This window comes from Gimesia aquarii, assembly GCF_007748195.1.
Classification (GTDB): Bacteria; Planctomycetota; Planctomycetia; order Planctomycetales; family Planctomycetaceae; genus Gimesia; species Gimesia aquarii.
Map to the genome: position 1 here is coordinate 4,898,792 of NZ_CP037920.1, position 57,671 is coordinate 4,956,462.

The window sequence follows — 57,671 nt, forward strand, 5'->3', positions numbered from 1 at the left end:
TTGATTGAGCCTCTGTCAAATGAAGACGGTATGACGGGTGCTGTGCTGCAAAATGCGAAAGGAAATCGTGCCGCATCTATGTACTGGTCTACAAAACAGCTACCTTATCTGACAATCTGGAAAAACACTGCTGCAACAGAGGATGGATATGTCACTGGAATCGAGCCAGCAACAGGCTACCCATATAATCGCAAAGTCGAGCGAGCAGCTGGCCGTGTCCCAAAGCTGGCACCAGGAAAAACGCGACACTTCACACTCGACTTCGGCATACACAATGGCGATGAAGCAGTGAAGACTGCCACCGAAAAGATAAAAACCATTCAAGGGGATCACAAAGCTAAAGTACAGCCTACGCCCCCCACCAACAGTCATCATTGACATTGTTCACTGACGCTTCAAGGTCTCACAGTCGTAATACGGCGCGTCTGTTGATATGATGTTAATTCTCTCCGTGTGTGTATTTGTCCTATTAGTGAAAAACGATGATTGATCTCACGTGTGGCAGTGGTTTTGCAGCCTGAAAAAGATTGATCAAATCTTTCATCCCACCTTTTGTGCGATCATCTAGCTCGCCATCTTCACAAGCTTGATGTAAAGATTGAGCCGTTGGTCTCTCGTGAGTTTAACCGGAGTAAGGATGATCCTACGGTTATTTAGCAATTAAAACCAATTTTTTAGGGATAATTTTAAGGTGTGGTCACAAAAGGTTGCGCAGCGGGCTATTATTATCGCCGGCTGCCTGGCCATGGTTTACACGCAACTGACAATGTCACCGGCAACGATTCAATTCGCACGCTCTCTGGGAGCAACCGGTTGGCATATTGGTATTCTCGGGGCATTGCCCACGTTGATGTTGTTCATGCAGTTTGTTGCAGCCATCCTTGCCAACCACCTGCACTATCGTCGCTGGACCTGGTTCTCTTTCTGCATTCTGCAAAGATTGATGTTGATTCCGATCGCAGCGGGTCCCTGGTTCTTTCCCAGCTTTAGCGACCAAACCTGGCTTTGGTGCTTGATTGCTCTTACAGCCATGAATCACGCTCTGATCCATTTTACGACACCATTATGGCTGTCGTGGATGGGAGATTACCTTCCTCACACCGGGCTCAACCGCTATTGGGGAATTCGCCAGCTGTGGATGTATTGGAGTGGAGCGCTCTCCTTGTTGGGGGGAGCATTCTTCCTGTCTGAAAGCGGCTTGGACATCCGACAGGGCTTCGCAATCCTCGTCTGCATTGGTGGTTTGTTTGGAATCATTGACATTCTTATATTCCTTAAAGTGGATGAGCCACCAGTCACAAAAATGAAAGAACCCAAACTAAAAGAGGTGCTTTTAACCCCTTTCAAGAATAAAAAATATCGGTCATTCATTTTCTTCACGTGCTTTTGGCATTTTGCGGCAATGGTCGGATCTCCGTTCATTAGTTTTTTTCTACTCGATTACATCGGTATGGACGTATTTCGCCTCTTATTGTTGTGGACTTGTTCCTGGGTCGGTGGAGCGATCTTTTCGAAACGTTTAGGCCACATGGCAGAACATTTTGGAAATCGACCAACTCTGATTTTGTGCACGGCATTTAAGTCTACCAACATGCTAGGCCTCTTATTATTGCCTCAGGATCCCATCGTTGCGTTTTGGATTATGGTTCCTATTTTTATTTTCGACTCTTTGCTCAATGCGGGAATCGCCATTGCAAACAACGGATTCATGCTCAAGAACTCACCAGCTGAAAACCGGACGATGTTTATCGCTGCCGGAACCGCTGTAGCAGGCATGGTCGGAGGCCTCACATCAATTCTGACGGGAGCCTTTCTAGCCATCACATCCGGGTGGAGTATAGCTTTAGGGGAAATTGAAATTAACCATTTTCATATTATTTTTGCAATAAGCTTAGTTTTGAGATTGGCCGCTGCAGTGTTTGCACGAACAATTCGTGAACCTGAATCACACTGGACAGTACAGATTGTGGTCCAATTAGTGGGAGTCACTCCCTTGCGCATCCTCCGCTTTCCTGTGGGGCTCTATCGATCCTTTCGATCCGACGAGAACCTCTCTCTCACTCGAAAAGCAAATCGAAAAAAACGATTGAATTCGAAAAAAAGCAAATAACCAACCCCAAGTCATTTAACCCCAGTAAGAAAAAAGCTCATCTATTCAATAAAAGCCGATAATGAAATACTGGTTTTCTTATTAAAGACTCATCTTTGATTTCTACTTTTTAATTACTCAAAAGAACAAAAGAATAATTTCAAAGAATGTAAAGTAATTACACGATCAAATTCTCTGATGTCGGTATTCGTATTCTTCACAAGCCTGCTTGGAGACAAAAAATAAATGTTTAATTTTTTACTCTGGATATTGATTATGGAACGAAATGAGAGCCCATTCTCTTTTCCGGTCGACTCTATGACTCTTAATTTCTTCATAAGTTACTATATTATTTGAAGTTGCGAATTCATTCAAACTCCTAAATACTGTTATACGGTACCATTTCTGGACAACCCTCAGTTTCGGAAGTATTCTTCTTTATCATACGAGAGGTCCCTTTTCGAAATGCTACTGGAAAGAAAAGGGGTATGTTTGAACAAAACTACTATCGAAAATTGCAAAAACAACGTAAATCATTCAATAAACGTCTACTCTCATTTTGTACTGATTGCGATCTTCTTTAGTTTGTCCATGCGGTGGTACAGCTAACAGTCGTAATTTGGTTATGATAAAGTGGAATTCTTTTAAAAGTAAAGCGCGGCGCAAATTAAGCACTTATCAGGTTTCTGCTGTGGAGACAAGACTGTGTCGAATAAATCATCCGAATCAAACGAGCCTCAATCAAATGATTTTACTGTGACACAAATCATGGAAGAAACAGAGTACGCAAAAGAAGATCGTGACATCGCTTTTGCTGTTGAAGTTTTGAGTACAGCAACAATTAATGAACGGCAATTGGCCTCAGCGCTGTCAACGTGGACTTTACACGGTAGTACCCTTCTGTCTGATCACTTACTAAAAGCAGGCTTAGTCTCTCAGGAAACACAAATTGAACTTGAGCAACGCTCTGAGTTCCGCCTGAAAGAGCTTTGGAATGAAGCGTGTGAAAACAACCAAAACACACTTGGAGCCACGGCCTTCACAAAAGCGGCACTGGAACGCTTAGACGAATCGGGTCGTGTCGCAAAAATTCTAGGAATCAGTGCTGCTATTTCGGGAGTTCAAAATGATGAACTCCGGGAGCACTTATCACGCTACCAACTCATTCACAAAATTGGGCAAGGTGGACTGGGAACTGTCTGGCTGGCTCGTGACAGAGAATTACAACGCTACGTTGCCCTCAAAGAAATCAGAACCAGAAAAACAACAAGTAAAGCGGCCATTGATCGATTTCGCCGCGAAGCTGAGATTACTGGTCGACTGGAACATCCTGCTATCGTCCCCATTTATCAACTCGGTGAAGATGCCGGTAGTGGTCGTATCTTTTACGTGATGCGGTTTCTTGGTAAGCAAACATTAGAAGATGCAATTATCGAGTATCATGAACGACGCGAAGCCGGTGATGATAACCCCATGCTGCTTCGAAATCTGCTGGCAGCATTTGTAACAATCTGCCAGGCAATTGGACACGCACACTCACGTAAGGTGATCCACCGTGACCTGAAACCGGAAAATGTAGCAATAGACAGTTTTGGTCAGGTAATCGTCATTGACTGGGGCTTGGCTAAAATACTTGATGATGCGATGCTCAATGATAGTTTTACTGAGGGAGAATTCGCAGATGCGGTTGATGGTCAACGTACACTGGCCGGACAAGTGTTAGGTTCACCACTTTATATGGCGCCAGAGCAGGCAGCCGGTCGGCTGGACGAAGTCAATGAGTCAACTGATATTTTTGGTCTGGGCGCGATTCTATTTGCTATTATCACGGGACGTGCCCCACACGAACAAAGCCGTGAATCATCAGGAAGTACAACAACACGCCAATTGATTACCGCAATTGCCAGTGGCCCTACACCGCGTGCAAGTACTTCAAACGAAGATGTTGATCCTATATTAGAAGCCATTTGCGCTAAGGCGATGGCCAAACGAAGCTACGCACGTTACTCTTCCACAACGGCATTGGCTGAGGATGTCCAACGTTGGATGGCCGGGGAACCTGTTTCCGCCTACAAAGAACGTTTCTCACAACGTGTAGGACGCTGGATACAACACCATCAACGACTCTCACAACTCATCGTAGCAGGAATCATTATCGCACTGGTAGCCGGTACAACTCTTATGATTGCCGCGAGAGAAAGTAATATTGCTGCACAACAAGCGCGATTTGAGGAAATGCGTTCTGACGAACGTGAAGTGGAAGTTCAACTGATCTCCGCTGCCAAAGAACTCAGCGTAGATGTAAGATTCATGTCAACGCTACCACCAATTCAAGGAATCATCGAAGCGCGTGCCGGCGCAAAAGAATCGGAAGGAGAAGAGGTGTGGCATGGCCGTCTGGAAACGATTTTCGAAGGTCTTATGCGCGCCAATACAAACTATCTGACAGTGGCTTACATTGCCATTGATTCTGATAAGGCACAAGAAATCGTGCGCGTTGAACGCCACGCGACTGATCAGAGTTATATTCGCCGTGTACCACAAAGCCGTTTGGCAACTCTGGAAATGATACCAGTATTCAAATCAGTCTTGGAAATGGATCCAGGAGATGTGAGGCTCTCCCTCGACGATCAACTTTCAAAAAATCCCCGAAAAAACGATCATCACAGAATTGTGGGAGTGATCCCTGTCTTTGACGAGCAATCAGGAGACCTCTTTGGATTAGTCGCAATTGAATCCAATCTCGTTAGCCAGATTCAAAGCATCTTGAATGGGTTAGACAATCGACTGGGCGAAATCTATATTACTGATGCAGAAGGCCACGTCCTGATTACTTCGAACCCCGAATTCGGTGTCGAAGTGGTAACCCATGATATGCAGATTACAGAAACCATTCCCCAAACGAATGGGTTCTTTTCGAAAGATTCAAAAAAACGATATTTGAGCGACGGATCTTCTTTCATAGCTCATCGCGTGCAACTTGATCCAAGCAATCCTACCTGTAATCTCGGTATCGTACAAAGACTCTCGCCTAAAGAATAGCCGTGGAAACGATGGAGCTGTATCTCAATTCATACCTGGTTTGACTAAAAAATAGCCCGTCCAGGAATTGAACCTGGTCCATCAGCTTCGTAGGCTGAGATGCATTCCGTCACACCCACGGGCTCTTATGAGAAAATATTTAATCTCAAAGTGATTCTCGTTATTGCAACTCGAAAAACTCAAAGCGGAAGGCATGGGATTTGAACCCACATGGCCCGAAGGCCGCACGGTTTAGCAAACCGGCCCGGCAAACCGTATCCGGCTACCTTCCTAGTTAAGCAAAATGGACCGGATGGGAATCGAACCCATCACACCGACTTTGCAAAAGTCAGTCGCCCCCTTGGTACATGCCAGCCCTTAAAAAAATAAATAGCAGAGCCCGGTATCGATCCGGGCAGTCCAACCTTATGAGAGTCGGCTGGGCACTTGCCCCTCTGCGTCAAATAGCAAGTAGCCAAGGCGAGAGTCGAACTCGCAATCCCGAAGGAACGACTTTCTGAGAGTCGCGCGTCTACCAGTTTCGCCACTTGGCCTTTCATCAAAGTGCGTCGGGACGGAGTTGAACCGCCACAGCCCGAAGGCGAGTGGGTTACAGCCACTTGGGCTCGCCATTGCCCAGCCAACGCATATTTTGTCCAAAAGTAGCACGGGCGGGAGTCGAACCCGCAAACAATCACGAAGTTTTAAGCTTCGTCGCTTTGCCTGTTTGCGTACCGTGCCAGCCTTAAGCGTCCCCAACGGGATTTGAACCCGTGACCTTCTGCGTGACAGGCAGACGAGCATTCCGGACTGCTCCATAGAGACATATTGTTTCTCAGTAGCTCGGGTGGGATTCGAACCCACAGCATCTCTGGTTCTAAACCAAAGTGGTCTGCCAGTTGCCTACCGAGCCATATTATTATTGCGAAATCAAAAAGCATTAATTCCTATGTATGCACACCCCCAAGGATTTGAACCCTGACCAACTGGTTTGGAATCAGTCATGCTGCCATTACACCAGAGGTGTCTAAATTCAATTTAGCAAGCTGCGGTGGCAGGAATCGAACCTGCGTCAGGACGGTTAACAGCCGCCTGCCCGTACCAACACGAGCACCACCGCATCAACAATCAAACCGCCAATGGCGGAGTCAGGATGACTGGATTTGAACCAGTGATCTCGTGCTTCCAAAACACGCGGGATGGCCAGGCTTCCCCACACCCTGAAATTGAAAGCACCCAGTGGGAATCGAACCCGCACTTCCGGCATGGCAAGGCAGTAGGCTACCATTACATCATGGGTGCTAAATAAGTTTCTTATTGTCAATGGACAAGAGCACCAGGTGAGATTCGAACCCACGTCGCCGCTTTACAAGAGCGGAATCTTAGCCACTAGACGACCGGTGCTAATATTAAGTTAAGCGATTGATTCAATCAGCAAATGAGGTTGAAGGGATTTGAACCCCCACCCACCTGGTTAAAAGCCAGGGATGCTACCGTTACACCACAACCTCCTCTACGGGTTGGGCGTTTCTGTTTCAAACGCTGAATCTGACACATCTTTCATGTTCCATTATAAAGCTTGAAAATAGCCCGTGTGAGAGTCGAACCCTACCAGCTCGGCCTGAGAAACCGATGACCTCACCCGAAGTCGAACGGGCCTTGATACACGCGAATCTTCCGCGCAATACATACCCATGAGCTGCAAAATTCTGTTACTGATCCTCGTCTTTTAGTTGAGACACGAAAAAACCCGCTGCCTTATGACACCGGGTGAAGTAGATTTCGTGTTAAATCAACCAGGCATCACAAGCGCAAAGGCATTGCGAGTAATTTCTCTGTCGGGTAACTGGCAGAGAAATTATGATTCAGATAGCCATACAAGTCGATTGACCACAAAGTTGTAAACATGAGTAAATTCCGTTGATTGCATTCCTGTGTTTATTGATTGACTGAATACTTAGAGACGAAGATCAAAATTCGGTTCGCAATTTTTTCAAGATTCTAATACTTCATGTTGGATTAGCTGATCACATTAATCTTTATTGAAGGTTATCCCATCTGAATTCTCTTATTCTTATATAGATTCCTAAACAGGAACCCTTGTACTATCAAGAATCTGATTGACGGACTCATAAATTTGGCGAACGTGCTTCTGGCAAAGTTGCCTGAGTTACTCTAAATGGGTATGATAAATGCTTTTACGGCAGTAACGAATCTGTAATTTTTTTTGTTTAAATTACCCCACAAAAATCAACCTTGACTGTAATACGCTTGTTTCATTAAATTGATACAGGCGTTTCACGAAATTTAGTAAATGCCATGGATAAGCCAACAGAAGAACCACTGAGCCCGAGTGAAGTCTCCACCCGTGAGAGACTACTCCAAGCTGGCCTAGAAGAATTCGCCGCCAAGGGATATGACGGTGCAACGGTTCGTGATATATGCCATCGAGCACAAGCCAATTTAAATTCGATCAAATACCACTTTGGAGACAAGTGGGAATTATACATTGCTGTCCTAGAGGTATGCAAAGAGCGAGTAGGCCCCCCTTCTCTACCGAACATACCAGTAGATGCAAAAGCAGAAAAGCAGTTACACACATTCATCCACTCACTGGTCAAAGTCATTTTGGCAAAGCGCCGCCAATCAGGCGACCCACGCGCCATGCAGATATTATTCCGAGAGATGCAGCAGCCCACTGGAGCCATGAAGGCTGGAATCAAAATGTTCGTAATTCCAATCTGGAAGCTGCTCAACACAATCCTTGCAAAATTGCTACCGGAAGACACTCCAGAATTCGACCGGCACCTCTTAGCATTTTCAGTAATGGGGCAAATTACCAGCTATCGCTTCAACACTATGGTCATGGACATTGTGATCACAAAATCAGAATCCGACCGAATAACAGCAAAACGCCTTGCAGACCATATTACAAGAGTCACTGTCGCCGCAGCTCACTCCTTCCACGTCCAACCCAAAACCAACGAGCAGTAGCCCGAGGCTCGCCGGCGGCCAATGCCATCCTACCCCATCTCACATTTCCACTCTGGAAACAGCGTTTTTTCTATTTAAAACATAGAATACAGGGATTAAAAGCGCCTACCATTTCCTGCTCCACCTCTACAACAGTAAGGAGATTTTCATGTGTTTAAAACTTACTCTAGTAACGATTGCCACCACAATCTGCCTAGCAGAGCAACTGCAAGCACAACAAGCACCCAAAGGATCACTGAAAGTCACTGTCTCTGGAATTCCCTTGAACTCAAAGACTGCGACTATTATCCTGTTCGATAATGAACAGAAAATGACACTTGCCATGAAGTCTAAGATGATTCAGAAGAACCGGAAACAATGGAAACATTACCACAGCATCTACGAAGCTTCTGCCAAAACAGGGTCAGCCTCTGCAATTATTAAAGGACTTCCTCCCGGTGAATACTCTATCATGACTTTCTGCGACCAGAATGGCAACAATCGGATGGACACAAACTTCATCGGCTTTCCTACAGAGCCTATTGGAATGTCTGGATCAGCAATGTCGAGCAAGCCTACCTTTCCACCAAAGCAGAAGCCAAGTTGGAAAACCACTAAGTTCCGGATCGAACCAAGAGAAAACCAACTGAACCTCAAAGTTTTCAAGCCTGGTTCATAGAGTCAACCAACACAAGGACCAACCAAACCTAAATCACACAAAAAACAACAGCCCCAAATATTTCAGTCAAATGGGATCCGGCTTGTTTTTAAGCTGGATCCCATTCTTATCCATTTCCCCAAAGTCATACACACCTTCAAGATCAGTTCAACTGCGTTCCATTATTCAAAAACAACATTGACATTGAAACAACTGTTTCATAAAATTAATACATTCGTTTCAATTATATCTTATAGTTGTGTTGCACAGATTGCTCCACAAAACTCATCCACCTATCTGCAAAATGGTTCTTGCACCATGTCTGCTATCGCAAACGAAAAAACAGGACGTCAAACTACGAGTCTTCCGAGTCTTCAAACTCGCCAGGGAAGAAACCATCCACCACATACCCAACAATTAAGTGCTGGAAAACCAGTCTACAAGCAACTTTACCGCGGGATACTATCGATTCTCTTGTTAGGTGGAGGTATGGCTGGATATGGATTACTCTCACGATCGACAACTCATCCTCAAAAAAAATCACCTGAACCATTCATTCCACGAATAGATATAGCTACAGTCAAACCGTTTGAAAAATATATTTCGATTGTCTCTGATGGTGAAGTGGTTCCACTCCGTGAAGTCAAAGTTGGTGCGGAAGTACAGGGACGGATTACATTCAAGTCACCAAACTCTCGAATCGGATGTTATATCAAAAAAGGTGATGTCCTGGTACAAATTGACCCCCGTGATTTTGAATTCGAAGTGAAACGCTTGCAATCGGAACTCACCGAGGCACAAGCCAATCTAGACGAAGTGAAAACGGATCGTGTCAACACAACTGATCAGATCGAGATTGCTAAACAAGAACTAGCAATTCGAAATCGTGAATTAAAACGATACGAAAAGATCGCCACTCGAGGGGCATTCTCACAGGCTGATCTCGACGCAACACGTCTTAATGAGTTGAATGCCCGCAATAATCTACAGAAACTAGAAGGCCAAATTCGAATCTCACATGCAAAGATTAAGGGACGCGAAAGCTTTCTAAAGCGAATACAAACACAGCTTTCACAGGCCAGGTTAGATCTTGAACGCACTAAAATCATTGCTCCTATCAGCGGCTTGATTACCCAGGTTAATGTCGAACAAGGAAGCTTTATTCAAAAGGGTGCTGAGGTTATTACAATTCAAGATACTACTACATTCGAAGTAGATCTGAGTCTGCCAATCACAAAAATGCAATGGATCTGGGAATCCTCGGGATCAGAAATTCAAGCCAATTTTAAACAGTACGAACTGCCCGAATTGCCTGCAATCATTCGTTTCAACTCAAACGAAATCGACTACAAATGGCAGGGAATTCTACATCGCTATGCTTCATCTGGCGTTGATGAAACCACGCGGACTGTGCCGCTTCGAATACGTGTGCTGCGACCAATGCGCTCAACTCTTACATCAACTCAACCGGAACTCATGGATGGAATGTTTGTTAACGTAGAAATACAAGCCAAAATAAACCGTGAATTGCTTCAGGTCCCGGCCAGCGCCATTCAACCGGGAGACTCAATTTGGTCTGTTTCTGATGGACAAATACGTCACAATGAAATTGATGTTTTGTCCCTGAATAGCGAAACTGCCGTTATCAATGTGGGAAAATCTTCTCTGCAAGTCGGTGATCTGGTTGTAATCTCCCCCGTGGTTGACGCACGAGAAGGTATGCGGGTGAAGGTGATCAAATAGTATTATGAGAGGACTCATCAGAAAAGCCATTGAAAATGCGCCCGCTATGAATCTCATCATGATTACCGTTTTATTGGTAGGTAGTTTCAGCCTAATCAGCATTCAACGCGAAGCATTTCCTACATTCAATATGGATATAGTCCAAGTAAGAGTCCCTTATCCGGGAGCCACACCCGATGAGGTAGAAGAAGGTGTATGCCAAAAAGTTGAAGAAGTAGTACGGGGAGTCAATGGCATCAAAAAGATCAGCTCTATTGCTGCCGAGGGAATGGCAACCATTTCTATCGAACTAAAATCAAGTGTCGATAGCCCAGACAGAGTTGTTAATGAAATACGATCTGAAGTCGATCAAATCACCAGTTTTCCTGAATTTGCGGAAGAACCCGATATTCGCCAAATGACAATGCGAGAAACCAGCATCAAAGTTGGTGTTATTGGTCCTAACACGCTCAGTGATGCAACGAACTGGCAATTAAGAGAGATGGCAGAAGAGGTTCGTAGCGAACTCTTAATGTTGCCGGGAGTCTCGGAAGTCGAAATTATCGGTGCACCAGCTTACCAGATCGATGTCGAATTTCCCGAACAGGCGCTGCGCGCTTACAATCTGTCACTGAAAGATGCTGCCAACATCATTCGCCGTGAGAACCATCAGATGCCAGCAGGTTCAATTCGAAGTAACTCACAGGAATTACTGGTGCGTGGAGAGAATCGTCGAACCGATGGGGAAGGCATCTCTGCCCTGCCACTCATTACGAAGTATGATGGAACGGTACTTACAGTTGGTGATCTCGGTAATGTAGAAGATGGTTTTGAAGATACTGCCTTTGTCAGTCGCATTAATGGCCAACCTGGTCTGGGTCTAGCAGTTCAAAGAACGTCTGACGAAGATATCCTCGAAATGGTAGCCAGTGTTTATGAATACATTGCAACAAAAAAATTACCCGCCGGATATTCATTGTCCAGCTGGAGCGATCGATCTATAGAAGTACGTGGCCGACTGAATCTACTACTAAAAAATGGAGTTCAGGGTCTTTGCCTTGTATTTCTTGCTCTGGCATTATTTCTTAACATGCGGCTTGCTTTTTGGGTTGCGATGGGAATTCCATTTTCAGTCCTCGCAGCCGGAACATATTTGCTGTTTACTGATCAGACACTGAATATGATCTCAATGTTTGCATTCGTAATGGCCCTCGGAATTGTTGTGGATGATGCCATTGTAGTAGGTGAGAATGTATTTGCTCATCGAGAGATGGGAAAGTCTCTTGAACGTGCTGCCATTGACGGGACTCTTGAAGTGATGCCCCCCGTCATTACTTCAGTGGTAACAACCATCATTGCTTTCATGCCATTGTTGTACGTGACAGGTATGATGGGGAAATTTATAGCTGTTATGCCCGTAGGCGTAATTGCTATGCTAATTGCTTCACTTTTAGAAAGTGGAACTATTCTACCAAGTCATCTTTCTCACAAAGATAACCTGGTATTTCGAATTTTGGGAGTGATATTTTACGCTGTTCGCTGGATCTTGATTCCTTTCAACCGGCTACGTAGTCTCGCATCAAAGAGCCTGAAAATATTTGTTGAATCGATCTATGCTCCAACATTGCATCTGGCATTACACCACCGTTCTGTCGTTATTTCAGGTGCCGTCGCGATGCTGATGATCGCTGTGGGATTCATCCGATCGGGGTATGTGCCGTTTATTGTCTTGCCAAAACTGGACTCCAATATCATCGTAGCCAATGTTGTCTTCCCAGATGGTACACCCGAAAGAATCACAAATCACTGGACAAGCAACTTGGAACAAGCCTTCCAGAGGGTCAGTGCAAATCTCAATCAAGTGAATATGGCTACTGTAGTTCATCGTGTTGTTGGGCAGGAAATGAAAATGGGCGGGTTTCGACAAACAGGCTCTGGAAACCGCGGGAGTCACATCGGCGGAGTTGAGATTGAGCTCGTCGACGTTGTAGAGCGTTCTATTACCAGTGATCAGATTGTGAATCTGTGGCGAGAAGAGGTCGGACAGATTAATGGGGCGGAACGAGTTCAGTTTGGCTCAGCAGCCGGAGGGCCAGCAGGCGTTGCGATCGAACTCAAACTTCTCGCGAACAAAAATAGTGCATCGGATCTGGAGACCGTTGCGGAGGATATCAAATCCAAACTCGCTTCTTATCCAGGTGTCGTTGACATCAGAGATGACACCAATGCCGGCAAATTTGAATTTCGAACGCGAGTCAAAGATGACGCCATAGCTTTGGGTGTGCAACCCGCCGATATTGCGGAAACCTTGCGAGCTACATACCACGGCGAAGAGGTGATGCGTTTGCAACGAGGGCGACATGAGGTTCGTCTTATGGTTCGCTATCCCCGCGATGAGCGACGTGACCTAAGCCATTTTGATGAAATCCGTCTGCGAACCGGAGATGGAAAGGAGCGTCCCCTGTCCGAAGTAGCAGAAGTGACTGTTGAACGAGGCTACTCGACTATCAACCGTCGGAATCAACTCCGCGCGATCACGGTCTCTGCCGACGTTGACGAAACTCTGGCGAACTCAAATCAAATCACAAAAGAACTACAACAAGAATTTCTCCCAGAACTTCTCAGAAAATACCCAGAGGTACAAGTCCTTTGGGAAGGTCAGGCAGAACAGACAAATGAATCATTCAACTCGCTTGGTGTAGGATTTGGAGTCGCGCTCCTGGTAATGTTTGTTCTACTTTCGTTTCAGTTTAACTCCTACTTTCAGCCGTTATTAATTCTGGCCATCATTCCTTTTGGTACTATTGGTGCCATCGCCGGACATTTTATCATGGGGCTTCCACTTACAATGTTTAGTGTTTTTGGAATGGTTGCTCTTACAGGAATCGTCGTCAATGACTCGATAGTACTAGTCGATTTTATCAACACACGGGTTCGAAATCAGGGAATGCCTATTGAACAGGCTATTGTCGAAGCGGGAAAACGTCGCTTTCGCCCAGTGATCCTAACATCTCTTACAACTGTTCTTGGTTTACTTCCGATTTTGAGTGAATCTTCTGTCCAGGCACAGCTCTTGATTCCGATGGCTACCAGCCTCTCCTTTGGTTTGATTTTTGCTACTTTCCTTGTGCTCTACTTAATACCCGTTTTTAATTCCTCATATGCAACATTGACTGGAGCAATCGACACACATTCAAACCCCGTATATCAACAAAACTAACTGTATTCAACACAAATTCTCTTGAAAAACTATCAAAGCCTCATAATCCCATACTTGCTATACCTCCGATGTGAGCCTTCGCCCAATGACCAGGTAGTGCACTACGCTACTTGAAAAGGATTTCCGATGATCAAAACATTCCAACTTCATCCTGGTTATGTCAGGGGTGTGCTCTTGTTCTATCTCGGAATAGTTGCAGGCTGCTCAGGACTTCCAAGATCCGCTCCGGAAGTCACAACCACTGAAGAAGCTCCTTCAGTAAAAATGAAGAGTCAAATGGGTATGGGAATGGGAGGCAACCCCGGATCTCCCTTTGGAATCGGAGTGAGTGGAGGCTATTCCACTGGTAGCGACCTTTCTGTAGGACAAATTCGGGTCAATGGGCGGGGGATCGTTCCCATTAACCCTCCGAAACGCATGATGATGCTCCAACCGTCCTTCTCAACGACAACATTCGATGTCGACGCTCTATTCGATACACCGTCAGAAGTTTACAACATCGGCGTAAATATGATGTGGATGGAGCGGATTAACGAGCGGACGATGCTTTCATTTGGAGCGAATCCGTCAATCACTGGTGATGCAGATTCTTTGGGTGATAATGTGCGAGTGTTTGCAATGGGTATGTTGAACTGGCAGTGGATTCCGAATAAATTGAAACTAACGGCAGGTGCCGCTTATACAGGCCGCGACGATATTCCTGTGTTACCAATGGCTGGTCTACAGTGGAATCCTAACGAGGATTGGAATATTTCGGTAATTCTCCCAAAGCCCAAAATCGCCTACCGGATTCACAACATTGGTGAATCGTCCACCTGGATCTACTTCTCTGGAGGGCTGGGTGGCGGTACCTGGGATGTACTCCGCATAAATGGTACGACTGATGAATTTTCTTACACAGAATTTCAGGCAGTGATGGGGATTGAGCACTCTACGGAGTTGGCAGGCCGTCTTTTCGCCGAATTAGGTACCGGGTTCAGCCGTAAACTCGAATACAGAGAAACCGCAGAAGAACAATCATTCGGCAATAGTCTTTTACTACGTGGGGGATGGAATTATTGACCAATTTCACAGGACTCATGAAAATGATGTGCCTAACAATACCATAAACTTAATATTGTTTATAGATTTTTGACAATTCCAGCAACTCTTGCAGATAGGCAGCGGAAGATTTAATGACCGCGTTCTTAAACAGCTCACCCTTCTCGGCTGTTGCCTGAGTAGGATGCCCCGTATGCCCTTCACCCTCTGAGAGTGTATGCATAGACCACATATCCTGCAAAGGAGCTTTGAAGTGAGGAGTCGGATTATCAATCCGCTCATCTCGCACATGTTCTGCTTGCAAAGCAAGCATGAGCGATGTTTCAACATCGCCGCAATGGACTTCGAAACCACGTGCAAACATGTCATAAATCTCTTGTGGAACGAGCTCCCAGGGATTGAGATAGAACAAGTGACATTTCTGTTTTTCACAATTTAGTTCTCGAATGATCGGCTTCAGAATAAAGTTACCACCATGCCAGGGGCACACGATTAAATGTTGAATTCCCTCTGCTTCCAGAGAACTCCAAATATCCCGGATGATGGATCGCATCGTGAGTGGAGTAAAACTAATCGTCCCTTTGAAGCCTGTATTCTCTTCAGAGGAAGAGATCGGCAGAGTAGGCAAAAGAAAGACATGCCTGGGACAGTCAACCTTTGTAAGGATTTCGGTTGAAAGTATGTCTGCCAAAATCGTATCGGTGGCTAGCGGCAGATGTCTTGAATGCTGTTCGGTCGCTCCGATGGGTAGAAATGCCAGATTAGGTTTGAATTCGTCCAACTCAAATGCTGTATTTTGATCTGTTAATATTTGCATCAGTTTAAATTCTCAAAATCTGATCAAAAGAAAAGACAATCACTCACATGATCCCATCTAAGAAAATATACCTTAATGAAACACCAGCAAAAGCAAAACAGATCACACACGACCACTAATTCATAGAAAATGCTAACCGTACTACATTGGTATTCTACTTTCATTGTGCAAATAACTAACACTTTTTGTGTAAAACTAGTTCTGTCAATTTCTTATATACTATTCTAAATATTGAATTGAACAAAAACGACTTCTGCACAAAAAAACAACATTTACTTGAAGTAAAGTCACATCATGTTAATCTAGGTAGATTTGACACGACTTTAATCTTCCCCACTTTAGGCTATGAAACTCTTGATTTCACTACATAGAGGGCCTTATGACAAAAGCTTCGAACGATTCTAAACCCATACACTTGGAATCAACGGAATTCATTAGCAAAATTCGAGACGAATTAATTAAAGGTAATGGTTTTGTCCCACTCTTAGGAGCCGGCGTCTCTGTTGGTTCTGGCGTTCCTGTGATCAGCGAGGTCCGTGCCTATTTAGCAAAATGTCTCAAGCTAGCTCTCGGAGTTGGACTGCCAGAACAAGATCTAAGAAAACGCCGCTGGTACCCGAGAACGGATGCATGGCCACCACTTCGAAACATACGTCTTCAAGACGCACACCATGCATTTGACGAACTCGCAGCTGAAATTCATAAGAAACGTGAATCGATATTTTCAACAGAAAATGAATCAGAAGTCTTTGAAGAAGCGATTGGTGCTTTGGCTGACTGGCGATCACTTCTGCTGTTTCTTTCTCGTCTTGAACTTTTCCCAGAATCATCATCGTCAGCTACAGATGATGATAAAACAAACATCCTCCGTCTGGGGCCACCAAATTATGATGTTGTTGATTCCTTATTTCGACATATTTCTTCTGGTAAGCGACCTTGCCTTGTTCATTCAATGATTGCACAACTGGCAAGCCCGATGCGATACGAAGTTGTGTTAACAACAAATCTAGATGAATTAACTGAAGAAGCATTCCGCGAAGCCGGTGAGCCTCTTGATCCTGTCGAAGTTCATCTAAGTGCAGGAATTCCCACAGCAGTATCCAAGCACGATCGGATATTAATCAAACTGCATGGCGGAAGATATGGTGTCAGGGCAGATTATTCTCTGGATGATGCCCCAACTTTGAAAGAAAAAGAAAATTTTCGATCGTATTTTTGGAGGAATACTCATACTTCCTATGTTGATTATAGACCAGAATCTCAAAATGTATTTGGTAATAAGATCGCGACAATAAATCATGCCTTTGTACTAGGAACCTCTGGGAATGATCGTCGAGTAATTGAATTATTAAAACATACTGTGAAACAGAATAACGGTTCTGAAGATGTATCTAAAAACAAACGTCCAAGAATTTTTTGGGTATGCCATACGGAACGGGATCGAAGTGAAGTCCACAATTCATTTCAGGATTCAGATGCTGAAGTTTATACTGTAACTCATACTTTTTTAGGCGCTTTCTTGCTACAATTATACCAGTCTGTGACTTGCTCACTACCACCTAAGTCGGCTCCGTTTCCTTCATCAGCGTCCTTTAGCTTCCCGCCTGCTGATTTGACACCTCACGAAATCCGCTCTCTCGACAATTTGATCAATGCTGGTATTGATCAAAGTGGTAAAAATATCAGTAAACATGCAGACTCATTATTTCATGATGAAAAGCGCGTCCATACAGAAAAGGTCAAAGAGTGTCGACTGCTTCGCATTTCGGCTACTCCCGAAAAGCATGGAGTCGTTAGTAAAGGCATCCATCATTTCTATCGTGCTATGATCAAACAAAGACAGTGCGTATGGATGTCAATGGAACACATTGGTAGTACTGATGAATTATTTGAAATACTGACAGATGCCGTAGCCAAAACGGCTGGCCTTTCAGATTGGATGCCGATCGTTCTTTACGACCAGTCAGAAAAAGCTGTTCGTGAAATTCGAAGACTAACACAAGGCCGTAAGGAATGGGTTATCTTCATAGATGCGCGGGACGGTGCTGGTTCATCAAAATGCGACATGGATACAACAAAGTCTTGGAAGAGCAGTTCGGATCAAAATCCCAATGGATGGTTAGATCAATTACGAGAAAATAACAGTCAAGAAGAAAATAGTCTTAACAGTTCTGAAGACCGGTCATCTAATACTAAAGATTTTGCTGACTTGTTGGCTAGAGTGTCTGGTCCTGAATGCCAGAATGTGAATATCGTATTACTCTATCATGCTTATCTCCCCAATACAGATAGTAAAATAGACAAGAACCAAAGCCCGTTACATCAATACTTGGATAACAAAAATTTAGGTCATTTCATCAAAGTCGAAGATAGTTTTGCTTTTCAAACCACTAATTTTGCTGGGACATTGAGAAAAAATACAAGCACCTACATTATAAAACCAACTTCCTTTCAACACACTTTTTCACAAAAAGAGGCTGCTCGAAAAGCCTTTACTTGGGCAGATACAACTGAAAAAGCGACCTTTCTGCTTGCACTTTGTTTGGCAGATCGTTTTCGTTATCCAAATCTACTTCTCTCTGACGCATTCTTCCCCCCTGAAATAAAGTTTTCATCACAAAATATAACTAATGGTCTGCGAGATCGCTATGACAATGTGTTTGGTAAATTTGACTCAAGCCAAAAAATGAAAGATCAAAAAACGAAAGATAATAAAATAAACGGTTGGATCAATGAACTGGCTGATGCTAAGCATTGTGCAATAAGACGCATGCCTGGAAATTTCACTTGGATGCACGCACCCACAAGAAACTATCTGCGAAAGGAATTTCAAAATAATCGTCTTGAAAATAATCTTAGCGGGATTTGGGAAGTCCGTAACTCAAAAGATTCAACACAGCAACACACATTCGCTTGTTATCGCGCACAATATTTGATCGCCCACTGGTATGACAAACTCTTCCGCTCCTCGGGAGATCCGCTAGCTGGCCTGGAAGGGGTATCTCACTATCTAAAAGCAGCCTATGAGTCGTTACAGATCTTATTGGAAAATGAGCAAAAAAATATTCGTAAGAAATCAATAGTAGATCGCAAATATAGAATTGATTGGGAATCTCCAGAAATACTTGACGTACCTATTGTTCCCTGCGAGCAATTAATTACAACCCTCACTTCAGCACGTCTACTGCTGCAAGAAGTGGAACCTGCTGCTTCAGTTTCTGGCTATCCTAAAGCAACTTGTCGGCGTCTAGTTTATATTCGGCATGAACTACTGAGCGAGCTCTACAAGATGATTCCTCAAAAAAAGAAGATGTACGATACTTATTCAACAAATGACCGCAAAGCACTTTTAAATGCCAAGAGTTTAATCCAGCAACTGGTTTTGCGAACATTGTATATTAATCGAGGTATCGCACGAGAAGTTTCCGAACACAATCGAGCATTCTTCCGACACCGGCAAATCCGTGAGTACCTACTAACTCATAAATTTGAAATAAACCGAAGAATGCCAGAAAATCGAATTGATTTTGTCGAACTTAAAGAGGAGGAGCAAAATAATCCATCAGCTAAATTTTTTGAACAGTCAATTTGGAAAAAATGGATCAAAAAATCCCCCATCGATATCGGTGATCTACACCTGTTAAACGAGTTGGCATCCTGGCATCGACATGGAGGAATCCTTTTCCTGGCTACGCGTGGTTATCCGGCCGCCATCAACCAATTATCTCGTGCTTTCCGAATATCATGTAGCGTCATTCAAGATGATGAGAATCGAGAATTGCCTCAATCGGAAAGCAATCGATCGACTAAAATTGTTCGATGGTATCAATCTGGAAAAGTGCTCGAAGAGGATGAATTAGTTCAAGTTAAAGAAATGGCTAATTCCTTGTTGTTCAGACCTAAAGATCATCACGAGAATTTCGTAAATCCGTATCGAGGTGATTTCAATAATAAAAACGCAAACAATGTTCGTAAGTTAATGAAAGTTATTGGGAAGGGTATATCACCTCAGAAAATTGAGGTTCAGATCCAGAAACCATTGAGCGAATGGCAACTTGTTGCAGTCTCTGACCTGGCAAAATGTATGTGCCGTCAGGTTCAATGGTTAATCGTTCTGATTGAATCGGGGCGATTTGCTTGTGGGCAAAGTATAGCAGAAAAAGAGACAGAATGGTGTCAGAAGGCATTAGAAATATATCACAGATTTGGTCGAATTGTGCTTAGACTGAACCCTACCGACACTTTGGAATCTGTGCATAGTCGGCAAATGATGGAAACTCAGATGTCAACGATTTTTGGCATTCAGGAAGATTGGCATAAAGCCCATGAATGTCTTGATAAAGCACGTGGACTTCTTTCAAGCCATAAAACTTCAGATTCCCTACTTAATACCGGCATCATTGAACTTCATCGTGCACAATTATATTTGCTCCATGCTAGATCAATCGGAAACGGAATCGTACCGGAAACACGACGCCACCTCTTAAGAATGTTACATAGAATATCACAGGGCAATCGCTCCAAAGGACTGGATGGTTTAAAAAAATCTGAGCAGGAAATAATCGAATATCTCAAGGACGCTAAAAAACATTGGATTGCAAAACAGAAGAGCACATATAAATCAAAGAAATCTATTGAAAACAATTTTAAATCCTTAAGTAAGGACTTATCCAGCGGACGTAGACTACTTGAAGATGCGGAAGCCAGTTTGAAAAAAGCAGAGTCAGCACTCGTCCAAAAACGTAAAAATGTCTGGTGGTCAACCTGGTTATTTGAACTTCAAGCCAAGGTCATTGAATATCGTCTACTTTTTTCGATACACGAACGTGTGTGTAATATTGCCTGGGAAAAACCGGAAATCATTAAGGAACAAATCACATCGACGCGGGCAGGTCATGTTCCTATTTCTGACTTTGGTTCAAACTCATGTCCCCGTGGTGAACCAACGGTTCTTGACGAAGCATTGGAAAACACTTTACGCATGGTCCGATTGGATCTCATCCGACTATCCCGCGTGATAGAAAGCTACGCTTTTTGTCATTGGGCTTTATCAGTTCTAATTCAGTTATCTCCCGATCTTGAGTGGTTGCCCACTCGTCAGGAGATGATGCGAAAAGCCCTGGGCGCTGACCGTCAAAGAAGTGCAATTGAAATCCTGCAATCAAAAATTGGACGACGACTAAACATGCCACCTGCACTAGATCCCTTTGCCCATGCTTATGCTGAAAACACGCTACAGTTAGCAAGAGATGTTACTGATTTTACCCCTATTCGAGGTGGTAGCTAAAATCAACCTTAGATTCATTGTAAGTCGGTGAAAAGATTTTTGAGATGGCGTATTTTGCTCTTTTTACATTTGTATGGTATTTAAATTTCAGAATCTGAATGTAACCTGTCTGCATTAACGCTCAATCAACTTACGAACCTGTTTCGCAATTTGTTTGGTTCCGATTGATGGCTTGAATTCCTGAATTGGTTTCCCGTCAATCCCAGTCAATGCAATGAATGCCGTTTCGGAGCGACCATCAATCAGAGGATATAGTTGAAGATCATTGAGGCGTTGATCTGTTTTTTGGCGTGATCCTGAGTCACTCAAATCAAACTCGATAAACTCTAATGGAGTATCATCGAGAGACTTTTCAAGTTCTTGATAAACTTCACCTGTAGCACGACAATGTGGACATGCATTCGAGTGGCTGCGAAATGCCACGAGCCGATATGACACGGGGGTTAATTTTTCTTTATCTTTCGATTTTTGTTCCTTAACCTCAACATTCATATCGATTTCCTGATTCGTGGGATCTTCCTTAGGCTTCGCATTTTGTTCAGGTAGACTCTTTGAATTAGTAAGTGATTGATTCGGTATTGGGTTCTTGAGAAATAAACTGATCGCGAATAAAGTCATTACAGCCAGACCGACCGACGCCGTGATCGCAATTTTTTTCCACCGTCGAGCAGATGCTGCAAACTGTCCAGCATCCAGAATATGATCCACACGATCTGCCTCTAGATTGAAGTCCGTATAGAAATTCCGAATTTCTGATTCGAATGACGACTTGCTCATTTTGTCCTCATCATTTGATTTGGATCGAATCGTTTGTTGAGCCGCTGCTTAGCACGAGATAGCAGACTCAACACAGTACCACGTGGTTGATTTGTCAACGTACCAATTTCCTCAGCCGTGTAGCCTTCAACACACTGCAGAAATAATACTTCGCGTTCTTCAGAACGAAGACAACCCAGAATCTCTTCAAGATCAAGTTTTTGGTCCACAGCACGGGTATGAGAAGCATTTTTATCCGCGATAGAATCCTCTGTTACTCGCTCCTCCGAAATTGAACGCTGTTTACGCAAACCATCATAAAACAAATTCCGAACCGCCGTGAAGAGATAGCTCTTACTAACCAGAGTCCCCTGGCTACGAAGCACTTTCAAACATGCTTGCTGTATCAGGTCTTCGGCATCGTGCTGATCGTGACTGAGTGACATGGCGTAACGATACCCCGAATTAATCAACTGTCGATCATCAATGCGTTGATTCTCAGATCGATTCAACCCTGATTCCCTTACTTAGCAAAGCCAGACACTTACAACCAACACTTTATTTCGTCTAATTTTAACAATGAGATCAGCCGATTGACATGGAGCCGGTCTGTGTCTCAGGTTACAAACGACAAAGCCTTTTGTCATTGAGTTTTTTTTCAAGGATTGAATTTTTTTAGGATTTTTGCAATCAAGCAGCATGCTTCAGCGTTTTATTATATACAGTGACTAAAGATACCATATTCTTTGGGAGAACATCCATGTCGACTCGGTACGCGATACTCATTGCATTAATCAGCTTTTTTAATCTGCCTGACGCTGCCTTATTTGCTCAGACAAACAATCGCAATATTTTGCCATCATTAGATGTAAAAGCAGCAAGCGTATCGGGAACCTGGACAAAAAAAGAGAACGATCTTATTGCAACAGGCAAGGGATCGCGGCTCATGTTGCCCGGAAAGTTAGCAGGCAGTTACTCAATCACTGTCGAATTCACACGAACTGCAGGTGATAATTCAATCGGTGTCATCCTTCCCGTCGGCCCTGGACAATGCCTGTTCAACTTGTCTGCTTTCAATGGTGAAGCCCATGGAATTGGCCTGATTGATGGTAAATTGGCTCGTGATAACGAAACAACCATCAAACCCGGGACTCTCAAGAATAACCATCCCTATCGATTACTCATCGAAGTTGATGTTAAAAAAAATACTGCATCAATCTCATCGCAACTCGATGGACGTCCATCCTTGAAATGGCGAGGCAGCCCTAAGTCTTTGTCGATGTTCGAAGGTTGGAAGATTCCTAAAACAGACCAAGCGGGGATATATACTAATAGTGATGTGACATTCCATAGCATTACGATAAATCAACTCGATCCCAAGATGCGCATGACAATCCCTGTCAAACCAACCACCAAGAAACCAAGCAATACAATTTCAACGGATAATGTGCTCTATTACGACCGCGCGCATGGCGAGGGTCTGGCTAATGGCTTAGAAACGATGGCACGGAATCAAAATTTTGCCGTCCAGATCTCAGATCAACCAATTTCCTCTGCATCACTTAAAAAAGTTAGAGTACTCTACATACGTGGTCCATCCCAGGCATTCTCGCTAGACGAACAAAAAGTAATCATTGATTTCGTTCAAAGTGGTGGTGCATTTCTATTAGTCATGGATGAAGAACGAAGAATGCCATTACAAAAAACGGGAGTCAATGAGATTCTCAAACCATTCAATATGAAACTCACCGCTGATACGCAATACCTGCATAACTGTGGTGCGATTGCGAAAGCAGGCTTGATCAACAAAGTAGACCGCGAACTTCCCTTCAGTGGCGGACGCGCGATTGAAGGAGGCACTCCGTTTGGCTTTCAACTCGACAAAGCGGGGAAACCCGCTCAACCATTTGCCGCTTTCCAACAGGTTAACGGAGGTGGAAAGATCATCGTTTTGGCAGAAGGCATGTCCTCAATGTTAATGGGAACAAAAGAGGGCGTACGACTCAGCGGAGTTCCAAGAAATCCAGCCAAAACAACCTACTGGGGAAAAGACAGTCAATTTTTCATGACTGAGGTACTCGCGTGGCTAATGAGAACGAAAAACTAATTTCCCAAGAGAACGAACCTGTCAGGTGTATCATGAAAGCGATTCTCATTGTATTGACAATAACCACTACATTACCGGCGGCAGATTACTATGTTGCCACTACAGGTAGCGACCAAAACCGAGGTAGCTTGAGGCAACCTTTTAGAACCATTTCACGTGGTTTAGCTGCTGCACGGAAACCCGGCGATAATGTGATCGTGCGAAAAGGCGTCTATCCACAGTCACGAACATTGAACATTGTCAATGCTGGTTCAAAAGAAAAATTTATCACACTGCGTTCCTTCAAAGATGAGCAGGTCATAATCGATGGTAGAAACACGCCGATGGATACAAGCCTCATTGCCGTGCTGACCCATCATATTCGAATTCAAGATTTAGAAATACGAAATTCCAATAGGATAGGAATCGAGATTTGGGGACCAGGCAGTCGTATCCATACTGTCGAAGTTATCGGAAACAATATTCATCATTGTCAACTTAATGGCACATACGCTGGTTTTAATAATCTAAATGATCCAGTCCGAGATATTTTGATGGCAGACAATACGATTAAGAATTGTGTGCTGATCAATGAGAAGTTGTCCAGTTCCAGCTGGAGCTTTGGGATTGGAGCAGGTCTTTCAAAAAATGTCAGGCTCAAAAATAATACTGTCTCTCAATGTTACGGAGAGGGAATCGGACTTTATTTGTCAGACCATGGTGTGATCGAAGACAACGTTGTACATGACAATTTTTCAGTCAACATCTACCTGGACAACACAACCAACACTCAAGTCACCCGGAATCTGGTTTATACAACCAACGACAACAAGTTCTATCGCTTCAATCAGCCGGCATCAGGCATCCAAATCGCTAATGAAAATTATAGAGGATATACAAACTTGTCGTCACACAATACCATTACGAACAATATCCTCATTGGCAACTATTTCGCCTTTTCCTATGGTGGCTATCAGCGCGGAGGCGGCCTGCGTCACACCATATTTTCCAACAACACAGCATACGGGTCAACTGGCCCCCTGCTCCACATTGATGCTGATAAAGGCCACCAAAGCACCCGCATCATCAACAACATTTTCAAGCAGATCGGCGGAGCGCAGATTACAGTTATTCAAGGCCCTACTGATCAAATTGAGTTCCGAAATAATCTCTGGCATGGCGGAGTTCCACATCGAGCAGTCAAAAATGCCAATGATGTTTATGCCGATCCGCTCTTTATCAACGGTGGCTCCAAAAATGCAAAAGACTATCAGCTCCAGAGCAACTCACCTGCACGTAACACTGGTATCAAAACCAAGGAAGTTGGCTCAGATTTTGGTGGAAACCAGCGCAATAACCGCACCGATCTGGGCGCATGGAAGTTTGAACTGACGACGACGAACTCCCAAAGTCAGTGATTCCTTGGAAATCTAATTGTGCAAGTTGTAATGGTTCTCAGTCCTGCACCCCTTGCTTGCAAGACGTTTCTGCCCTGATTCCAGTTCTTTACCTCCACGCATGTTGCCAGAACGCAACCTATTCTTTGGGAGTGGGTAAAATTACCCATATCTCCATCTCAATTAAAGACTTCAGTTGAACATACTGAGGTTAGGAATAAGTGTAGGACAATGGAAAATAGCAACCAACAACGAGGATGGTCCAAGTGGTCCTGGTCTACTCCTCTTAAATCTATCAAGCAGACTATTCCGTTACGATATCTGTTAAGCGGTCTGACTCTGTTATTCGCAATTTTGATAGTTGACCTAATGACTCCACTGGGAGTAGCTTGCGGTGTTCTCTACGTTCTTCTTGTATCAAGTACACTTTGGTCACCGCGAAGAGAATTAACCTGGGTTGTCGCAATTGCATCGACGATTCTTACATTGCTAGGGTTCGTATTATCACCAGTTGGATCGTCAATTGGAAAAGTCATCACAAACCGAATCCTCTCCATACTGGCAATTTGGGTGACAGCAATCATCTGTTTAAAACAAAAGAGTTCTCAAAAAGAAAAAACTCGAACTGCTTCGGAGTTCGCGATAATCCAAGAGCGGCAAAAACAACATTCATCCCATCAGGCGATTCTGGAAAATGTCGTCGATGCCATCATCACCATTACTTCTCGTGGAATCATACATGCCTTCAATCCTGCCGCCGAACGTCTGTTTGGGTATTCTACAAGCGAAGTACTCGGGAAAAATATCAACATGCTCATGCCCTCCCCCTACCGTGAAGAGCATGACGGCTATCTCGCACGGTATCTAACAACGGGTAAACAAAAAATTATTGGTAGCGGCCGAGAAGTCGTCGGACAACGCAAAGATGGAACCACCTTCCCTATCCATCTTTCAGTCAGTCAAGTTTTTCTGGAAGAAAATGGCCAAGACAAAGAGGTTTTATTCACGGGTATCATTCGCGATCTGACGGAACAGAAACAAAAAGAAAAAGAGGCTGAGCTTCGCACACGGGAACTACAAATCGCCACGGAGAAAAGTAAAGCGAATGAACGTCGTATTGAATCAATTGTGAATACCGCAGTCGATCCGATTATTACGATTTCTGGTCAGGGTTTGATTGAATCATTCAACCCGGCTGCCGAACGTTTGTTCGGATACTCAGCAGATGAAATCATGGGTATGAACATTAAAATTCTCATGCCGTCCCCCTATCGTGAAGAACATGATGGTTATTTAGCCAAATACCTGGAAACGGGAATTCAAAATGTGATTGGTAGTGGCCGCGAAGTGATCGGACAGCGCAAAGATGGAACGACCTTCCCTTTACACCTTTCAGTCAGTCAAGTCGTCGTGGAAGATGACGCTCAAAATCCACAAATCATTTTCACCGGCATCATTCGCGATCTGACGGAACAGAAACAAAAAGAAAAAGAGGCTGAGCTACGCACACGGGAACTACAAATCGCCACAGAGAAAAGTAAAGCGAATGAACGTCGTATTGAGTCAATTGTGAATACAGCCGTCGATCCAATTATTACGATTTCCGGTAAAGGATTGATCAAATCATTCAATCCCGCAGCCGAACGTCTGTTTGGTTATGCAGCAGACGAAATCCTCGGCATGAATATTAAACTCCTCATGCCCTCCCCTTATCGGGAAGAACACGATGGTTACCTAGCTAATTATCTTCAGACTGGGCTCAAAAATGTAATCGGCAGTGGACGTGAAGTGATCGGACAACGTAAGGACGGAAGTACGTTTCCTCTCCATCTTTCGGTCAGCCAAGTTCTTGCAGAAGATGATGCACAAAATCCAGAGATCCTGTTCACGGGCATCATTCGTGATCTAACAGAACAGAAGCGAAAAGAAGAGGAAGCCGAGTTACGCACACGAGAGTTGCAAATTGCGACTGAGAAAAGCAAAGCGAACAAGCGTCGTATCGAAGCCATCGTGAATACCGCCGTCGATCCGATTATCACGATTTCAGGAAAAGGACTGATTAGGTCATTCAACCCCGCAGCCGAACGGCTCTTTGGATATAAAGTAGACGAAATTTTAGAGAAAAACATCAAACTGCTCATGCCTTCCCCTTATCGTGAAGAACACGATGGTTATCTGGCGCGCTACCTGGAAACCGGAAAGGCAAACGTGATCGGCAGCGGACGTGAAGCAATCGGGCAACGCAAAGATGGGAGCACGTTCCCTCTCCACCTTTCTGTAAGCCAGGTCGTCGTGGAAGATGATGCAAAAAATAAAGAAATCCTGTTTACAGGTATCATTCGAGACCTGACAAATGAAATCCATCAGCGACAACTCAATGCCGACTACGAAGGACAGATTGAAGCCATCAGTCAGTCGCAAATGGTGATCGAATTCGAGATGGACGGCACAATTGTCAAAGCAAACAATAACTTTATAGAAACAATGGGATATTCGCAGGAAGAAGTAAGCGGCCAGGCACACAATCTCTTCATCGACCCGCAAGAGCGTGAGAGCGCGAGGTACGCTACAATCTGGGATAAACTTAATCAAGGTGAATTTGTAACATCAGAGCTGAAATGTATTGGAAAGAATGGCCAGGCAATCTGGATTCAAGCGTCATACACACCGATCCTGGACTTGAATGAAAAACCATTTAAGGTGGTAAAATACTCGGTAGATGTCAGCCAGCGCGTTTTGATTGATCAGGCATTGGAAGTAGCAAAAAATGATCTAATTAAAGCGAAGGAAGCAGCTGAAACTGCAAACCAAACTAAAAGCGAATTTCTCGCCAACATGAGCCATGAAATCCGCACCCCCATGACAGCCATTTTGGGATTTACCGACGTTCTGCTTGGCAGTGTCTCCAAACAGGAGGACATTGACTCGGTACAAACAATTAAACGAAATGGCGAAAGCCTGATCTGCCTGATCAACGATATTCTTGATTTGTCCAAGATTGAAGCTGGGAAACTGGAAGTAGAACAGATTGACTGTTCTCCCCGTCAGGTTGTTGCTGATGTGACATCATTAATGAGAGTGCGTACAAAGGCCAAGGGTCTGGAATTGAATATTCAATTTGATGGACCGATTCCTGAAATAATCTGCTCTGATCCCACACGACTTCGTCAGGTCCTCATCAACATTGTAGGTAATGCAATTAAGTTTACGGAAACGGGTACAATTCAAATAATTGTACGACTTTTAAACAGAGAGAGACTTGAACCAAAACTACAATTTGACGTAATCGATTCTGGAATCGGAATCCCTGAAGAGAAAATCGCCAGGCTCTTTTCACCATTCACCCAAGCTGATGGCTCGACAACACGAAAATTTGGTGGAACGGGACTGGGGCTCACAATCAGTAAACGTCTGGTGGAACTCCTGGGTGGTACGATTTCAGTTACAAGTACAAATGGGAAAGGAAGCATGTTTTCGGTCACCGTGACTACGGGCCCATTGAGCAAAGTGCGAATGATCACAAACGCTGCAGAATCGATCACCGAGAATGCAGAAAGCAATACCTCTCAGGAACCCGAATTGTTGCTGAAAGACAGCCGTATCCTGTTTGCGGAAGATGGTCCGGACAATCAGCGCTTGATTGGCTTTGTTTTGAAGAAATCAGGGGCAGATGTCACGGTAGTTGAGAATGGCCAAATTGCGTTTGACAAAGCGACCGAAGCATTAGCAGAAAATCAACCGTTTGATGTCATTCTTATGGACATGCAGATGCCTGTCCTGGATGGCTATGCCGCAACTCGAAAACTGCGTAATGCCGGATATTCCGCTCCCATTATCGCCCTAACAGCACATGCCATGTCAACAGACAGACAGAAATGCATCGATGCAGGCTGTGATGACTATGCCACCAAACCGATCGTGAGAAATAAGCTGATTAAAATGTTAGCAAGTTATGCGAATAAATCATTCGAAAAAGCAGAAGCATAATTTTCTACTACATAAATTGTGCTAGAATGATGGCAACAGCTGGAAATTATTTGCAACGACATAAAGAGTAATTAACATCAGGGACAATCAGTGAGTACTCTTATCCCTTTTCTGTTCGAAAATTTTACGCTCAGCTTCTTGATGCTGGGATTGATTGCATCTGTCATCTCACTCTTACGGCAACCACGTCCGATAACAGCATCGGCTGTTGTCGAAGCGCTGTTTTCCTATTTTCTCTTGTTCTCAATTGGCTTCTCCTTCTTCTATAACTTCGTAATGCATTCTTTCTTTGGTGAGACAGCAGCTCGGTTCATTGGTTGGGAACAAAGCCCGTTTCAGTTTGAAGTCGGTACAGCCAGCCTGGGATATGCTGTCGTCGGCTTTCTGGCATTTCGAGGGAGCTTTGGCTTACGTCTTGCTGCCGTAGTGGGGCCAGCACTGTTTCTACTGGGGGCCGCCGGAGGACACGTGTACCAGATGATGATGACTCAGAATTATGCATCAGGAAACGCTGGCGTCATTTTTTATACAGATATTTTCATACCTATGATAAGTTTTGTGTTATTATGGTTGCATTATCGATTTACACTCGAATCGAATCGACAGGACTCATCTTCCGCTTTGAGGGACCGAGCCGATCTTTAACTCCCATTCCAGCAAGCATGGAATTGTACACATCAAGCCCTTCAGCACCGACGTCCATGATCTGCCCCGTTTTAAAACGACCATTTGCTCCTGTGATCGCATGGAAGACCCCGGACAGTTCACGTTTGACATCGTTGTGACGACCATCGCCTGATTCAGTGGAAATCGTGATTAGAGAATTTTCAAGTATCGTCTGTCCGTTTGCTTCGATCGAATCTTTATCGTTGAGCCGTTGCAGAAAGTAGGCTACCTCTCGCATTTTCATATGAGCGTGAGCGCGCAATGCTTCATTCTTCTTCTTTTCGTTGAACTTATGCCACCATTCATGGCTACACCCTTTGTCACCCGAAGCGTTCTGTTGACGGGCATCGTCAAACTTCCAGAGTTTTTTACCGTTATACTCGTAATCGCCTGTCAAACGGATGCGCTCTCCAGCAGCCAGAAATGTCAATGCACCAAAGCGAACGCGATCCATTTGAATTGCCAGAGCGTACAAATCGGCCATCAAACGCCATTCGGTGGTGAGTTCTTCGAGAGTAATATCGACTCCCATGCCGCCGGGATCAGCAGGTCCACCATGTAAAATTTTTGAACGTGGTGGTAGTTGGGGGGCATTGGGATTTTTTTTCTTTAATGCAAAGGCACGCTGTTCAAACTCGCGAATTCGATCAAGATGATCAGCAACGCGTGCTTTCGAAGCAGAGCCTAATGGGGAATTCACACCCGTATAAAATTTGTAATCATCAACTACCGAATCCAATACACTTCGTTTAATTCGTTTGCGACGTACGTCAGTACCATCACCGCCTACAGAAATAGAACCAAAAACGCGATCAAAAAGATCGCGTGGTCTTTCCTGCATAGTAGCGGCAACTGTGCAATCCTGATTGTAGCTATGAACGTATCGCCCCACACGACTCCGCCTGAAAAACGTACCACCGATCAGTGTTGAAACCATTCCGGGCGGCAAACCCTTGGGATAATGCGCTTTTCGAATGACCTGATCAATTGAAGGTCCACCCGATTTGGCTTCGCCGTCTGGTGGTTCTGCAGTGAATGCACCAGAAGCACCATCGTAGTGCGCGTTGATTCCTTTCTCGTCACAACGAACCTGGTCTACATTTCGCATGATGAGCAGTTTATTACTTAATGGTTTCAAAGGTTCCAAAACTCCCTCAAAACCTTCAGTTTGTAGCGGAGCGGGTATGCCGAGACCAAAAAATACGTTGAATGCTCTGACGGGCACTTCTTTCGTTTGATTTTTAGCAGCATGTGTCGATGAAACCAGCATCTCCTCAAGCAGTGGTAATCCCACAGTAGCAGTTCCCACACTTTTGAGCATGGTACGTCGATTGATCTTTTGTTTTGTCATTCGTGAACCTCCGATGAAATTGCTTCTGTTCGTGTCAGCTGAACCAAATCACTCATGACAATAGCGGTGATCAAGCTCGAATATGTTCCGCCATTTTTCTGAGCAGTTCTATGAATTTGATCGATGATACGCGCATCCGCTGCAACAAGTGGGCGACCAAGTGCGAATTGAGTGACTTTCCAGGTAATTGATTGCTGAACTCTTGGATTTCCTGCAAGCAGATTCATCAACTCAGCACTGGATTGATAAGAAACCGGTTTCGCTGTACCAGGAAAGAGAATTTCACCATCATCGCGCAATTGATTTCCGTGCTCGTCCTTGTTGTGAAACGAACCAAGACCATCGAATTTTTCGAGACCAAATGCCAGTGGTTCGAATTTCACATGACATCCAGCACATGAAGCATTCGCGATTCGTTGCTCCGCAATGTGACGTTGAGACAGTCCCGGCTTTGAGGGCACAGGAGTCGTATCGAGTCCTGGAGGTGGATCTTTCACCGTACCACGCAAAATATCTTGTAAAATAAATAAACCACGAGTCACCATAGAAGCTTCATCTCCCCCCACGGTCAAGACACTTCCTTGCGTGAGTAGTCCCCCACGCGCGGGAATTGCTGTCAAATCATAACGAACCAATCCAGTGCCTTTTGGTTTGAGTCCGTAATGCGCTGCCAGTTGTGGTGTCACATAAGTTACTTGTGCATTCAACAGATCTGCAAGCGGCCGTTTCTCTTGCCAGACGATTTCTTTGAAGAACGCCAACGTTTCTTCCCGCATGTCGTCAGCGAGCCCATTGTTCCACTTCGGAAATTTCTTACGGTCGGGCCTCAAATTACTCAATCTGTCCAGATTCAACCATTCCGAGACGAATTGCAATGATCGTTCCACTGCACGTGGATTCTGAAGCATACGGCTTACTTGTTTGTCGACGTTTTGAGGATCGTGAAGCTCACCAGCATCGGCAGCTCGGATTAATTCCTCGTCCGGAGGCCCACCCCAGATAATGTAACTCATGCGCGACGCGAGTTCATATTCGCCAACCGGCCAGGCAGTTCCATCACCACGCTGGTTTTCGATACGATAAATAAAACGAGGAGATTGTAACATAGCTTCGACTATATAACTGACTGCTTCTTTATAATCTCCGCCAGCACTGGCAACCGTCGTTGCGATTCCGCTATAGGTTGTGACTTCTCGATCATCCAAAGGACCACGGAAAAGCCATTTCCCCATACTACCCACAAACTCGCGCATCGTCGCATCGGTAGACAGCTTTCGGCTTTTGGAAAATCGGGTTGCAAACTTCATCACGTCCATTCGCTTGACAATAATTTCAGCAAGACGCGCATAAATCTCTACGTGCTTAAGATCAACGTTAAGATTGTAAGCAGTGTTACTGAAGCCATCTGCCCTCAAATCCGGTGGAAGCATCTCATGTGCTTCCTTTGAAATATCGACTCCCACGGCACGACGAACCGTTTCAATATATTCGGAATTTGTAAGTCGTTGAACCCAAACATCGCCAGCACGACTGTCATGTGCGTAGACTGCAGGATCAATCACATCACTTGACCAGATTGCCCCATTGTTAATCCACTCTTTTAATGACGCTATTTCTTGAGTTGATAACGGCTTTCCCTCTGGTGGCATATCACCGGATTTGACTTGTTCCCACAATAAACTTTCACTGGCCTTGCCTGGCACAATCACCTTACCACTTTCACCACCGGCCAGTGCTGCAGCTTTCTGTGATAAATCTAATCGTCCTTTCTTAGTTATGGAATCATGACAGTCTAAACAATTTCGCGCGAGTAAAGGAGCAATCCGTGTCTCAAACATATGACGTGCACGTGCGGCAGCCAGTTCTTCCTTCGTCTGCTTGCTTCCAGTTTTCACATTGGTTCCAGCTCGATAGTTTTGATTGATTTCATTGGTGGTTAGTGCGCGACTAAAAACGGCTACTAAATGAAATTCTCCCAGCCAGGGACGATCGCCTGAATTCTCATTAGCCAGGACCAATGGAAAGTCCTTACTCCAGTTCTTAAGTTTACCGGGAACTTTTTTATTAGCTCGTTGTTTACCATTAATATAAATTCGCGCAGTACCAGTTACATCGCGTGTAAAAACCACATGCATTAAAGCAGATTTTACCGAGTTATTTGATGTAGCCGTTGAAGGAAGACCATTCGTACTTGTCGACGTTGTTCTCAACCTCACATCAAACTTTTTTGCTTCTTGGCCAAGCGTCATATTTCGCTGGCTCGAATTTGAAGAAATTGAAACAATTCGTGCCGGCCCTTTCTGCTGATCATTAGCTGGTTTTACCCATGCTTCTACAGTGAGACTGTTCGAGCGTTTAACAGCATTGATAATTTTCTTTGCCGGAACAAACGGCTTGATTATAGTCGGTGAGCGAACAACGAGTACCCCGTTCCGCCATTGAATTGCGGATGGTTTCTCTATCTTCAAATTTAAGGCTTGCCCCACACCAGACCGGTCCTGGATGATATCACCCTGCGCGGCATCAAATGTGTACAACACTTGTAAGCCACGCGCGACGCGGGGGACAGCCGCTTCGAGAGATCCAAAGGACGAAAATAAAGTGAGCAGTAGGGAGAAAAAAATAACTTGACTAAGAAGAGAAGCTCGTTTCCTCTTTTTCGTATAACGATTCACTTTCACAGAGGTCGTCTCCCTATCGAAATTACAGCCAATATTATGGTAAATATGATGGCGAGAAAGCCACATTTAGTCGTTCAGTGCGAATTCGCAGAATCTGATCCTTAGCATCATTTTTTAATATGAGGAAGAAATCCTCGCATGACTTGTCAACAAACCTAAAGCATAGGCAACATATTCGTATCGTAAATGCATGTTTCCAATTTATCAATCTTGGACTTCACATACCAGAAGAATTAAGAAAGCTCACAATTTATGAATGCATGAGAGCCCATTCTTAGTAACATTTATAAAGCGGTATAACCACCATCGAGAGCGATCACCTGCCCTGTCATCATATCGGAAGCCGGACTTGCCAGGTAGAGTACCAAATCTGCAACTTCCAGCGGCTTACCGAAACGATGCAAGGGAATTTTATCTTTCATGGGCTCCCCTTTCTCTGGTGATCCCCATACTTTCTGCCCTAATTCAGTCAGGATCACAGTTGGTGCAACAGCATTACATTGAATATTAAACGGCCCGAGTTCTGCCGCCATGACCTTCGTCAACTGATTCAATCCTCCCTTGGAAGCACTGTAGGCAGCATGACCGGCGAGTGCTGCAATGCCCGCGACAGAAGAGATATTGATGATCTTTCCCTGTTTTTGTGCTCGCATCGGTTCACTTAATATTTTGGAAAGAATGAACGGAGCACGTAGATTGACTGCCTGCATCTGATCCCAATCTTCAACCGTGGTTTCCCAAAAGGGGGCAACTTCGATTGTACCAGCATTATTTACCAGAATATCTATCGTCGAAAAAAACTCAAACGCCTTCTGAGCAACTTCTTCTACTCCATTTATAGAGATAAGGTCAGCTTCGATTGCCTCACACCTACTGCCAATAGAACGAATTTTTTCACACACCTGTATAAGGTCATCGTGGTGCCTTGCGGTAATCAACACTTCTGCCCCCGCCTGAGCTAGATTCATTGCAATTTCTGCACCAATTCCTCTGGAAGCACCTGTGACCAAAGCCGTCTTACCCTTCACTGAAAACCGACTCATACTATCATTCATCTGATCTCTCCTCAGGTCGACAAACTATAAAACCCATTTATTAAATGGGGAGTATCAACATCTGATGCTACAAATACTTCTCTCGACTTTTCAATAAAGAGCACACTTTCTTTTTTTTAAATCGCGTTTCGAATGTGCTATACTGAAAAAAGTCTTAATTCTTATTTGCCTTCGAGACAAAGGCAGTACGCATAGCAGATCATGCAAAAGAAACAGCAAAACACCACCGCAAAAAAAAGAATCGTCATCACCACGATCGGCTCGTTAGGTGATCTGCACCCCTATATTGCCATTGCCCGTGGTTTGCAAGCTCGAGGTCATCAAGTGGTTTTTGCAACGAGCAAGTGTTACCAGAATAAAATCGAGCAACTGGGTATGGAATTTCGAGCCATCCACCCAAACTCTGACTGGGTAAATGATCCTGAAATGATGCGGAGACGTAGCGACCTGCGAATGGGTTTTATCCGGGTTGGTCGAGAATGGTTGATCCCGGAGTTACGAGAGTCTTACGAAGATATATTGGCTGCAACAGATGGTGCAGACCTGTTGGTGTCTATGTTAGCTACCTATTCAGCCAGACTTGTTGCTGAAAAGACTGGTATCCCGTGGGCTTCTGTCGTGCATATCCCCTTGGGATTCTTCTCGACTTATGATGTTCCCATCATTCCTCTCGCCCCGGTTCTTTCCAAAAAATTGCGTTGCCTTGGTCCCGGATTTTGGAAACCATTATTCTGGTTCGGAAAGAGAGTAAGTCGGTTCATGGTGAAACCCTGGTATCGATTGCGTGCGGAAATCGGTCTCCCCCCGACTAAGGAAGGGAACCCGCTAGCCGACAGTCACTCTGCCGATCTGGTTCTGGCCCCGTTCTCGAAGTTACTGGCCGACAAACAACCTGACTGGCCCTCACAAACCGTCACAACCGGCTTTCCATTCTTTGACAAAGATAGCAAAGCCGGACTGCCAATAAAGCTATCCCGTTTTCTGGATGATGGCCCCCCTCCCATCGTGTTTACACTCGGCTCAGCCATCTCGATGAATGCAGGTCTGTTCTATGAGCACAGCGCCGCTGCAGCAAAACTTTTGAACCAGAGAGCTGTACTTATTGTAGGCAAAAACGTTCAAAATCGATCAACTTCCCTGCCGGATGGAGTCACGGCCATGGATTATGCCCCCTTCTCTGAACTCTTTCCTAGGGCGGCTGCCATCGTCCACCATGGTGGCATCGGTACGACCGGGCTAACGATGCACTCAGGACGTCCCATGCTGATCGTTCCTCATGCATGGGACCAACCGGACAACGCCGAACGCGCAGCCCGACTGGGAATTGCACGCATCATTCCCCAACATCGCTACGCTCCAACTCGTGCAATAACAGAATTGCGGCATCTGCTCGAAAACCCAGATTATTCACGCCGGGCTAAAGAAATACAGGAAGAGATAAGAAAAGAAGACGGGGTTAAAAATGCTTGTGATGCTTTGGAACAATTGCTTCAGAAATCCAGAACACTTGAAACTATCAAGAAATGAAATTTAGATAGCAGAATATTGATTTTCTGATCTAGACAGCATTTTTAATTTATCATTTTGATCAAGACTCTGCACAGGTTCCAGCAGATAATGCGACACGTACCACTCTTCACCATTTAGGTAACCAAATAGTTCTGCAACAGCCAGGAAAAAGAGACGCCAACGCATTTGCCAGCGACTTGCCTCTTGCTCACCGTAGGTGGCGGTAAGAATTGGCATGAGTTGATCACTTTGTCGATCAAGATTTGATAACCATGCTTCAGAAGTGCGCTGATAATGTTGACCATCCCACCGCCACTGTTTCTCTACGCGCATGTGGTCTGCAAAGTGGGATAATAAATCATCACTTGGCATAATGCCACCTGAGAAGAAATGACGCGCCATCCAATCATCGGCGTTTTCATCATTGAAGGGGTAAGCAAACTTGCGGTGACAAAATATATGCACGAAGAGCTTGCCTTCATCTGTCAACCAGTTAGCAATGTGATTTAAAAGCGTTTTGTAATTCCTCATGTGCTCAAACATTTCGACAGACACGACACGATCAAACTTCTGTGAAGTCGTGAAGTCATTCATGTCAGCCGTAATAACAGTTAAGCGGTCGGAAACCCCCTTTCCAATTGCCTGCTGTTCAATAAATACACGCTGTGAATGTGAATTAGATACTGCCGTTAACCGACAATGCGGATAGTTCTCAACGATCCAAAGCGACAGTGAACCCCACCCACATCCCAGTTCAAGAATCTGCATACCATCCTCAAGCTGTGCATGTTCACAAGTCTCTCGAAGGGCCGCTTCTTCTGCTTCGTCTAGTGTAGTAACACCATCTGGCCAATAGCAACAACTGTATTTGCGGCGGTGTCCTAACACAAGATCATAGAACTCTGCGGGAACTTCGTAGTGTTGTTCGTTTGCTTTTTCTGGTACCAATGCAATCGGGCTCTGCTTCGCTAACTCGATAAAGGCTTGTTGGTTTGACTCATTGACTTCGTTGCTTCCTGCATCAAGCGAACTCAGACGCTTCTTGCACAAATGGCGAATGGCTTGCCTTATCAAACGGTCTGGAACCCAACCTTTTTCGATTAATCCAATAGTCAAATTAATGATTCGGTCCATTTTCATATTGTTACCTTTTCCAATTTTGGTCGCCAGGGAAAGAACGCGCTCGTTGTTCTCTGATACTCTCGATAGGCATCCCCGCGGCTCTTTAACGCTTGTGCTTCGGTTGGTGGAATTCCAGTTACGTTAAGAATGAAATGCAGCATCAATAGTGGCCCTAAGATGGTGATCCACCCCCAAGGCGCAGTTACCGCCAGGCACACATAAGCCCACCAATGTAGCCATTCAAAAAAATAGTTCGGATGCCGTGAATACTTCCAAAGCCCTTCCTGACAAACTTGCCCCTGATTTTCAGTCTTCGCTCGAAATCGAGCAAGTTGCCAATCGGCGATGAGTTCGCCAATAATGGCAATAAGCCAGATGCAGATTCCGAGAAGATCAAAAATACCTAGAGATGATGTACCACGTGCAGCAATTAACATGGGTAATGCAAACAGAAGGCTGCCGATCGCCTGGAATTGAAAGAACCAGAACAGCTTTAATTGTGCCACCGTGCCCCAGTCTTTTTTCAAAGACTGATAACGACCATCCTCGGGCATGGTAAAAACACGCCACAAAATATACGCACTCAAACGTAGCGCCCAGACGAGTGAAAGCGTTGCGATGATTATTCTTCGCGTCAAGTCACCATCTGTACTACCCCACGTGAAAAACAGAGCAAGCAAGCCAACTCCCATTCCCCAGGCAACATCAACAATTCCTGCATCATTTGTACGACGCTGCAAGCCCCATAATAAGGACATCACAATCGCCATCGAGAACCAACCAATGAGTATCATCAACCACGGGTTCACGCTCACGTCTCCTGTCTGGAGAAACCAGCTGTCTCAAAGGAATGCTTGACCAAGTCGAAGCGACTTTCTGGTTTGGCAAATAACATTTGAACGGTATTACATTGACGTTCTTCAAACGCAGCCTCACAGTAGCTAAAATAGTAATTCCACATCCGAATAAATGACTCAGAATACCCTAGATCTCGAACCTGGTCTAAATGATTATTAAACTGTTGCTGCCAGCATCGTAATGTTTGCGCGTAATGTGGAGCAATATCTTCCAATTGCAACAAACGCATATCAGTCACTTTAGTAGTGGATTGCAGCATTGCCGAAACTGATGGGAGGCAACCGCCTGGAAAAATGTACTTGCGAATAAAATCAACATTTCTCAAATACTCCTTGAAACGCTGATCTTTGATCACAATACTCTGCAGCAACATCAATCCATCATCTCGAAGCAAGTTACTGCACTTTCGGAAAAACGTATCAAAATATTGATGGCCAACAGCTTCAATCATTTCTATTGAAACTAATTTATCAAATTTCCCTTGTAAGTCGCGATAATCACGCAGCAAAACCGAGACCTGATCTGTAAGTCCTGCATTTTTTACTCGTTCGACTGCCAAATCATATTGTTCGCGTGAAATGGTCGTCGTTGTGACTCGGCAACCATAATTCTCTGCAGCATAGATCGCGAGGCCTCCCCAACCTGTGCCGATTTCAACCAGATGGTCATCAGGTTGCAAATTCAAATTTCGACAAGCACGTGTCATTTTTGCAATCGAAGCATCCTGCATGGTATCTTCAGGATATTCAAATACTCCACTTGAATAGTTCATCGTCTCATCAAGAAACAATCGATAAAAATCATTTCCTAAATCGTAATGTTCGCGAATGTTACGAGTCGCCCCAAATCGAGTATTTTTTTTTAACCAGTGTCCTGTTCTTGCCGTCATCTGTCGAAACCAGGCAAGGCCTCCATCAAACCGATCTGTTACCTCCGAATTTCGAATAAAAATACGAATGAGCGCCGTCAAATCATTGCAAGTCCAGTCACCATCGATCAACGCCTGCGCAATTCCGAGCCCGCCTCCTGAAACAGCACGTCGGTAGAAGCGCGGGTTATGAATTGTAACCTCAACTCGCAAGCTTGCGTTTTGCTCACCAAAGCAGAGTTGCTCTTGCCGATCATTGAGAATGACATGTCCCTGAATCAACCGCTTCAATCGCTTGATCAAAAAACTACGAGAAATAGAATTAGTTATTCCAAGTTGTGTGGAAGAATCTAGCTTTCGATTGTCAATCGTGTTGTTAAGTGCTGTCATGATTTTGCGGAATTCGTGCTTTGTTCTGTAGATTTCGAATGTTTTGGATGTGGATAAAACGGCACTCTTTTGATCCACAAACGTAAAGCTTGCCAGTAAATTGCGACAAATACATAATAAGTCATCAATGGAAAACGAAGCAGTGATCGCATCAAACTTGCTGATGTAATTTCACGTCGCTGAAGCTGCATCGTTACGTCAAATTTCTTTTGTTTCAATTGGTGATTTTCAATATTGATCATCAAAGTATCTTGAGGCTCAGACAACCGCCAGTAATATTGCATGTCCATCGGCATAAATGGTGAGACATGAAACTCCTTTTCAATTGGTTTCCTGTTACTTCCCTTAGTGAATTGAGCCGCATCTAAAACATAACAATGTTGTTCTCCCCAAGGTGTATTATTGACTTCAGCCACAACATTTTGAAGATGTTCAGAATTGCGGTCAAAACAAAAGTAAAAAGATACCGGATTCATCACAAAGCCAAAATATCGCAAATGAGTTAGTAACCGAATCGGTCCTTCTGGTTTGGGATAGCCGTTTTGAACTACAATTTCTCGCACAGATTCAGAGAGTGATTTTTGCGGATCGCCTAAGTGATCCTTTCGATAGAATCGAGCGAGAGCCGTTCTGTTCACTGACCATAACAAACGACCTCGAAAAACGTTGTCGAGTTCATCAAGATCCAGATACATCAAAAATATTCGATTTAGAAAGCTGTGTTCAACTGGTGCGAATCGCCGGTGTCGGACCCAACCTTCGTAGATGCCGCTTTCCATGTTTCTCTTGTTCCGTTTAACGCATCACAAACAGTCAATGCACTATTCACACCATCTTCGTGAAAACCATTCCCCCAATAAGCACCACAAAATGATGTACGCCGCTGATTGATGACTTCTGAATGACGTCGTTGTGCAGCAGCACGTCCGACACTAAAAATAGGATGTTCATAGTTGATCCTACGAATGACTTTATTCGGATCCACACGATCCTCACCATTGAGAGTCACGCTAAAAGTGTTACTGGAATTCAGATTTTGCAATAAATTCATATTGTATGTCACGGTCGCTTTCTCATTGCTACCAGGTGGTGCAAAATAATTCCAACATGCCCACGCTCTCCGATTCCGCGGCAAGACTGATATATCAGTATGTAATTGAGCTACGTTTTTTTCGTAGGGAAATGCCGAAAGTAATTCACGTTCAACAGGTGCTGCATTTTCACCTAGTATATTCAAGGCTTGATCACTATGACACGCAAAAATGACATGATCAAATCGTTCAGGTGAACCGCCGCGTGGACAGATTTCAACAAAATCTTCGTTTCGAATCACTGAAATAACCGGAGAATTTGTACGAATCGAGGATGCAAACCGTGTTATCATTGCTTCAACGTAACATTTCGAACCGCCACGAATGACTCTCCACTGAGGTAAATCCCTGATCGCCAAAATACCGTGATTTTGATAAAACTCGACAATAAAACGGATGGGAAATTTTTCAAAAACTCCGAGTGGACAAGACCAGATAGCCGAACCCATGGGTAGAAAATATTGTTCCAGAAACTCTTTCGAGTAACGTTCACGTGTAAGATATTCGCCTACAGTTTGAGATTCCTCTTTCGATGCTAAAATAGAAAGAGATTGTTTGTTGAAGCGTAGAATATCTTTTAAAAGTCGATAAAAACGGAAGCTTAGCAAATTTCGTCTTTGGGCGAACAAGCCATTTAAATCAGCCCCCCGATATTCCAGTCCCGTTCGAGCACACTTCATACTGAAACTCATTGAAGTGGGTTGCGATGCGATATCTAGATCATTCAATATTCGTGTAAAGTTTGGGTATGTATTGTAATTAAAAACAATGAATCCTGTATCAATGGCATGACGCTCACCATCAAGTTCTACATCAATTGTATTTGTATGACCGCCAATATAACTATTCGCTTCAAACAATGTCAGTTCATGATGCTGATATAAGCCATAGGCGGAAGTTAGCCCCGAAATACCACCGCCAATGATCGCAATTTTCAAATTTCCACCTCATTTTTTTGATCAGTGGCTTGGCAAGCACTATTTTCATTGTTGCATCGCCCAGTCATACTTAATCTTTTTTTCGCAAAGATACGATAGATAAAATCCAGGGATTGAGAAATCACAGGCAATCTGGTCGGTAATACAAGGTACCGAAAACCAACTGAAGTATAGAGCCGGCGAAACACTTCAACTCCTGTAATCCATCTTCCATCAGGTAACCGTGCATGCATCTCACTCATCAGTTGATCATAAGACTTTCCTAAAGAATGAACATCAAGACTCGAATCAGATATATCGGTAAAGAGAATTTTGTTTTGTTTGTCCAGGCGATGAATCATATTTATTTCACGTCGGCATAAAGGGCATGCACCATCATAAAATGCTTCGATCTCAAATTGATGATTCATAGTGATCCAGCCTATCATGACTCATAGAAGTTTTAATAACGAAAAAACTAAAAACCTGCTAATTCACGTAACATGTCGTACTTTGCATCTTCAACCATCGAACGTAGTTTAGCAACAGCACGTTGCTCAAGTTGCCTGACTCGCTCTTTAGAAATCCCAAGTTCATCGGCAAGTTTCTGAAATGTCTTAATACTGCGAAAATTTCCAAGTGCAAAACGTCCTTGAACGATGAACTGCTCACGTTGATCTAATTTATCAATTGTTTTTGTCAGCACACTAGATATTTCTTCCCAAGGTTGCTCACCCATCATGGAGCGTTTTGAATCTCTTGTCTCCTCTAGCACACGATCATGAGGTGCCTGGGTGAATCGCGTCGTTTCTTTTTTGCGATCGGCAATCTTCCGATATGCATAGTTTGAAATAGCCCGATATGCATACGTACTAAAACGAAAACCACGATCATAATCAAACTTGTCAACAGCTTTCATCAATGTCCAGATGCCATCACTCAGTAAATCTTCAAAAGTAATATAGGGGGTAACACACTTTTTGATGATTGATACAACAAGTCGCATATTAGAGCGAAAAATATAATTACGAATATTCTCTGACTCATGCATTGCCAAATCAATGGCATTAATTTTTTCCAGATCCGGGAAATCAGGATCAAGCTGTGACCGAAGAGAATTAGCTTTGAATTTGAGAAAGTTCATTCGTCGAAAAAGTGCTCGTTCCTCATCAACTGAAAGGACTTCAGCCTCACAGAGACGTGCTAAATGCGGCGACAGATTTTGAGACTGTTTGTCTTGCATCGAAAAATTGGACGCAGCTGATTTTGGAAAGTTTAGACCTTTTAGAGTTTCCAATTCGAAATCTGGGCTGTTAAATGACCGATTGGAAACAAAATCAATCTCGACGTCTAATAATTTTAAAACACGTTCTTTTAAATTATCTTTAGTGGAATTCATGTTTTGCCCACCAGAAACAACTGAACACAATACCATATCACTATCCCCTAGATTAAATTCGTTCAAAACGTTCAATTGAATTTATAACCGAGGATCGGTTGATTTCAACTGGAAAATCATTCAAAACCGAAAAATAGTTGATAAATTTAGGTTTTTTAAATTTATATATCAAATAAACAAACTGGCTAATTAGAAAAACCATACTACAATTTATGAAGATGTTAGTAATTGAGCAACAAACAAATACATCCATAACGTTCACAAAAGCAACCTAAAAGAGATTATGATATGAGTGAATTCCTGACCCCAAAACAAGTTGCGCGTGCGATTCAAGTGAGTGAATCCTCCGTTAAACGATGGTGCGATAAGGGCACGATTTCCACTCATTACACAGCTGGCGGACACCGTCGTATTTTGCTTTCCGTGCTAATCGACTTTTTAAGATCGAGTAAATATGAGCTGATTCGTCCAGAAGTCCTCGGTTTACCGGCAACAACAGGTCAGACAGTTCGTGTAATTGACCGAGCTGCGTCACAAATCACCGATGCACTGTTGAATGGCGATGAAGAACAATGCCGCCAAATTGTGTTTGATCTGTATCTTGCAGAACACAGTATGAGTTCTATCTGCGACTTAGTATTCGTGAAAGCATTTGAAACAATCGGTGACCGATGGAAATGCGGCGATGCTGAGATCTACCAAGAACGCCTTGCTTGTGAAATTACTGTGCGTGTGTTTCACGAATTACGCATGCTACTCCCACCACCACCACCAGAAGCTCCAATCGCAATTGGCGGTACTGTTGAAGGTGATTTATATTCTCTTGCTACAACAATGGTTGAACTGGTTCTTCGCGATAACAAATGGAATGCAGTCTCCCTTGGCTCCAACCTGCCATTTAAGACACTCGCTGCGGCCATTAAACAACAGAGACCCCGGTTGATCTGGCTCAGTGTCAGCCACTTGAAAGATGAAGCGAATTTTATCCGTGGTTACACAGAGCTCTATGATGAATTTGGACTGGACGTTGCCTTCGTAGTCGGTGGCCGTGCTTTGAATGAGAAAATTCGACATCAAATTAAATATGCTGCCTTCTGCGATAATATGCAACATTTAGAAGGATTTGGGCAGACACTACTCAACGCCACCGAAAAATCAACAAAGTAGTAACTTAACATCATGCGCTGTCAATGATGTTCAATCAGAATCCGACTAACGATACCTCTATAATTAAGAATCCCCATCTGTTACGGGAATATATTTGTTATACAGCTCTGCATAATCTTCGCGAACTGGGGTAAATACATCCAGAACAACAGCTGGCCCATCGATGGCGATGACTTTGTGTGGCGTATTTGGAGGGATAATAAACATCGCGCCAGCCTCGACAATCCGTATCTCGTCTCCCATAGTAAATTCTAATTTGCCTTTCAATAACATCCCTCCCTGCTCATGGGGATGATCGTGCAAAGGCACAACTGCCCCCTCATCCATTTCCAGATAAGACAACATCAAATTTTCACCATAGGGAGTACGCATTTTACAGCCGGGAAGAACTTCTAACGGTTTTACTGTATTGATGTCAATAAACGGCATATCTATCAAGTTCCTTAGTAAAAGAGACAGGCGATTCAAAGAATGATTATATCACTTCCAAGGTAAAGAAACCGTTAAAAAATTGATAGCTCCCTGAACCTGTAGACTCAAAAACCTGTCCGATACTTAAGAACTTCGATTTGGTAGAAATGAAACTGGTAAAAGCCAATTGCGTTGACCACAATATGATAAATCATTTATTACCCCAGAACTTCTAGAGGACAGATTCAATAATGTATGTGCCATCTGCTTTCAGCATTACAGATTTGAATGAACTTCATAATTTTATAGAACAACACAGTTTTGCGACTCTGATTTCCCAAAAGGATAATGAACCATTTGCCAGCCATTTACCTGTTTTACTTGATCGCAATCAGGGCAAACAGGGTAGATTAATTGGTCATTTTGCAAAAGCGAATCCACATGCCGAGATGAAACAGCACCAGAGTGTGCTCACCATTTTCCATGGTCCCCACGCTTATATCTCACCAACCTGGTACGAAGACCCAGATACGGTTCCCACTTGGAATTATCTCGCCGTACATGTTTATGGACGCTATTCCCAAATTGAAGATCCAAAAGAATTGAAGGGCATTCTTGAGCAATATGTTGACTTTTTTGAAGCCTCTCAACCTGCTCAATGGTCGATACAAAATGTAGACTCTACGCTCATCAACAAGCTACTGAAAGGGATCTTCGGATTTACAATTGAGATCGACCGCATTGAAGGCAAATTCAAACTCAACCAGAACCACTCTGTTGAACGACAAAAAAAAGTCATCAATCATTTAAAGAAACAACGTGGCGACAACCCTCAAGCCATCGCCTCGCTGATGCTTGCACAATTATCTGATTAACGTGCGTATTCAATTGTACGCGATTCTCGCATGACTGTCACACGAACTTCACCTGGATACGTTAATGTCTCCTCGATCGCCTTTGCGATGTCTTTACACATTTTTGCTGCTTCACGATCATTCACCTGATCTGAATCTACGATTACACGTACTTCTCGACCCGCTTGAATGGCATAGGTATGGTCGACGCCTGGAAATCCACAAACGAGTGTTTCCAACTCTTCCAAACGCCGAACGTATTTCTCAAGTGTATCTCGACGTGCTCCCGGACGTGAAGCAGAACACGCATCAGCGGCGGCTACTAAAACGGTATAGATATAATCAGGGCGGATATCATCATGGTGCCCCGCCGCCGCATGTACAACTTCCTGCGACTCTCCATATCGTTTCAACAACTGGGCACCGACAGCAGGATGCCCCCCTTCCATCTCATGGTCTGCTGCTTTTCCAACATCATGAAACAGTCCACACCGACGAGCAATCGTACCATCCAGACCAAGTTGTTCTGCCATAATACCAGTTAACGCAGAAACCTCGATTGAATGCCTTAACACATTTTGACTATAACTTGTACGAAAATGGAGTCTCCCCAACAAGTCGATCAACTTGGGATTCACCCCTGAGATATTCACTTCCTGACAGGCATTCTGTCCCATTGTCTGAATATACTCTTCAAGCTCTTTCTGAGTTTCCTCTACAACTTCTTCGATACGAGCAGGATGAATTCGGCCGTCGTTGACTAATTTCTGAAGAGACATTTTACCAATCTGACGCCGCACATTATCAAATGCAGACACCACAACGACCCCCGGAGTATCGTCTACAATCACATCAACGCCAGTCGCTTTTTCAAAAGCGCGAATATTGCGACCCTCGCGACCGATAATCCGACCTTTCATTTCTTCTTCTGGCAATTCTACAGTGGAAACTGTTGTTTCTGCTACATGACCAGAGGCAAACCGCTGAACGGCCATCCCAATCGTCTCACGCGCAATTTTATCACACGTCTGTTTTAATTCAGCTTGATGCTTGAGAATGAGTGCCCCGGTTTCATTCTTCAAATCTCCATCCAAACGATCCAATAACATTTTGGAAGCAGTCTCGCGATCAAGTCCACTAATTTTAAACAGTTCTTCTTGCTGGCTTTTAAGGGCGCGCTCGAGTTCCTGTTCTCTGGCTTCAACCACCTTGGATCGGGATGCAAGTTTAGATTGAGTTGCCTGAATCATGCCTTCCTTTTTGAGGAAATCTGCTTGCTGATCCTCTAAAGTGGCTTCTCGTTTACTAAGTTTCTTTTCAATTGACCATAGCTCTTCTCGTTGTTTGTTAACATCTTCTTCAAGAGCTTCTCGACGTTGCAACAACTCTTCTTTGGCTTCCAGCTTTTGGCTCTTGAGCAAATTTTCTGAATCGATTTCTGCTTGTTTCAGAATCTGTGCATACGATTGGTAAGCGGATCCGCGGCGAATTCGATCAAAAAAATAACCAATGATAGCCCCGACGATAAACGCCAGGCCAGCCCCAATAGCAACTTCAGTAAACATATTCCAGGTGCTTCCTATGCGCCTATGGTGAAAGTCCCTTTCCTGTTATCCGCCATATGGCCTTAGCAAACAACAGAGACAAAATTGAACTCATCTCGATTTGAACTCCAAAAGGAGAATAAACAGATCAGCACAAATCATGTTGTCAGGAATTTCTTTAGGATGACAGGAGCGCCAGAGAGTTTTGAAATTAAATATGCCTGATTAAAGAAATGAATTCAATGACATGATTTAATTTTTTGCAGCCCAGGATAACACTTATACAACAAACAGATAGTCCGTATTTTGATCTAGTTATCGACGTTTAAAACGACATTCGTCAGATCGTACCTTTACTGGCACACGAGACCGCTGCTCAATTCCCAAACCAGACAAAAAACGACGCATGATCTCATTTTTCTGTTTCAGTTGAGTCATAAACTCAACATCCCAAAAGTGACTTCTCTTAAAAGAAGACGACTCTCGTGAACGAATCAGCGTCGGCAATACTCTCACCAATTTAGTAAGAAGAACATAAATTGCTAAAATTGTCTCATTGAGAATACCAAACATTGTTGATTTTCCAATTCCACTGAACCTGGGACTACTTTTAAAAACTCTTTAATTACAGTGATTTATTCAACACACATTGAGTCAAAAAATGTCGCTGTAACAATGCTCCCTAACAAACTAAGAAATGCCGAAAGGAAACCTAAAAAATAAAAAACGATGAAACTATTATGAAAAGTGAACTCCCACACATCCAGTAAAAATCAAAAATACTCTTCTGCTAATTTGAAGAGCATAAGATCTTCAATAGAAGGTATTAAAATCCTCAAACTGAAATGTAGGTGAAACTTCTCTTAAATTTCCATTATTTATGGTAACAAGACAAATCTAGTTTCGATAGTATATAGTTACAAATATTGGCTGAAACTCAAATCTCACTCTCTGAAGCTATTACTATAACTTCTAGATCTCTCCCCGCTTTTCAGAATTCAATCTCTCGATGAATCAGTTTGTTCAAGCAGTAAAACAGGGGTTACTTGAATGTGAAGGGCGGATTGCATCAGAATCCCTGAAAGATATTAACGCAAGTCCACCTACTTCTATTTTAGAAAAACGCATTCTGATTGCTGTCTCAGGAGGAGCAGACAGTGTTGCTTTAATGCGAGCATTACATCAATTAAGCAATTCATCCTACCCTGCTTGGTTAACCGTGGCGCATTTTAATCATGGCTTGCGAGGAAATTGTTCCGACACTGATGCGAAATGGCTCAAAACTGAATGTGAGCGGTTGACAATCCCTTTTGTTTATGAAAAGCAGGAACTAAGCCGTCTTCAACAAGAATCGAGTGAAGGTTTAGAAGAACTCTGCAGAAAGGTGCGGTACGACTTTTTAGTCCGCATGGCCCAGGAAAATCAGTGCACACGAATAGCCATTGCGCATACATGCGACGATCAAGCTGAGACTGTCTTGCACCATATTATCAGAGGTACTGCAATCTCCGGTCTCAAAGGAATCCCTCGTATCCGTCATTTGCAGGAGGGAATCTTTTTAATCCGTCCCGTACTCGAAATCAGCCGCGAAGAAATACTCCACTATTTAAAATCATGCTCTCAAGAATTTCGACAAGATGAAACTAACTCTGATGTCAAATTCACTCGAAACCGCATCCGACACGAATTATTACCTTTCTTAAAAAAGGAACTGAATTCAAACGTAATTCAAGCATTAAACCGGCTCTCGCATCAGGCCGATGAAGTGAGCGCGCTTATTGATGAACAAGCGGAGCAGATCTTGACTGCCGCAACCTTAGACAAAAATCAGGAAACATGGCGATTAGATTGCGATGTTTTTAAAAATACTCCAGACTATATCATTCGACAATGTTTTCTAAAAATATGGCAAAGAATGGATTGGCCACGAAAACGAATGGGCTTTGACCACTGGCAAAGATTGTTAAAACTCTCCAGGTCGGATCAGAGATTAAATCTGCCGGACGGAATCAATGCTGAGCGCCGTGAACGACTACTTATTTTACGCAGGTTGAAAGCCCACACTTTATAGTAAGCTTCGGGAATCTGATAAACATTCGCATTCCAGCATATGTATTGTGGAAAAATTGTTTCAGGTTGGTTAGAATCTGGCGTTGCTGATAAAAAATGCAACGCCGCTTCGTCACGATTTGAGAATCAAGATGAAGTATGTTTCGTGTTATTGTCGTGTGATCAAGACCATTCGAAGCACCCATTCCTGATCAGCTTCCGATCTTAATCGCTTCTGAATTACTACTTCTTGTAAAACACATTGCACCCGTTTCTCGCCCTGTTCAATCAAAGAAGTTGCAACTATGAATAACAATAAACCACTGTTTATTGCGAGTTTTATGACACTCATTGCCGCCGGCGTGGGTTTCGCAATCCGAGGAGGTATCCTGGCGGACTGGGGTGCCCAATACGGTTTTACCAAACTGGAACTGGGAACAATTACTGGAGGCGGCCTTGTTGGTTTCGGAATTGTGATTTTATTAGCCAGCCTCATTACCGACAATGTTGGTTACAAACCAATCTTGCTGTTGGCTTTTATATTACACGTACTTTCTGCATTAGTGACTTTTGCGGCAACTCCGATTTTCGAATCCGTAGGTAAGGATGGAACTTACTGGTGTCTCTACGTTGGTATGTTTATGTTTGCCGTTGCGAATGGTCTCTGTGAAGCGGTAATTAATCCACTCGTTGCCACTCTCTACCCTAAACAGAAAACCCACTACCTGAATATTTTACATGCAGGCTGGCCTGGCGGATTGATTATTGGTGGAATCATCGCTGCAATATATGGTAATTTAAAAGGAACGATTCCCGGGCTCCGCTGGGAAATACCTATGGCGGTCTTTTTGATTCCGACTCTGATTTATGGATTCATTGTCATTAAAGAAAAGTTCCCACTTTCGGAGGCTAAATCTGCCGGCGTAAGCTATGGACAGATGCTGATGACATTTGCCAGTCCATTACTTATATTCTTACTCTTCTTACATGCTTGTGTGGGATACGTAGAGCTAGGAACTGATAGCTGGATTGCGAGTATTACAGATTCTATTCTGACTGGTCAGGGACTGATTCTATTCGTTTATGCATCCCTGATCATGTTTGTCCTGCGATTCTTTGCTGGTCCGATTGTAGAAAGAATTAACCCGCTGGGTCTGCTCTGTGTGAGTGCATGCTTTGGCGCTGTTGGCTTATACATGATTGGCTCTTTTGAAGCTGCTTATATGATCTGGATCGCGGTCACCGTGTATGGTCTAGGAAAAACTTTTCTCTGGCCAACCATGCTTGGTGTCGTTGGCGAACGTTTCCCTCAAGGGGGCGCGATTACTATGGGAGCGATGGGCGGTATTGGAATGCTTTCCGCCGGTCTCTTGGGTGGTCCTGGAATTGGTTATAATCAAGACTATTACGCTACCAAAGATCTGGAAAAACTCTCACCTCAAGCATATGAACGGTATTCCGTCGCAGAGAAAAGTGGCTTCTTGTTTTTGCCCAAGATTAAAGGGCTCGATGGAGCCAAAGTTAGTGTTCTTAACAACGATGGTAAAGATTTGGAAGAAACCGTCACACAACTAAAAAAAGAAGGTAAACCGGATAAAAATATTACCGCACTTAATGAATGGTGGCAGGGTGCAAAGAAATATGCTTCTGAAGATAAGGGGCCTGTAGATGAAGCCGGGATCTATGGTGGTCGGATGGCTTTGAAGTGTACGGCGTTAGTGCCCCTGATCATGGCCATTGGTTACTTTATTCTCGTCTTATACTTCCGCTCCAAGGGTGGATATCAGGTTGAGGTTCTCCACGGCGAAGAACCCATCGGTGAGCACTATACTGGCGGCATTGAAGGCCCCATCGAATAACGGCAGATACGCTTAATCTGTAGATCACTTTTGACGACCATCTGAATTCAGGTGGTCGTTTTTTCTTCAAATCAATACAGCGGAATCACTTAGAAATGAGAGTCCATTTCTCTTCGTAGAGGCTTGCACCAGACAAAGCTCGAAATTGATGGAAAGGACCGGCTCGAAAAGATGCAAAACGGCATTCATTAACGTCAATGGGTTGACTTTTTGAGCAATAGCTGGATAACAGAACTATATTATCCCAAAGATTTTACAACTATATACTCGTCGATACTTCGTCTAAAGCGACAGGTTTTACTAAATGCACGATTCGTTCCCGGAGACTCCTACTTTTGTAACCCATCTTGAATGTGGTATGGAACACGACCACTATGCAGCCGATCAATTGCACGGTCTTTCACAGGCAGGAAAACCACTACTGGTTAAATACGATTTAAACCAAATTGCAGAGTCAGTCTCTCAATCGGACCTGGCAAGCCGCCAAGCAAATCTCTGGCGTTACCGAGAATTCCTGCCGGTTCGTAAATCAGAAAATATTGTCAGTTTGGGAGAAATTCAAACTCCGTTGATCCCTGCGCCGAATTTGCGGGGAGGTAAAGGTTCCATCTGGATCAAAGATGAGGGACGGCTCCCCACCGGTTCGTTTAAAGCACGCGGACTTTGTATGGCAGTCTCAATGGCGAAAGAACTTGGCGTTACAAAAGTAGCCATGCCCACAAATGGTAATGCCGGCTCAGCACTAGCTGCCTACGGAACACGTGCCGGTATGAAGTCTTATATATTCTGCCCAGAAGATACCCCCGAAATCAATGTGCGTGAGATTGCCGCGCAAGGTGCACAGGTCTGGCGGGTCAACGGATTGATCAATGACTGTGGCAAGATCGTTGCACAGGGAAAAGAATCTGTAGGCTGGTTTGATTTCTCAACACTCAAAGAACCCTATCGTATTGAAGGTAAAAAAACGATGGGCCTGGAACTGGCAGACCAGATGGGATGGCAGGTTCCCGATGTCATTTTTTATCCCACCGGCGGCGGAACCGGTCTGATTGGTATGTGGAAAGCCTTTAACGAACTCAAAGAAATCGGCTGGCTGACAGGAAAACTGCCTCGCATGGTCGCCGTTCAGGCTACTGGATGCGCTCCAATGGTAAAAGCATATGACGAAGGTAAAGAACACGCCGATCTCTGGGAAAATGCACATACTGTAGCAGCAGGTATTCGTGTACCTGTTGCCGTTGGTGATTTTCTAATCTTGCGGGCAGTCCGGGAAAGCCAAGGGTTCGCGACTGCCGTGGATGATGCGCAAATAACCGCAGCATTAGACGAAGTCTCCCGTCAGGAAGGCTTCCTGATGTGCCCGGAAGGGGCCGCAACTTATGCAGCATATAAGCAGGAACTCGCATCAGGACGTATCAGCCCCGATGAAAGCGCTGTCTTATTTAATTGTGCGTCTGGTTTGAAATACGAACTCCCCCCCGCTGATCAGTCTATCGATATCACTCAGCCGATTGACTTCTCTCTTTTTATCTGAAATGTATAATCTTATTGAAATACCAGAGTGGAAAGCGTTGAGATGAACGATGTTCTAGTAACTGAGAATATTCAAGGGGTGGCCATGAATCGCCTCATAAAGGATCTTGACGTCGAATTCGATGAATACCTCTGGCAAAATAGAGATTTACTCAAACAGAAAATCCAAGAAACCCAAGCTTTAATCGTAAGAAATCAGACACAAGTCAACCAGGAGCTGATTGATGCTGCTCCTCATTTGAAAATCGTTGCACGAGCAGGCGCTGGTCTCGATAATGTTGATACAAAGTATGCACACGAAAAAGGGATCGTGGTCTGTTTCACTCCTGATGCAAATTCTCTCTCGGTAGCAGAGCTAGCAATTGGCTTGATGCTTTCCTTGTTACGAAAGATCCCTGAAGCACGACAGGACACTCTGACAGGAGGCTGGAATCGACTCAAGTTTACCGGTTCTGAACTTTATGGTAAGACATTCGGCCTGATTGGGATGGGTCGCATTGGAACTTTAACAGCGACTCGCGCTCACGCATTCGGAATGAAAATTATTGCGGCGGATCCCTATCTTTCTGCAGATGCACCGCAACTCGAACAATTAAACGGACAACTTGTGCCTTTGGATGAACTGCTTTCCCAGGCAGATGTCGTCTCCTGTCATAGTCCTTTGACACCGAATACCAGAAAAATGTTGACTTATCAGCATTTTTGCAAAATGAAACCAGACGCATTTTTTATCAACACCTCACGTGGAGAAGTAGTCGACGAACACGGCCTGACGCAAGCACTTCTGGAACATAAACTGGCCGGTGCGGCGCTGGATGTCAGAGAAACCGAGCCTCCCCTGCAAAGTCCTTTAAACCAGATGGAAAACGTTATCTTAACTCCCCATATCGCCGCCTTTACTCTTGAAGCACAAAACCGCGTGGTTGAGTCTGTTTGTAAAGATGTGCGTTTAGTGCTGAGCGGACAAAAAGCGATCAATGTTTTTGAACCTTAATCTGAGAGAATCAGCTTGATGCAGAACGAACTGAAAGAAGACAAATGGTATCATGGTATTTCTCGTTACCAATGGCTCGTGCTGACGATCGCTTCTCTTGGTTGGGTTTTTGATGTCTTCGAAGGACAAATCTTCGTCGCCAGCATGAACGAAGCCATGCCCTCTCTCATTAAAACAGAACCATTAGATGAAGTAGCCCAAAAGGATCCCATTGCTGTTGAGGAACATCAAAAAGAGATTAAAGGTCGACTGGCTCTTTACAATAATGTCGCCTTAGGCGCTTTTTTGATTGGAGGCGCTTTGGGAGGCATCGCATTTGGTGCTTTAAGCGACCGGATTGGTCGCAAAAAGACAATGTCACTGACAATCTTATTCTACTCATTATTTACATGTCTCTCTGCGTTTTCCCAAGAATGGTGGCAGCTCGCTGGTTTTCGTTTTCTGGTCGCGTTAGGAGTAGGAGGCGAATGGGCAGTTGCCAGTACATTAGTTGCAGAATCGTTTCCCCCTAAAGCGCGCGCACGGGTTGGCAGTATCTTTCATGCATCAAGTGTTCTTGGAACATACCTCGCGATTCTGGCTGGTGCGTTTATCATTGGGAACGAAAGTATTCTCGAGTATGCCAAGGAAGCAGGTTATCCCAGTCTTCCTTGGCGAATCGGATTTGCATTAGGAGTTGTGCCTTCATTTTTGATCATCTGGATTCGGCGATCCTTGAAAGAACCGGATTCCTGGAAACATGCACAGGAAACTGCAAAACAAGATACCAGCCAATCGATGGGCAGCATTAGTAATCTGTTTTTACCGCAATTTATAAAGAGCACATGCATTGGAGTCCTCTTAGCAGCGATCGGACTGGCAACATTCTGGGGGGTGCACATCTATGGCAAAAATGTTTTTTTGAACTCGGTCAAAAAAGACTATGTCATTGAACACTTTGAGGGGCAAATAGATGTACCGAAAGAACAAAAAGACGAATATTTTCAAACTATCAAAGCGACTTTAAAAAAGTGGGAGATGCTGGGCATGTTTCTGGCAACAACCGGTGGAGGATTGGGGCTCTTAGCATTTGGGCCGCTTTGTGAATGGTTTGGAAGGCGGGGGGCGTTTTTTCTATTTCACGTTGGTGGGCTGATCAGCACGGTGTTGCTTTTTCAAGTCTTCAATAATACCGTTGTCATCGGCTGTTTTCTACCTGTATTTGGCTTTCTGACTTTAGGTATGCATGCTGGTTATGCAATTTACTTCCCGGAACTTTATCCCACACGTCTCAGAGGAACAGGAACAGGATTCTGCTTCAATGCAGGACGCATTCTTGCGGCTCCCATCTTGTTTATTAGTGGTTGGATGCAAAAAGACTGGGGATATACCCTGGCACAAACTGCAACAATCCTTAGTATGCTCTATATTATTGGAGCTATCCTGCCCTTCTTTGCCAAAGAAACCAAAGGTAGTGCATTGATGGAATAACAACTCCCTCCTGCTGCGTTCACTTTCGCTTAACCGGGTAATGCATCCCTGCATCACTCATTATGACTTGTATACGATAATGATGTTTTCTGATCCACAATTGTGGTTAATAGTTCTTTCAATTGTTTTCATTGCGGCTTTGATTCAGGGTATCATCGGGTTTGGATATGCGATTGTCGCGATGGCTACTCTGCCGTTAGTGATTAATTTTCGCGAGGCAAACTTACTGGTCGCCTTCAGTATTGTATTGCCTGTCATCTGGATTTTCTGGAATTATCGTCGGCACTCTAATGCCCGGATTCTGGCAGGCGCGATTATTGGTTCGCTGATCGGCTTACCATTGGGTATGCTTGTCTTCACACTCGTTAAAATTGATCTTCTGGTGCGGGGCACCGGTCTGGTGATTCTGTTAATTACAATTGACGGATTTTTCAAACGAACACCCGCTGTTATGGAAGGACAGCAAAACCCAACATCTCTCTGGGGTACTTTTGCCGGTTTTTGTAGTGGATTCCTTGCGGGTACAACAAGTATTGCGGGGCCTCCGATCGTGATCTATGCAATTCGTCAACCCTGGACTCAAGATCAATATAAGGGGTTCATTTTCGGTTTTTTTATTTTGATCTCCATCTCTCGAGTCATTGGACTATCATTAATGGGATGGGCAACTTCAGAAGTGTTGCTAACCACCTGCATCCTTATTCCAGTTGTCATTTTGGGTATGAAACTGGGGACGCTTTTGGGACCACAAATTAATCCGGTGTTATTCAAACGATGTCTACTATCACTGCTGGGCGTTTTCTCGCTATATATGCTCATTATGGGCAGTTCGCCTCGTGCTGACTCCACTGAATTAAAAGTCGATCTTTCCAAACGCCCCTTCCTGAAAAAGCAAATAGACGATTAAGAATCAAACGAGTTCCTGTTCCGAATCCATTCAAGAACCTGTTGTTGTTCCCAGAGAAGATTGTTATCAATTTCGACCTGCTGTTCAATCATTTCAAGTTCATTAATCGTATCGACATCGGTCAAGAGGGGAAGTTTATGGATCTTCCCGCGTCTTTGAATCTGCTCAAGCAACTTTTCGGTAGTATTTGAAGCGCTATAGGGAATATTGAGCCATTCTTTCTGAGTCAGACTGACCTGGCTACCAAACAAATAAAAACCACCATCAATGGCTGGTCCAATTACGAATTGAGGCTGATCAGTTTTTTTTGAGAGGAGTTCAATGGCTTCTAACAGATAACTAACTGGAAGTTGAGGACTGTCCGCGCCAAGAAAGATAATATAATCGTGCGCATCGAACAGGCACTGATCAATGTGCGCCAGACGCATCCCTAAATCACCTGTTCCTTGAAAAACAGTGGAAAACTGTTTCCAGATCGGACTCGACAGCGCCGGTTCCTCAGCAACTGCCCAATAAGGAACAACAGGTTCTCGTTCTGAAACATATCGAACCACTGCCTCCACCGCTTTAGCTGAAAGTGTATGGAATTGTTCTGCCTGAGTTTGCCCGATGGATTGAGCCAATCTGGTTTTTAAAGGCGAAAAACCAGGAGTTTTTACGAAGATGGCGATTGCGCCTTGCCTTGCTACCATGAACCAATACGTTCTTTTAACAAAAGAATAAATTGTGGAATGGCCTGATTTACCGTAAGTACAAGATGCGTGGCAGTGATTTTCAACCAACCTTGTTGCTGATATTTTCTGGAACTGGTTTCAATCGTTGCTCCAGTGCATTTTAAACGAATTCTATTTCGTCGCGCTTTCCAGACCAAAAGATGGTCTTCTCCATAAGAGACCGATTCATCGTAACCACCAAGTTCAAAAAACAGATCACGTTTCAGACAAAGCCCCTGATCTCCAAATGGAATCCCCAAATAATGTGAACGAAAAAAAACCCCCCATCTGTTGAGTTGCATTAGAAAATGGCTCTGGTCATGAAATTTTAAATTAAAATAATGCAAAGCATCAGGGCTCGACTTCAAAGACTGTATCAAAAATCGAACTGCTGGTTCATTCAACCGCGAATCCGAATGCAAAAATAAAAGATAAGGACAATGCGATTCAGATGCCCCTCGGTTCATTTGAACTGCTCTGCCAGTCGAAGAACGATCCCAATGACTTCGACCACTAATCGCGAACTGATGTACCAGTTTTTCAAACTCAGTCGGTTGGTTACCATTACCGATAAATAAAAATTCAGTCGAGTCCGGAAAAAAAGGTAAATCCTTGATTAATGCTTTCCAATGATCTTCACCATCCAGAACAGGAATCACTACGGAAAGCTGAGGCTCTGAAACCATCTCGTGACTTGAACTCATTTTTTTCGGGTCGAACTTGTAAAATGTGATTTGATTCACAGTTTTTTTGTCCATAATAATGGATACTATAAATATCACAAAGTCGCTATCTCTCTGGAACAACAATATTTCTCGACTTCTTTGACATGATTATACTAACATGTCATTTAGATCTAGATCGTAATCAAGGTTCTTCCGGGAATTCAACAGACTGATATTGGAATTGAAAGGAACTCAGACAACCATGAATTCAGTGAACACACATCAGATTTCCACAGAAGAAGAATCTGTTTATTCACGTTACGCCGATGCTGCAAATCAAAAAGAACCAGCTCTGTGTTGCCCTGTTGAATACAACACCGAATACTTATCAATCATTCCCGAGGAAATTCTAGAACGTGATTATGGCTGTGGCGATCCGACTCCTTATCTTTCGGCAGGTGATACAGTTGTCGATCTGGGTTCAGGAGGTGGAAAAATTTGTTACATCGCCTCTCAAATTGTTGGAGCTGAAGGAAAAGTGATT

40 protein-coding genes and 13 tRNA genes (2 of these 53 running past the window's edge) are annotated in these 57,671 nt (G+C 43.9%); 23 read left to right on the top strand and 30 right to left on the bottom strand.

The features are described 5' to 3' along the window. The 3 genes from V144x_RS18930 to V144x_RS18940 all read left to right on the top strand — a co-directional run. Positions 1 to 378: the 3' end of an aldose 1-epimerase family protein gene (locus V144x_RS18930; protein ID WP_144987081.1), read on the top strand. Its footprint begins 858 nt before the window's first position; 378 of the gene's 1,236 nt are visible here — the last part of the coding sequence; the start codon falls outside the window, past its left edge; it ends in the stop codon at positions 376 to 378. Between the two features lie 313 nt (positions 379 to 691). Continuing rightward, positions 692 to 2,110 (top strand): MFS transporter, encoded by a 1,419-nt coding sequence (locus V144x_RS18935; RefSeq protein WP_232102578.1) that lies wholly within the window; start codon positions 692 to 694, stop codon positions 2,108 to 2,110. 684 nt (positions 2,111 to 2,794) lie between these two features. Next, positions 2,795 to 5,131, top strand: a complete 2,337-nt coding sequence (locus V144x_RS18940) for a serine/threonine protein kinase (protein ID WP_144987083.1) — start codon at positions 2,795 to 2,797, stop codon at positions 5,129 to 5,131. A gap of 52 nt (positions 5,132 to 5,183) precedes the next feature. Here V144x_RS18940 and V144x_RS28455 read toward each other — a convergent pair. The 13 genes from V144x_RS28455 to V144x_RS18990 all read right to left on the bottom strand — a co-directional run bounded on the left by V144x_RS28455 (position 5,184) and on the right by V144x_RS18990 (position 6,621). Then, a tRNA-Arg gene (locus tag V144x_RS28455) sits at positions 5,184 to 5,255 on the bottom strand. A gap of 61 nt (positions 5,256 to 5,316) precedes the next feature. Further along, a tRNA-Ser gene (locus V144x_RS28460) sits at positions 5,317 to 5,402 on the bottom strand. 13 nt (positions 5,403 to 5,415) lie between these two features. Next, a tRNA-Ala gene (locus V144x_RS28465) sits at positions 5,416 to 5,488 on the bottom strand. Positions 5,489 to 5,582: 94 nt separating this feature from the next. Beyond that, positions 5,583 to 5,664 (bottom strand) — tRNA-Leu (locus V144x_RS18945). A gap of 11 nt (positions 5,665 to 5,675) precedes the next feature. Beyond that, a tRNA-Tyr gene (locus V144x_RS28470) sits at positions 5,676 to 5,757 on the bottom strand. A gap of 16 nt (positions 5,758 to 5,773) precedes the next feature. Next, a tRNA-Leu gene (locus tag V144x_RS18950) sits at positions 5,774 to 5,851 on the bottom strand. Positions 5,852 to 5,860: 9 nt separating this feature from the next. Next, a tRNA-Asp gene (locus V144x_RS18955) sits at positions 5,861 to 5,935 on the bottom strand. Positions 5,936 to 5,949: 14 nt separating this feature from the next. Further along, positions 5,950 to 6,023 (bottom strand) — tRNA-Leu (locus V144x_RS18960). Positions 6,024 to 6,066: 43 nt separating this feature from the next. After that, positions 6,067 to 6,137 (bottom strand) — tRNA-Trp (locus V144x_RS18965). Positions 6,138 to 6,156: 19 nt separating this feature from the next. Next, positions 6,157 to 6,231, bottom strand: a tRNA-Asn gene (locus V144x_RS18970). A gap of 27 nt (positions 6,232 to 6,258) precedes the next feature. Next, a tRNA-Pro gene (locus V144x_RS18975) sits at positions 6,259 to 6,333 on the bottom strand. 109 nt (positions 6,334 to 6,442) lie between these two features. Then, a tRNA-Thr gene (locus tag V144x_RS18985) sits at positions 6,443 to 6,514 on the bottom strand. A 35-nt stretch (positions 6,515 to 6,549) separates the two neighbouring features. After that, positions 6,550 to 6,621: transfer RNA gene (locus tag V144x_RS18990), tRNA-Lys, on the bottom strand. A gap of 808 nt (positions 6,622 to 7,429) precedes the next feature. Between V144x_RS18990 and V144x_RS18995 the strand changes: the two genes are divergently transcribed. The 5 genes from V144x_RS18995 (at position 7,430) to V144x_RS19015 (ending at position 14,745) form a co-directional block, all read left to right on the top strand. After that, entirely contained in the window at positions 7,430 to 8,104 is a 675-nt protein-coding gene (locus V144x_RS18995) for a TetR/AcrR family transcriptional regulator (protein WP_144987085.1), read from the top strand. A 148-nt stretch (positions 8,105 to 8,252) separates the two neighbouring features. Next, positions 8,253 to 8,762 carry a DUF2141 domain-containing protein gene (locus V144x_RS19000; RefSeq protein WP_144987087.1) on the top strand — a complete coding sequence of 170 codons (510 nt, stop codon included), beginning with the start codon at positions 8,253 to 8,255 and terminating at the stop codon, positions 8,760 to 8,762. A gap of 297 nt (positions 8,763 to 9,059) precedes the next feature. After that, positions 9,060 to 10,484, top strand: a complete 1,425-nt coding sequence (locus V144x_RS19005) for an efflux RND transporter periplasmic adaptor subunit (protein ID WP_144987089.1) — start codon at positions 9,060 to 9,062, stop codon at positions 10,482 to 10,484. A gap of 4 nt (positions 10,485 to 10,488) precedes the next feature. Next, positions 10,489 to 13,683, top strand: a complete 3,195-nt coding sequence (locus V144x_RS19010; RefSeq protein WP_144987102.1) for an efflux RND transporter permease subunit — start codon at positions 10,489 to 10,491, stop codon at positions 13,681 to 13,683. A 126-nt stretch (positions 13,684 to 13,809) separates the two neighbouring features. After that, positions 13,810 to 14,745, top strand: a complete 936-nt coding sequence (locus tag V144x_RS19015; RefSeq protein WP_144987104.1) for a DUF6268 family outer membrane beta-barrel protein — start codon at positions 13,810 to 13,812, stop codon at positions 14,743 to 14,745. Positions 14,746 to 14,794: 49 nt separating this feature from the next. Here the strand turns inward: V144x_RS19015 and V144x_RS19020 are convergent, their stop codons facing one another. After that, complete coding sequence (locus tag V144x_RS19020) at positions 14,795 to 15,541, bottom strand: creatininase family protein (protein WP_144987106.1); 747 nt, start codon at positions 15,539 to 15,541, stop codon at positions 14,795 to 14,797. 379 nt (positions 15,542 to 15,920) lie between these two features. On the opposite strand from V144x_RS19020, the gene V144x_RS19025 reads away from it, so the two are divergent. Beyond that, positions 15,921 to 20,828, top strand: a complete 4,908-nt coding sequence (locus tag V144x_RS19025) for an SIR2 family protein (RefSeq protein ID WP_144987108.1) — start codon at positions 15,921 to 15,923, stop codon at positions 20,826 to 20,828. A 114-nt stretch (positions 20,829 to 20,942) separates the two neighbouring features. Here the strand turns inward: V144x_RS19025 and V144x_RS19030 are convergent, their stop codons facing one another. Together V144x_RS19030 and V144x_RS19035 are read right to left on the bottom strand one after the other, a co-directional pair. Further along, positions 20,943 to 21,605 (bottom strand): hypothetical protein, encoded by a 663-nt coding sequence (locus tag V144x_RS19030; RefSeq protein ID WP_144987110.1) that lies wholly within the window; start codon positions 21,603 to 21,605, stop codon positions 20,943 to 20,945. Beyond that, positions 21,602 to 22,096 carry an RNA polymerase sigma factor gene (locus tag V144x_RS19035; protein ID WP_144987112.1) on the bottom strand — a complete coding sequence of 165 codons (495 nt, stop codon included), beginning with the start codon at positions 22,094 to 22,096 and terminating at the stop codon, positions 21,602 to 21,604. Before V144x_RS19035 ends, V144x_RS19030 begins: the two co-directional genes overlap by 4 nt. A 248-nt stretch (positions 22,097 to 22,344) precedes the next feature. Between V144x_RS19035 and V144x_RS19040 the strand changes: the two genes are divergently transcribed. From V144x_RS19040 to V144x_RS19055, 4 genes are all read left to right on the top strand, one after another. Further along, complete coding sequence (locus V144x_RS19040; protein WP_144987114.1) at positions 22,345 to 23,691, top strand: hypothetical protein; 1,347 nt, start codon at positions 22,345 to 22,347, stop codon at positions 23,689 to 23,691. Positions 23,692 to 23,723: 32 nt separating this feature from the next. Then, a complete protein-coding gene (locus tag V144x_RS19045) occupies positions 23,724 to 25,088 on the top strand; it encodes a right-handed parallel beta-helix repeat-containing protein (RefSeq protein ID WP_144987116.1) in 1,365 nt (454 codons plus the stop codon). 210 nt (positions 25,089 to 25,298) lie between these two features. Next, positions 25,299 to 29,054: a PAS domain S-box protein gene (locus tag V144x_RS19050; protein ID WP_144987117.1), complete on the top strand. Its 3,756-nt coding sequence runs from the start codon at positions 25,299 to 25,301 to the stop codon at positions 29,052 to 29,054. Positions 29,055 to 29,144: 90 nt separating this feature from the next. After that, on the top strand, positions 29,145 to 29,699 hold the full coding sequence (locus V144x_RS19055) for a DUF6790 family protein (RefSeq protein WP_144987119.1): 555 nt from the start codon (positions 29,145 to 29,147) through the stop codon (positions 29,697 to 29,699). On the opposite strand, the gene V144x_RS19060 is transcribed toward V144x_RS19055, so the two are convergent. From V144x_RS19060 to V144x_RS19070, 3 genes are all read right to left on the bottom strand, one after another. Further along, the gene (locus V144x_RS19060; RefSeq protein ID WP_144987121.1) at positions 29,638 to 31,071 is read right to left on the bottom strand and encodes a DUF1552 domain-containing protein; all 1,434 of its coding nucleotides are present in this window, start codon (positions 31,069 to 31,071) and stop codon (positions 29,638 to 29,640) included. The two genes, V144x_RS19055 and V144x_RS19060, sit on opposite strands and share 62 nt — an antisense overlap. Continuing rightward, on the bottom strand, positions 31,068 to 33,752 hold the full coding sequence (locus V144x_RS19065; protein WP_197998518.1) for a DUF1592 domain-containing protein: 2,685 nt from the start codon (positions 33,750 to 33,752) through the stop codon (positions 31,068 to 31,070). The genes V144x_RS19060 and V144x_RS19065 overlap by 4 nt, the downstream gene beginning before the upstream one ends. A gap of 284 nt (positions 33,753 to 34,036) precedes the next feature. Further along, entirely contained in the window at positions 34,037 to 34,807 is a 771-nt protein-coding gene (locus V144x_RS19070; protein ID WP_144987125.1) for an SDR family NAD(P)-dependent oxidoreductase, read from the bottom strand. Between the two features lie 201 nt (positions 34,808 to 35,008). Between V144x_RS19070 and V144x_RS19075 the strand changes: the two genes are divergently transcribed. Next, positions 35,009 to 36,334, top strand: coding sequence for a glycosyltransferase (locus tag V144x_RS19075; protein WP_144987127.1), 1,326 nt, complete (start codon positions 35,009 to 35,011; stop codon positions 36,332 to 36,334). A gap of 3 nt (positions 36,335 to 36,337) precedes the next feature. Here the strand turns inward: V144x_RS19075 and V144x_RS19080 are convergent, their stop codons facing one another. Genes V144x_RS19080 through V144x_RS19110 form a run of 7 tightly spaced genes read right to left on the bottom strand, consistent with a single transcriptional unit; the run spans position 36,338 to position 42,961 of the window. Continuing rightward, entirely contained in the window at positions 36,338 to 37,456 is a 1,119-nt protein-coding gene (locus tag V144x_RS19080) for an SAM-dependent methyltransferase (RefSeq protein WP_144987129.1), read from the bottom strand. After that, positions 37,453 to 38,247, bottom strand: a complete 795-nt coding sequence (locus V144x_RS19085) for a DUF1295 domain-containing protein (protein ID WP_144987130.1) — start codon at positions 38,245 to 38,247, stop codon at positions 37,453 to 37,455. The genes V144x_RS19080 and V144x_RS19085 overlap by 4 nt, the downstream gene beginning before the upstream one ends. A gap of 2 nt (positions 38,248 to 38,249) precedes the next feature. Next, positions 38,250 to 39,554: an SAM-dependent methyltransferase gene (locus tag V144x_RS19090; RefSeq protein ID WP_144987132.1), complete on the bottom strand. Its 1,305-nt coding sequence runs from the start codon at positions 39,552 to 39,554 to the stop codon at positions 38,250 to 38,252. After that, positions 39,551 to 40,333 (bottom strand): DUF1365 domain-containing protein, encoded by a 783-nt coding sequence (locus V144x_RS19095; protein WP_144987134.1) that lies wholly within the window; start codon positions 40,331 to 40,333, stop codon positions 39,551 to 39,553. The genes V144x_RS19090 and V144x_RS19095 overlap by 4 nt, the downstream gene beginning before the upstream one ends. After that, on the bottom strand, positions 40,264 to 41,583 hold the full coding sequence (locus V144x_RS19100; RefSeq protein WP_144987136.1) for an NAD(P)/FAD-dependent oxidoreductase: 1,320 nt from the start codon (positions 41,581 to 41,583) through the stop codon (positions 40,264 to 40,266). Before V144x_RS19100 ends, V144x_RS19095 begins: the two co-directional genes overlap by 70 nt. Then, the gene (locus V144x_RS19105) at positions 41,580 to 41,993 is read right to left on the bottom strand and encodes a thiol-disulfide oxidoreductase DCC family protein (RefSeq protein ID WP_144987138.1); all 414 of its coding nucleotides are present in this window, start codon (positions 41,991 to 41,993) and stop codon (positions 41,580 to 41,582) included. The genes V144x_RS19100 and V144x_RS19105 overlap by 4 nt, the downstream gene beginning before the upstream one ends. A gap of 47 nt (positions 41,994 to 42,040) precedes the next feature. After that, positions 42,041 to 42,961 carry a sigma-70 family RNA polymerase sigma factor gene (locus V144x_RS19110; protein WP_197998519.1) on the bottom strand — a complete coding sequence of 307 codons (921 nt, stop codon included), beginning with the start codon at positions 42,959 to 42,961 and terminating at the stop codon, positions 42,041 to 42,043. Between the two features lie 288 nt (positions 42,962 to 43,249). On the opposite strand from V144x_RS19110, the gene V144x_RS19115 reads away from it, so the two are divergent. Beyond that, positions 43,250 to 44,128, top strand: a complete 879-nt coding sequence (locus V144x_RS19115) for a MerR family transcriptional regulator (RefSeq protein WP_144987142.1) — start codon at positions 43,250 to 43,252, stop codon at positions 44,126 to 44,128. A 63-nt stretch (positions 44,129 to 44,191) separates the two neighbouring features. On the opposite strand, the gene V144x_RS19120 is transcribed toward V144x_RS19115, so the two are convergent. Continuing rightward, entirely contained in the window at positions 44,192 to 44,557 is a 366-nt protein-coding gene (locus V144x_RS19120; RefSeq protein ID WP_144987144.1) for a cupin domain-containing protein, read from the bottom strand. A 233-nt stretch (positions 44,558 to 44,790) separates the two neighbouring features. Here V144x_RS19120 and V144x_RS19125 point away from each other — a divergent pair, with 233 nt between their 5' ends. Then, on the top strand, positions 44,791 to 45,414 hold the full coding sequence (locus V144x_RS19125) for an FMN-binding negative transcriptional regulator (protein ID WP_144987146.1): 624 nt from the start codon (positions 44,791 to 44,793) through the stop codon (positions 45,412 to 45,414). Here the strand turns inward: V144x_RS19125 and rny are convergent. Further along, the gene (gene rny / locus V144x_RS19130; RefSeq protein ID WP_144987148.1) at positions 45,411 to 46,958 is read right to left on the bottom strand and encodes a ribonuclease Y; all 1,548 of its coding nucleotides are present in this window, start codon (positions 46,956 to 46,958) and stop codon (positions 45,411 to 45,413) included. The two genes, V144x_RS19125 and rny, sit on opposite strands and share 4 nt — an antisense overlap. Positions 46,959 to 47,946: 988 nt before the next feature. On the opposite strand from rny, the gene tilS reads away from it, so the two are divergent. The 6 genes from tilS to V144x_RS19160 all read left to right on the top strand — a co-directional run bounded on the left by tilS (position 47,947) and on the right by V144x_RS19160 (position 55,749). Then, positions 47,947 to 49,008 (top strand): tRNA lysidine(34) synthetase TilS, encoded by a 1,062-nt coding sequence (tilS, locus tag V144x_RS19135; protein WP_144987149.1) that lies wholly within the window; start codon positions 47,947 to 47,949, stop codon positions 49,006 to 49,008. Between the two features lie 283 nt (positions 49,009 to 49,291). Beyond that, positions 49,292 to 50,845 carry an MFS transporter gene (locus V144x_RS19140; RefSeq protein WP_144987151.1) on the top strand — a complete coding sequence of 518 codons (1,554 nt, stop codon included), beginning with the start codon at positions 49,292 to 49,294 and terminating at the stop codon, positions 50,843 to 50,845. A 304-nt stretch (positions 50,846 to 51,149) separates the two neighbouring features. Next, on the top strand, positions 51,150 to 52,379 hold the full coding sequence (locus tag V144x_RS19145; protein ID WP_144987153.1) for a threonine synthase: 1,230 nt from the start codon (positions 51,150 to 51,152) through the stop codon (positions 52,377 to 52,379). A 42-nt stretch (positions 52,380 to 52,421) separates the two neighbouring features. Continuing rightward, positions 52,422 to 53,372, top strand: coding sequence for a hydroxyacid dehydrogenase (locus V144x_RS19150; protein ID WP_144987155.1), 951 nt, complete (start codon positions 52,422 to 52,424; stop codon positions 53,370 to 53,372). An 18-nt stretch (positions 53,373 to 53,390) separates the two neighbouring features. Then, the gene (locus V144x_RS19155) at positions 53,391 to 54,842 is read left to right on the top strand and encodes an MFS transporter (RefSeq protein ID WP_144987157.1); all 1,452 of its coding nucleotides are present in this window, start codon (positions 53,391 to 53,393) and stop codon (positions 54,840 to 54,842) included. Positions 54,843 to 54,921: 79 nt separating this feature from the next. Further along, on the top strand, positions 54,922 to 55,749 hold the full coding sequence (locus tag V144x_RS19160) for a sulfite exporter TauE/SafE family protein (RefSeq protein WP_197998521.1): 828 nt from the start codon (positions 54,922 to 54,924) through the stop codon (positions 55,747 to 55,749). Here the strand turns inward: V144x_RS19160 and V144x_RS19165 are convergent. Together V144x_RS19165 and V144x_RS19170 are read right to left on the bottom strand one after the other, a co-directional pair. Beyond that, complete coding sequence (locus V144x_RS19165; protein ID WP_144987161.1) at positions 55,746 to 56,441, bottom strand: TIGR04282 family arsenosugar biosynthesis glycosyltransferase; 696 nt, start codon at positions 56,439 to 56,441, stop codon at positions 55,746 to 55,748. The genes V144x_RS19160 and V144x_RS19165 overlap by 4 nt on opposite strands. Further along, positions 56,435 to 57,220, bottom strand: coding sequence for a TIGR04283 family arsenosugar biosynthesis glycosyltransferase (locus tag V144x_RS19170; protein WP_144987163.1), 786 nt, complete (start codon positions 57,218 to 57,220; stop codon positions 56,435 to 56,437). Before V144x_RS19170 ends, V144x_RS19165 begins: the two co-directional genes overlap by 7 nt. A 169-nt stretch (positions 57,221 to 57,389) precedes the next feature. On the opposite strand from V144x_RS19170, the gene V144x_RS19175 reads away from it, so the two are divergent. Then, on the top strand, positions 57,390 to 57,671 hold the 5' portion of the coding sequence (locus V144x_RS19175; protein ID WP_144987165.1) for a methyltransferase domain-containing protein. It continues 897 nt past the right edge of the window; 282 of the gene's 1,179 nt are visible here — the first part of the coding sequence; it begins with the start codon at positions 57,390 to 57,392; its stop codon lies off the right edge, out of view.

Bases quoted from the DNA above. Each gene is read 5' to 3' on its own strand.
- V144x_RS18995 (WP_144987085.1), top strand. From the start codon at position 7,430: ATGGATAAGCCAACAGAAGAACCACTGAGCCCGAGTGAAGTCTCCACC.
- V144x_RS19000 (WP_144987087.1), top strand. From the start codon at position 8,253: ATGTGTTTAAAACTTACTCTAGTAACGATTGCCACCACAATCTGCCTA.
- V144x_RS19005 (WP_144987089.1), top strand. From the start codon at position 9,060: ATGTCTGCTATCGCAAACGAAAAAACAGGACGTCAAACTACGAGTCTT.
- V144x_RS19010 (WP_144987102.1), top strand. From the start codon at position 10,489: ATGAGAGGACTCATCAGAAAAGCCATTGAAAATGCGCCCGCTATGAAT.
- V144x_RS19015 (WP_144987104.1), top strand. From the start codon at position 13,810: ATGATCAAAACATTCCAACTTCATCCTGGTTATGTCAGGGGTGTGCTC.
- V144x_RS19020 (WP_144987106.1), bottom strand. From the start codon at position 15,541: ATGCAAATATTAACAGATCAAAATACAGCATTTGAGTTGGACGAATTC.
- V144x_RS19025 (WP_144987108.1), top strand. From the start codon at position 15,921: ATGACAAAAGCTTCGAACGATTCTAAACCCATACACTTGGAATCAACG.
- V144x_RS19030 (WP_144987110.1), bottom strand. From the start codon at position 21,605: ATGAGCAAGTCGTCATTCGAATCAGAAATTCGGAATTTCTATACGGAC.
- V144x_RS19040 (WP_144987114.1), top strand. From the start codon at position 22,345: ATGTCGACTCGGTACGCGATACTCATTGCATTAATCAGCTTTTTTAAT.
- V144x_RS19045 (WP_144987116.1), top strand. From the start codon at position 23,724: ATGAAAGCGATTCTCATTGTATTGACAATAACCACTACATTACCGGCG.
- V144x_RS19050 (WP_144987117.1), top strand. From the start codon at position 25,299: ATGGAAAATAGCAACCAACAACGAGGATGGTCCAAGTGGTCCTGGTCT.
- V144x_RS19060 (WP_144987121.1), bottom strand. From the start codon at position 31,071: ATGACAAAACAAAAGATCAATCGACGTACCATGCTCAAAAGTGTGGGA.
- V144x_RS19070 (WP_144987125.1), bottom strand. From the start codon at position 34,807: ATGAATGATAGTATGAGTCGGTTTTCAGTGAAGGGTAAGACGGCTTTG.
- V144x_RS19075 (WP_144987127.1), top strand. From the start codon at position 35,009: ATGCAAAAGAAACAGCAAAACACCACCGCAAAAAAAAGAATCGTCATC.
- V144x_RS19080 (WP_144987129.1), bottom strand. From the start codon at position 37,456: ATGAAAATGGACCGAATCATTAATTTGACTATTGGATTAATCGAAAAA.
- V144x_RS19090 (WP_144987132.1), bottom strand. From the start codon at position 39,554: ATGACAGCACTTAACAACACGATTGACAATCGAAAGCTAGATTCTTCC.
- V144x_RS19095 (WP_144987134.1), bottom strand. From the start codon at position 40,333: ATGGAAAGCGGCATCTACGAAGGTTGGGTCCGACACCGGCGATTCGCA.
- V144x_RS19105 (WP_144987138.1), bottom strand. From the start codon at position 41,993: ATGAATCATCAATTTGAGATCGAAGCATTTTATGATGGTGCATGCCCT.
- V144x_RS19110 (WP_197998519.1), bottom strand. From the start codon at position 42,961: ATGAATTCCACTAAAGATAATTTAAAAGAACGTGTTTTAAAATTATTA.
- V144x_RS19115 (WP_144987142.1), top strand. From the start codon at position 43,250: ATGAGTGAATTCCTGACCCCAAAACAAGTTGCGCGTGCGATTCAAGTG.
- V144x_RS19120 (WP_144987144.1), bottom strand. From the start codon at position 44,557: ATGCCGTTTATTGACATCAATACAGTAAAACCGTTAGAAGTTCTTCCC.
- V144x_RS19125 (WP_144987146.1), top strand. From the start codon at position 44,791: ATGTATGTGCCATCTGCTTTCAGCATTACAGATTTGAATGAACTTCAT.
- rny (WP_144987148.1), bottom strand. From the start codon at position 46,958: ATGTTTACTGAAGTTGCTATTGGGGCTGGCCTGGCGTTTATCGTCGGG.
- tilS (WP_144987149.1), top strand. From the start codon at position 47,947: ATGAATCAGTTTGTTCAAGCAGTAAAACAGGGGTTACTTGAATGTGAA.
- V144x_RS19140 (WP_144987151.1), top strand. From the start codon at position 49,292: ATGAATAACAATAAACCACTGTTTATTGCGAGTTTTATGACACTCATT.
- V144x_RS19145 (WP_144987153.1), top strand. From the start codon at position 51,150: ATGCACGATTCGTTCCCGGAGACTCCTACTTTTGTAACCCATCTTGAA.
- V144x_RS19150 (WP_144987155.1), top strand. From the start codon at position 52,422: ATGAACGATGTTCTAGTAACTGAGAATATTCAAGGGGTGGCCATGAAT.
- V144x_RS19155 (WP_144987157.1), top strand. From the start codon at position 53,391: ATGCAGAACGAACTGAAAGAAGACAAATGGTATCATGGTATTTCTCGT.
- V144x_RS19160 (WP_197998521.1), top strand. From the start codon at position 54,922: ATGATGTTTTCTGATCCACAATTGTGGTTAATAGTTCTTTCAATTGTT.
- V144x_RS19165 (WP_144987161.1), bottom strand. From the start codon at position 56,441: ATGGTAGCAAGGCAAGGCGCAATCGCCATCTTCGTAAAAACTCCTGGT.
- V144x_RS19170 (WP_144987163.1), bottom strand. From the start codon at position 57,220: ATGGACAAAAAAACTGTGAATCAAATCACATTTTACAAGTTCGACCCG.